This window comes from Nocardiopsis sp. CC223A (assembly GCF_030766825.1).
Lineage (GTDB): Bacteria > Actinomycetota > Actinomycetes > Streptosporangiales > Streptosporangiaceae > Nocardiopsis.
Window position 1 is genome coordinate 1 of the sequence record NZ_JASFDV010000050.1, and the last position, 50387, is coordinate 50387.

Annotated in this window: 46 protein-coding genes, 1 tRNA gene and 1 pseudogene; 25 read left to right on the forward strand and 23 right to left on the reverse strand. The window is 72.5% G+C overall.

Going from position 1 to position 50387, the window contains the following annotated elements; translation table 11 throughout:
- Window positions 1–739, forward strand: a pseudogene (locus QJS33_RS19295) (DNA polymerase III subunit gamma/tau); the annotation flags it as partial.
- A 25-nt stretch (window positions 740–764) separates the two neighbouring features.
- Here the strand turns inward: QJS33_RS19295 and QJS33_RS19300 are convergent.
- On the reverse strand, window positions 765–1388 hold the full coding sequence (locus tag QJS33_RS19300; protein ID WP_306369419.1) for a TetR/AcrR family transcriptional regulator: 624 nt from the start codon (window positions 1386–1388) through the stop codon (window positions 765–767).
- A 111-nt stretch (window positions 1389–1499) separates the two neighbouring features.
- Here QJS33_RS19300 and QJS33_RS19305 point away from each other — a divergent pair, with 111 nt between their 5' ends.
- Window positions 1500–1703 carry a DUF6243 family protein gene (locus QJS33_RS19305; protein ID WP_306369420.1) on the forward strand — a complete coding sequence of 68 codons (204 nt, stop codon included), beginning with the start codon at window positions 1500–1502 and terminating at the stop codon, window positions 1701–1703.
- Between the two features lie 108 nt (window positions 1704–1811).
- On the opposite strand, the gene QJS33_RS19310 is transcribed toward QJS33_RS19305, so the two are convergent.
- Window positions 1812–3008, reverse strand: coding sequence for a methyltransferase domain-containing protein (locus QJS33_RS19310; protein WP_306369421.1), 1197 nt, complete (start codon window positions 3006–3008; stop codon window positions 1812–1814).
- A 685-nt stretch (window positions 3009–3693) separates the two neighbouring features.
- Here QJS33_RS19310 and QJS33_RS19315 point away from each other — a divergent pair.
- The 4 genes from QJS33_RS19315 (at window position 3694) to QJS33_RS19330 (ending at window position 7308) form a co-directional block, all read left to right on the forward strand.
- On the forward strand, window positions 3694–4029 hold the full coding sequence (locus QJS33_RS19315; protein WP_306369460.1) for a YbaB/EbfC family nucleoid-associated protein: 336 nt from the start codon (window positions 3694–3696) through the stop codon (window positions 4027–4029).
- A gap of 172 nt (window positions 4030–4201) precedes the next feature.
- Window positions 4202–4801 (forward strand): recombination mediator RecR, encoded by a 600-nt coding sequence (recR, locus tag QJS33_RS19320; protein ID WP_306369422.1) that lies wholly within the window; start codon window positions 4202–4204, stop codon window positions 4799–4801.
- Window positions 4802–4981: 180 nt separating this feature from the next.
- Window positions 4982–6253 (forward strand): aspartate kinase, encoded by a 1272-nt coding sequence (locus QJS33_RS19325; protein ID WP_306369423.1) that lies wholly within the window; start codon window positions 4982–4984, stop codon window positions 6251–6253.
- Window positions 6250–7308 carry an aspartate-semialdehyde dehydrogenase gene (locus tag QJS33_RS19330; RefSeq protein WP_306369424.1) on the forward strand — a complete coding sequence of 353 codons (1059 nt, stop codon included), beginning with the start codon at window positions 6250–6252 and terminating at the stop codon, window positions 7306–7308. Before QJS33_RS19325 ends, QJS33_RS19330 begins: the two co-directional genes overlap by 4 nt.
- 73 nt (window positions 7309–7381) lie before the next feature.
- Here QJS33_RS19330 and QJS33_RS19335 read toward each other — a convergent pair whose 3' ends face one another.
- Window positions 7382–8119 (reverse strand): GntR family transcriptional regulator, encoded by a 738-nt coding sequence (locus tag QJS33_RS19335; protein ID WP_306369425.1) that lies wholly within the window; start codon window positions 8117–8119, stop codon window positions 7382–7384.
- 253 nt (window positions 8120–8372) lie between these two features.
- Between QJS33_RS19335 and QJS33_RS19340 the strand changes: the two genes are divergently transcribed.
- A complete protein-coding gene (locus tag QJS33_RS19340) occupies window positions 8373–8813 on the forward strand; it encodes a PLD nuclease N-terminal domain-containing protein (RefSeq protein WP_372339685.1) in 441 nt (146 codons plus the stop codon).
- A 240-nt stretch (window positions 8814–9053) separates the two neighbouring features.
- Here the strand turns inward: QJS33_RS19340 and QJS33_RS19345 are convergent, their stop codons facing one another.
- Together QJS33_RS19345 and QJS33_RS19350 are read right to left on the reverse strand one after the other, a co-directional pair.
- Entirely contained in the window at window positions 9054–9839 is a 786-nt protein-coding gene (locus QJS33_RS19345) for a cupin domain-containing protein (protein ID WP_306369426.1), read from the reverse strand.
- Window positions 9840–9863: 24 nt separating this feature from the next.
- The gene (locus QJS33_RS19350) at window positions 9864–10931 is read right to left on the reverse strand and encodes a hypothetical protein (RefSeq protein ID WP_306369427.1); all 1068 of its coding nucleotides are present in this window, start codon (window positions 10929–10931) and stop codon (window positions 9864–9866) included.
- Between the two features lie 418 nt (window positions 10932–11349).
- On the opposite strand from QJS33_RS19350, the gene aspS reads away from it, so the two are divergent.
- Entirely contained in the window at window positions 11350–12672 is a 1323-nt protein-coding gene (gene aspS / locus QJS33_RS19355; protein WP_306369428.1) for an aspartate--tRNA(Asn) ligase, read from the forward strand.
- A gap of 353 nt (window positions 12673–13025) precedes the next feature.
- Here aspS and QJS33_RS19360 read toward each other — a convergent pair whose 3' ends face one another.
- The 4 genes from QJS33_RS19360 to QJS33_RS19375 form a co-directional block, all read right to left on the reverse strand.
- Window positions 13026–14318 carry a dihydrolipoamide acetyltransferase family protein gene (locus tag QJS33_RS19360; RefSeq protein WP_306369429.1) on the reverse strand — a complete coding sequence of 431 codons (1293 nt, stop codon included), beginning with the start codon at window positions 14316–14318 and terminating at the stop codon, window positions 13026–13028.
- A 15-nt stretch (window positions 14319–14333) separates the two neighbouring features.
- Complete coding sequence (locus QJS33_RS19365; RefSeq protein WP_306369430.1) at window positions 14334–15347, reverse strand: alpha-ketoacid dehydrogenase subunit beta; 1014 nt, start codon at window positions 15345–15347, stop codon at window positions 14334–14336.
- Between the two features lie 16 nt (window positions 15348–15363).
- On the reverse strand, window positions 15364–16473 hold the full coding sequence (gene pdhA, locus QJS33_RS19370; RefSeq protein ID WP_306369431.1) for a pyruvate dehydrogenase (acetyl-transferring) E1 component subunit alpha: 1110 nt from the start codon (window positions 16471–16473) through the stop codon (window positions 15364–15366).
- Between the two features lie 517 nt (window positions 16474–16990).
- A complete protein-coding gene (locus QJS33_RS19375; protein WP_306369432.1) occupies window positions 16991–17668 on the reverse strand; it encodes a GntR family transcriptional regulator in 678 nt (225 codons plus the stop codon).
- A 732-nt stretch (window positions 17669–18400) separates the two neighbouring features.
- On the opposite strand from QJS33_RS19375, the gene QJS33_RS19380 reads away from it, so the two are divergent.
- Both QJS33_RS19380 and QJS33_RS19385 read left to right on the forward strand, forming a co-directional pair.
- The gene (locus QJS33_RS19380; protein ID WP_372339686.1) at window positions 18401–19162 is read left to right on the forward strand and encodes a phosphatase PAP2 family protein; all 762 of its coding nucleotides are present in this window, start codon (window positions 18401–18403) and stop codon (window positions 19160–19162) included.
- 411 nt (window positions 19163–19573) lie between these two features.
- Entirely contained in the window at window positions 19574–21520 is a 1947-nt protein-coding gene (locus QJS33_RS19385; protein ID WP_306369463.1) for a heavy metal translocating P-type ATPase, read from the forward strand.
- A 154-nt stretch (window positions 21521–21674) separates the two neighbouring features.
- Here the strand turns inward: QJS33_RS19385 and QJS33_RS19390 are convergent, their stop codons facing one another.
- Window positions 21675–22028 carry a hypothetical protein gene (locus QJS33_RS19390; RefSeq protein ID WP_306369433.1) on the reverse strand — a complete coding sequence of 118 codons (354 nt, stop codon included), beginning with the start codon at window positions 22026–22028 and terminating at the stop codon, window positions 21675–21677.
- A 1-nt stretch (window position 22029) separates the two neighbouring features.
- Window positions 22030–22641, reverse strand: coding sequence for a TetR/AcrR family transcriptional regulator (locus tag QJS33_RS19395; protein WP_306369434.1), 612 nt, complete (start codon window positions 22639–22641; stop codon window positions 22030–22032).
- A gap of 70 nt (window positions 22642–22711) precedes the next feature.
- On the opposite strand from QJS33_RS19395, the gene QJS33_RS19400 reads away from it, so the two are divergent.
- Window positions 22712–23296 carry a hypothetical protein gene (locus tag QJS33_RS19400; RefSeq protein ID WP_306369435.1) on the forward strand — a complete coding sequence of 195 codons (585 nt, stop codon included), beginning with the start codon at window positions 22712–22714 and terminating at the stop codon, window positions 23294–23296.
- Window positions 23297–23583: 287 nt separating this feature from the next.
- Here QJS33_RS19400 and QJS33_RS19405 read toward each other — a convergent pair whose 3' ends face one another.
- Both QJS33_RS19405 and QJS33_RS19410 read right to left on the reverse strand, forming a co-directional pair.
- Entirely contained in the window at window positions 23584–25017 is a 1434-nt protein-coding gene (locus QJS33_RS19405) for an MFS transporter (RefSeq protein WP_306369436.1), read from the reverse strand.
- A gap of 61 nt (window positions 25018–25078) precedes the next feature.
- Window positions 25079–26278, reverse strand: a complete 1200-nt coding sequence (locus QJS33_RS19410; protein WP_306369437.1) for a M20 family metallopeptidase — start codon at window positions 26276–26278, stop codon at window positions 25079–25081.
- Between the two features lie 131 nt (window positions 26279–26409).
- Here QJS33_RS19410 and QJS33_RS19415 point away from each other — a divergent pair, with 131 nt between their 5' ends.
- The gene (locus tag QJS33_RS19415) at window positions 26410–27408 is read left to right on the forward strand and encodes an Lrp/AsnC family transcriptional regulator (protein WP_306369438.1); all 999 of its coding nucleotides are present in this window, start codon (window positions 26410–26412) and stop codon (window positions 27406–27408) included.
- A gap of 22 nt (window positions 27409–27430) precedes the next feature.
- Here the strand turns inward: QJS33_RS19415 and QJS33_RS19420 are convergent, their stop codons facing one another.
- From QJS33_RS19420 to QJS33_RS19435, 4 genes are all read right to left on the reverse strand, one after another.
- Window positions 27431–28669 (reverse strand): ABC transporter permease, encoded by a 1239-nt coding sequence (locus QJS33_RS19420; protein WP_306369439.1) that lies wholly within the window; start codon window positions 28667–28669, stop codon window positions 27431–27433.
- A gap of 95 nt (window positions 28670–28764) precedes the next feature.
- Window positions 28765–29493, reverse strand: a complete 729-nt coding sequence (locus QJS33_RS19425; RefSeq protein ID WP_306369440.1) for an ABC transporter ATP-binding protein — start codon at window positions 29491–29493, stop codon at window positions 28765–28767.
- Window positions 29490–30632 carry a peptidoglycan-binding protein gene (locus QJS33_RS19430; protein WP_306369441.1) on the reverse strand — a complete coding sequence of 381 codons (1143 nt, stop codon included), beginning with the start codon at window positions 30630–30632 and terminating at the stop codon, window positions 29490–29492. The genes QJS33_RS19425 and QJS33_RS19430 overlap by 4 nt, the downstream gene beginning before the upstream one ends.
- Window positions 30629–31126 carry a hypothetical protein gene (locus QJS33_RS19435; RefSeq protein WP_306369442.1) on the reverse strand — a complete coding sequence of 166 codons (498 nt, stop codon included), beginning with the start codon at window positions 31124–31126 and terminating at the stop codon, window positions 30629–30631. The genes QJS33_RS19430 and QJS33_RS19435 overlap by 4 nt, the downstream gene beginning before the upstream one ends.
- 291 nt (window positions 31127–31417) lie before the next feature.
- On the opposite strand from QJS33_RS19435, the gene QJS33_RS19440 reads away from it, so the two are divergent.
- Together QJS33_RS19440 and QJS33_RS19445 are read left to right on the forward strand one after the other, a co-directional pair.
- Window positions 31418–32092 (forward strand): response regulator transcription factor, encoded by a 675-nt coding sequence (locus QJS33_RS19440; protein WP_306369443.1) that lies wholly within the window; start codon window positions 31418–31420, stop codon window positions 32090–32092.
- On the forward strand, window positions 32089–33312 hold the full coding sequence (locus QJS33_RS19445) for a cell wall metabolism sensor histidine kinase WalK (RefSeq protein ID WP_306369444.1): 1224 nt from the start codon (window positions 32089–32091) through the stop codon (window positions 33310–33312). The genes QJS33_RS19440 and QJS33_RS19445 overlap by 4 nt, the downstream gene beginning before the upstream one ends.
- A 143-nt stretch (window positions 33313–33455) precedes the next feature.
- Here the strand turns inward: QJS33_RS19445 and QJS33_RS19450 are convergent, their stop codons facing one another.
- The 4 genes from QJS33_RS19450 to QJS33_RS19465 form a co-directional block, all read right to left on the reverse strand.
- Window positions 33456–34433 carry an ATP-binding cassette domain-containing protein gene (locus QJS33_RS19450; protein ID WP_306369445.1) on the reverse strand — a complete coding sequence of 326 codons (978 nt, stop codon included), beginning with the start codon at window positions 34431–34433 and terminating at the stop codon, window positions 33456–33458.
- A gap of 2 nt (window positions 34434–34435) precedes the next feature.
- Complete coding sequence (locus QJS33_RS19455; RefSeq protein ID WP_306369446.1) at window positions 34436–35284, reverse strand: ABC transporter permease; 849 nt, start codon at window positions 35282–35284, stop codon at window positions 34436–34438.
- On the reverse strand, window positions 35277–36077 hold the full coding sequence (locus QJS33_RS19460; protein ID WP_306369447.1) for an ABC-2 family transporter protein: 801 nt from the start codon (window positions 36075–36077) through the stop codon (window positions 35277–35279). The genes QJS33_RS19455 and QJS33_RS19460 overlap by 8 nt, the downstream gene beginning before the upstream one ends.
- Before the next feature lie 242 nt (window positions 36078–36319).
- Window positions 36320–36754: a hypothetical protein gene (locus QJS33_RS19465; RefSeq protein WP_306369448.1), complete on the reverse strand. Its 435-nt coding sequence runs from the start codon at window positions 36752–36754 to the stop codon at window positions 36320–36322.
- Window positions 36755–37099: 345 nt separating this feature from the next.
- Between QJS33_RS19465 and QJS33_RS19470 the strand changes: the two genes are divergently transcribed.
- The 8 genes from QJS33_RS19470 (at window position 37100) to QJS33_RS19505 (ending at window position 45529) form a co-directional block, all read left to right on the forward strand.
- Complete coding sequence (locus tag QJS33_RS19470) at window positions 37100–37936, forward strand: ACT domain-containing protein (RefSeq protein WP_306369449.1); 837 nt, start codon at window positions 37100–37102, stop codon at window positions 37934–37936.
- 84 nt (window positions 37937–38020) lie between these two features.
- Window positions 38021–39319, forward strand: coding sequence for a hypothetical protein (locus tag QJS33_RS19475; RefSeq protein WP_306369450.1), 1299 nt, complete (start codon window positions 38021–38023; stop codon window positions 39317–39319).
- A gap of 113 nt (window positions 39320–39432) precedes the next feature.
- Window positions 39433–40149 (forward strand): L,D-transpeptidase family protein, encoded by a 717-nt coding sequence (locus QJS33_RS19480; RefSeq protein ID WP_306369451.1) that lies wholly within the window; start codon window positions 39433–39435, stop codon window positions 40147–40149.
- A 244-nt stretch (window positions 40150–40393) separates the two neighbouring features.
- Complete coding sequence (locus tag QJS33_RS19485; RefSeq protein WP_306369452.1) at window positions 40394–41404, forward strand: hypothetical protein; 1011 nt, start codon at window positions 40394–40396, stop codon at window positions 41402–41404.
- Between the two features lie 507 nt (window positions 41405–41911).
- A complete protein-coding gene (locus QJS33_RS19490; protein WP_306369453.1) occupies window positions 41912–42331 on the forward strand; it encodes a hypothetical protein in 420 nt (139 codons plus the stop codon).
- Window positions 42332–42714: 383 nt separating this feature from the next.
- Complete coding sequence (locus QJS33_RS19495; protein ID WP_306369454.1) at window positions 42715–44370, forward strand: choice-of-anchor I family protein; 1656 nt, start codon at window positions 42715–42717, stop codon at window positions 44368–44370.
- 255 nt (window positions 44371–44625) lie between these two features.
- On the forward strand, window positions 44626–45036 hold the full coding sequence (locus QJS33_RS19500; RefSeq protein WP_306369455.1) for a VOC family protein: 411 nt from the start codon (window positions 44626–44628) through the stop codon (window positions 45034–45036).
- Between the two features lie 28 nt (window positions 45037–45064).
- On the forward strand, window positions 45065–45529 hold the full coding sequence (locus QJS33_RS19505; RefSeq protein ID WP_306369456.1) for a helix-turn-helix transcriptional regulator: 465 nt from the start codon (window positions 45065–45067) through the stop codon (window positions 45527–45529).
- 551 nt (window positions 45530–46080) lie between these two features.
- Here QJS33_RS19505 and QJS33_RS19510 read toward each other — a convergent pair.
- A complete protein-coding gene (locus tag QJS33_RS19510) occupies window positions 46081–47319 on the reverse strand; it encodes an amidohydrolase family protein (RefSeq protein ID WP_306369457.1) in 1239 nt (412 codons plus the stop codon).
- A 191-nt stretch (window positions 47320–47510) separates the two neighbouring features.
- Between QJS33_RS19510 and QJS33_RS19515 the strand changes: the two genes are divergently transcribed.
- The 3 genes from QJS33_RS19515 (at window position 47511) to QJS33_RS19525 (ending at window position 49363) form a co-directional block, all read left to right on the forward strand.
- The gene (locus tag QJS33_RS19515; protein ID WP_306369458.1) at window positions 47511–48137 is read left to right on the forward strand and encodes a glyoxalase; all 627 of its coding nucleotides are present in this window, start codon (window positions 47511–47513) and stop codon (window positions 48135–48137) included.
- A gap of 65 nt (window positions 48138–48202) precedes the next feature.
- Window positions 48203–49150: a DUF3592 domain-containing protein gene (locus tag QJS33_RS19520; RefSeq protein ID WP_306369459.1), complete on the forward strand. Its 948-nt coding sequence runs from the start codon at window positions 48203–48205 to the stop codon at window positions 49148–49150.
- A gap of 137 nt (window positions 49151–49287) precedes the next feature.
- Window positions 49288–49363, forward strand: a tRNA-Arg gene (locus QJS33_RS19525).
- 245 nt (window positions 49364–49608) lie between these two features.
- Here QJS33_RS19525 and QJS33_RS19530 read toward each other — a convergent pair.
- Entirely contained in the window at window positions 49609–50166 is a 558-nt protein-coding gene (locus QJS33_RS19530; protein WP_372339684.1) for a hypothetical protein, read from the reverse strand.
- Window positions 50167–50387 lie beyond the last annotated feature (221 nt).

Below are 50387 nucleotides of genomic sequence, written 5' to 3' on the forward strand. Positions count from 1 at the left end.
CCTGGGGCGGATCCAGGCCTCCTGGCCCCAGATCCTGGACACGGTCAAACGCCTGCGCCGCTTCACCTGGATGGTGTTGACCGGCAGCGACGTGCGCCCGGTCGGGGTGGACGGCAACGCCGTCGTCCTCGGCTTCTCCCGGCCCAACGAGGCCCGCGGCTTCGGCAACAGCGGCAGCGACCAGGTGGTGGCCTCGGCCGTTCACCAGGTGCTGGGCATGGAGGTGCGGGTGACCGCCGTCTCCGGAGGCGGTGCTCCCGCGCCCGCCCCCGCCCGGCCGGCCGAGCCCGCGGGTTGGGACGCCCCGGCGCCGGCGGCCCCGGAGCGCCCCCGGGAAACCCAGGAGCGGCCGGCGCAGCCGCAGGCCCAGGCGGCGCAGCCGCAGGAGAAGCCGGCACGGCCGCAGGCCCCGGCGGGCCCGCCGCCGGACAAGATCGTCACCGGCCTCCAGGAGCCGCCGCCGGACCCCTACGAGGACGCCGCGGCCGCCCCGCCGCCGGAGGACTTCGGGCCGGAGCCGCCTGCTCCGGCCGCCCGTCCGAACCCCCCGGCACCGGCACCGGACACCGCGAAGCCGGCGGCCCCCGCCACCGAGACGGCGCCCGCCGCCCCGAACCCGGCCTCCGACTCCGCGGACGTCCGGCTCCCCCCGGGAGCCGGCGCCTCCCTCATCGAGACGCGGCTGGGCGGCAAGGTCATCGAGGAGATCGAGCACGAGGCACCGGACGCCTCCCTGTGAACGGCCGGGCCCGCCCTCCGCGGTTTCAGTCCCGCGGCCGCAGCGCCCGCAGCACGGTGTCGACCAGGGTGTCCACGTACGGGTGCGTCAGCTCCTCGGACCGCATGAGCCAACGCTGCTGCACCGGTGCCAGCAATAGGTCCACCACCAGGGCGGGATCCGCCCCGGCGTCGAGCTGACCGGCCTCGCGCGCCGCCAGCAGCCGGTCCTCGAACGCCTTCAGGTTGGGCCCCAGCAGCCGCTCCGTCACGTTTCGGGCCAGTTCCGGGTCGGTCTGTATCTCGGCGACGAACGCCCGGTTGATGCGGTCCATGAGCGGGTCGGTGTACTCGTCGACGATCGCGTGGAGTACCGTGCGCAGATCGGCGTCGAGATCGCCGGTGTCCGGCAGCGGTTCACCCGCGGTCCCGCCGGTCAGCTCCGTGAACACGTCGAACACCACCGCGGCCTTGGTCGGCCACCAGCGGTAGATGGTCTGCTTGCCGACCCGGGCCCGGGCCGCGATCGCCTCCATGGTCAGCCGGGCGTACCCGACCTCGCCCAGCAACTCGCCCGCGGCTGCGAGGATGGCCCTGCGCGCCCGCTCGCTGCGACGCCGGGGGTCGGGTGCGGGCCGTGCCGGCTCCTCCGGGGTGCTGGTCTGTGCCATACCTCCCACGGTAGCCCCAGAAAATGACGAGACGTATCGTCTTGCTAGCGGTAACCTGCAAGAGACCGGAACAGTACAGGGCGAGCCCGGACTCGCTCAGGGGGAGGTCCCATGGCCCGCAACAACGACAATCTCCTCGGCCTGGGCGGTGGCCGGGGCGTCTCCCGCTCCGCCGCGAAGGGCGGCAGGGGCGGCCCCAGCGGCCCCAGCGCCGACGCCCAGCGCCGCAAGGAGGACCTGCTGCGCAAGATCAAGGAGCGCAACCGGTCCGACGACTCCGACGGGTCCGCGGACTCCGGTGAGAACGCGGAATAGCCGCGGTCGCACGGGCGCGCGAGCGCCCCGGACCCCCTGAGTGCCCCTGGACCGACCTCCGGTCCGGGGGCACCCGGCGTTCCCCGCACCCCCGCGCGGGCTTCGGACTCAGACCGACCACCCGGGGTGCTCCGGCGAGTCCAGCCACACCCGGTGCGCCCCGCCCTTGTCCACTGACAGCCCGAACCGGTCGGGGGCGGGCGCACCCAGCCGCCCCCACTCCTCCAACGCGTCCTCGAACTCGTCCCAGATGCTGCGCGGCCCGCCCTGTTCGATCATCCACGAGGTGCCGTAGGGGTACACGCGCACCCAGGACTCCCCGCCGTGATCGCACACCCACACCCCGGACCCGGTCCCGATCCAGCGGCGGCGCAGCCGCCAGTCGGGGACCATCACCGACAGGGCGAACGCCGACGGGAACGCCATCAGCGGCGCCACCGGGTCCGTCTGGGTGAGCCGGTACTCGTCGGGCTGCTGGCCGGCGTCGCGCACCGGCGGAAGGCGGGGTCCGGGTGTGCGCAACGGCACGAAGCCGACGCCGCCGTGGAAGCTCGCCCGCGCCGTCCCGTCGCCGGGGCACACCAGGCGGACGAGCACGCCGGTGCCCTCCAACAGGCCCCAGGGGCAAACGGCCAGCCCGCCGGGGGCGAGCTGGTCGATCCAGGCGGGCGGGATGCGCCGCACCCCGCAGGAGGAGACGATCCGGTCGTAGGGGGCCTCCGCGGGCCAGCCCTCGTAGCCGTCGCCGTCGAGCACGGTCGGCGCGTATCCCTCGGCACGCAGGGTCTCCCGCGCGGTCCGGGCCAGCCGTTCGTCGATCTCCACGGACACCACCGAGGCGTCGCCCAGCCGGTGCGCCAGCAGCGCGGTGTTCCAACCGGTGCCGGTGCCGACCTCCAGCACCTTCTGCCCGCGGGCCAGTTCGGCCAGCTCCAGCATTCGGGCCAGGACGGTGGGCGCCGCGCTGGAGGAGGTGGCCCGGGCGGGCGACGACCGCCGCTGCTCGGGCACCCCGGTCTCCCGGTCGCGTCGCTCCTCGCGGTCCTGCCGTTCGTCGCGGGGGGCGAGGACCCCGGGTTCGTCGACCCGGGTGACGATCGCGTTGTCGGCGTAGACGGCGGACAGCCACAGGTCCGGGTCGCTGGCCGCGTTGAGTGCGGTGCCGTGCGCGGTCACGGCCCCGGTCTCTGGGATGAACCGGTGCCGGGGCACCGATCGGAACGTCTCGATGAGCGAGGCGTCGACCAGGGTGCCGTCCGCGATCATCGCCTCGATCAGCGCCGAATGGCGCTCTCGTGCGGTCAACACGTCCTCGACCCCCGTGCCTATCGCTGTGATCGGCGGTGTTCGCGCACACCGCCGGGACGGTTGTGCCCCGTGAGGCACGATTTCAACCGGCAGTGATGTTATCGCTACTCTTCGATATTTTCGCTGGTGGAAGCGGATGGTCGGAGAGTCGCAACCGCATCGCGCCGGGGAAGGTCCACGTATCCGTGCGGACCACTGCCGTAGTGGTAGTCCTTTCCCCGAATCGGCTCCATGCCACCCCGGCGGCGATGCGTTCCACCACGTCGGGGTCGAAGATGCGGGGCCGTCCCGCCGGCACCGGGTACGGCCGGCCCGGGGCGGCGGGCGCGGTGGCGCCCGCCGGGGTCCCCTCCCGCCGGGGCCGCAGGTCGTCCGGTCCCGGGTGGCGCGGGCCGTCGGCGATGTGCGGGCGGTCCGGGCCCGGCGGGGACAGGGCCGCAGGCGGTACGCGGTCCACCGGTGCGGTGCCCTGCTCCACCCTCCCACCTTCCGCGCTGCCGGGGATGTGCGCAACCCCGAAAAGGCGGGCTCCGATCGCCGCGGCGGTCGCCGCGACCCGGTCGGCCGTGCGCCCGCCCGCAGCCCCGGAACCGGTTACCCTCACAGGCAACGGACATACGGACATGACATCGAGACCCGGTACCGCGGGTGCGACGAGGAGACGGCCGTGAACCCTGGCGGAATGGACATGCAGGCCCTGCTCCAGCAGGCCCAGCAGATGCAGCAGCAGCTCGTGGAGGCCCAGCAGGCCCTGGAGGACGCCGAGGTGGAGGGCACCTCCGGCGGCGGACTGGTCAAGGTCAAGCTGAGCGGGCGCGGACAGGTCGAGGACATCACCATCGCCCCCGAGGCCGTGGACCCCGACGACGCGTCGGACACCGCCGAGACCATCGCGGACCTGGTCCTGGCGGCCATCCGTGACGCGGAGGCGCAGGTGGAGCGGCTCCAGCAGGAGAAGATGGGCCCGCTCACCCAGGGCCTGGGCGGCGGCGGCATCCCCGGTCTGCCCGGCTTCTGACCCACCCGCCCCCGGAGGGCAGGGGGTTCGGCACCCCCGGACACGTTCCGCTCCCGGAGCGGACGACAACGGCGACCCGACGCGTACGCGGAAGGTCGTCGTTCCCTATACGGTGGTGGTACAGGGGTGACGGACCGCCCCAGACGCACGGTCCGACCGAAGTGGACGGGCGATGTACGAAGGCGCGGTGCAGAATCTGATCGACGAGCTCGGGCGGCTGCCCGGCGTCGGTCCGAAAAGCGCGCAGCGCATCGCCTTCCACCTGCTGTCCGCCGAGCAGGCGGACGTCAAGCGCCTGGTCGGAGCACTGGTCGAGGTCAAGGAGAAGGTGCGCTTCTGCTCCGTCTGCGGCAACGTCGCCGAAGAGGAGCAGTGCCGGATCTGCCGTGACCCCCGCCGCGACCCCGCCGTCATCTGCGTGGTCGAGGAGTCCAAGGACGTCGTCGCCGTCGAGCGCACCCGCGAGTTCCGCGGCCGCTACCACGTCCTGGGCGGGGCCATCAGCCCGATCGAGGGTGTGGGCCCGGACGACCTGCGCGTCAAGGAGCTCATGAAACGCCTCGCCGACGGCGAGGTCACCGAGCTGATCCTGGCGACCGACCCCAACCTTGAGGGGGAGGCGACCGCCACCTACCTCGCCCGCCTGGTCAAACCCATGGGTCTCAAAGTGACCCGGCTGGCCAGCGGCCTTCCCGTCGGCGGCGATCTCGAATACGCCGACGAGGTCACTCTGGGACGCGCCTTCGAGGGGCGCCGCAGCCTGGAGTTCTAGCTCACATTTCGCCGTAACCGAGCTGAAATATGAGTAACCTCCGGATCATCGGGTAACCCGTGCCCGGTGCGCCGGTACGCCCCGGGCCGTTCCGTCCCAGGTGGGGCGGGGTGACGAGGGCGTCGCCGGTTACACTCCATTGCAATCCTCTGTGAACCCAACTCCTCAGGAGCATCGACCGTGGCCTTGATCGTGCAGAAGTACGGTGGGTCTTCCGTGGCCGACGCGGAAGCCATCAAGCGAGTAGCCCAGCGGATCGTCGCTCAGAAAAAAGCGGGATATGACGTCGTCGTCGTGGTCTCGGCGATGGGCGACACCACTGACGAGTTGATCGACCTCGCCGAGCAGGTGTCCCCGATGCCGCCGGCCCGCGAACTCGACATGCTCCTCACCGCCGGTGAGCGCATGTCCATGTCCCTGGTCGCCATGGCCATCGCGAATCTGGGCTTCGAGGCGCGGTCGTTCACGGGCTCGCAGGCGGGCGTGATCACCACGTCCCTGCACGGCAACGCCAAGATCATCGACGTCACGCCCGGTCGCATCAAGGAGGCCGTGGACGAGGGTGCGATCTGCATCGTCGCCGGCTTCCAGGGCGTCTCCCAGGACAGCAAGGACATCACCACCCTGGGGCGCGGCGGATCGGACACCACCGCCGTCGCCCTGGCCGCCGCACTGGAGGCGGACGCCTGCGAGATCTACTCGGACGTGGACGGCGTGTTCACCGCCGACCCGCGCATCGTCCCCACGGCCCGGCGCATCCCCCAGGTCTCCTACGAGGAGATGCTGGAGATGGCCGCCAGCGGGACCAAGATCCTGCACCTGCGCTGCGTGGAGTACGCGCGACGGTACAACATCCCCCTGCACGTCCGCTCGTCGTTCAGTCAGAAGCCCGGGACCTGGATCGTTTCGGAAGTCGAGGAAAGCGAAGGCATGGAACAGCCGATCATCTCCGGGGTCTCCCACGACCGGAGCGAAGCCAAGGTCACCGTCGTCGGGGTCCCGGACAAGGTCGGTGAGGCCGCGACGATCTTCAAGGCCCTCGCCGACGCCGAGATCAACATCGACATGATCGTGCAGAACGTGTCGGCGGTCTCGACCTCCCGCACCGACATCTCCTTCACGGTGCCCAAGGACTTCGGCAAGCAGGCCCTGGCCGCCCTGAAGAAGGTCCAGGACAAGGTCGGCTTCGAGTCGCTGCGCTACGACGACAAGATCGGCAAGGTCTCCCTGGTCGGTGCCGGCATGCGCTCCTACCCCGGGGTCACCGCCCGCTTCTTCGACGCCATCGCGGGGTCGGGCACCAACATCGAGATGATCTCCACCTCGGAGATCCGCATCTCCGTCATCGTCACGGAGGACCAGATCGACTCGGCCGTCCAGGCCGCCCACACCGAGTTCCAGCTCGACGCCGACCAGGTCGAGGCCGTCGTCTACGGAGGTACCGGCCGATGAGCAACCGTCTTCCCACCCTGGCCGTCGTCGGCGCGACCGGCGCCGTCGGCACCGTCATGCTCGACATCCTCACCCGGCGCGAGAACGTGTGGGGCGAGATCCGCCTCGTCGCCTCCGCGCGCAGCGCCGGCAAGGTGCTGCGGGTACGCGGCGAGGACGTCGTGGTCCAGGCCCTGGCCCCGGAGGTCTTCGACGGCGTCGACGTCGCCATGTTCGACGTGCCCGACGAGGTCTCCAAGGAATGGGCGCCGATCGCCGCCGCCCGCGGTGCGGTCGCCGTGGACAACTCCGGTGCCTTCCGCATGGACCCGGACGTCCCGCTCGTGGTGCCCGAGGTCAACGCCGAGCAGGTCCGCAACCGGCCGCGCGGCATCATCAGCAACCCCAACTGCACCACCCTGTCGATGATCGTCGCCATCGGCGCGCTGCACCGCACCTACGGGGTCACCGACCTGGTGGTCTCCTCCTACCAGGCCGCCTCCGGCGCCGGGCAGGAGGGCATCGACGTCCTGCGCGACCAGATGGCCGCGGCCGCCGCGGACCGCACCCTGGGCGAGAAGGCCGGCGACGTCCGCGCCGCCGTGGCGGAGCTGGGCCCGTTCCCGGCGCCGCTGGCCTACAACGTCGTGCCGTGGGCGGGTTCGCTCAAGGACGACGGCTGGTCCTCCGAGGAGCTGAAGGTCCGCAACGAGTCCCGCAAGATCCTGGGCCTGCCCGACCTGCGGGTGACCGCCACCTGTGTGCGCGTCCCGGTCATCACCACCCACTCGCTGACCGTGCACGCCACCTTCTCCCAGGAGGTGACCGCCGACGCCGCCCGCGAGCTGCTGGGCAAGGCCGAGGGCGTGGCAGTCCTGGACGACCCGGCCAAGGGCGAGTTCCCGACCCCGGCCGACGTGGTGGGCACCGACCCGACCTGGGTGGGCCGCATCCGGCGGTCGCTGGACGACCCGAAGTCGCTGGACCTGTTCCTGTGCGGGGACAACCTGCGCAAGGGCGCCGCGCTCAACACCGCGCAGATCGCGGAGGTCGTGGCGCAGGAGTTCACCTCCTGAGCCGGTAGGGGTTCTTCGGGGGCGGTCGCCGCGGCGACCGCCCCCGTCGCGTGTCCGGGGCCGGGTGCCGGGGTCAGGTGCGCCCGCGCGGCGGGCGCGGTCGGCCCAGTGTCAGTTTGTAGAGGAGTCGACACTGGTCGGCGGTGCCGATGAGGTCGGAGGTCTCCACCGGGCGGTTACCGCTGTAGTGGGTGCGTTCCACGACCAGGACGGGGATGCCCGGGGCGGAGCCGAGCAGGGTGGCCTCGGAATCGCGCAGCACCCGCACCCCGACCTCCTCCACGACCCGGTCGACGGGGTGTCCGGCCGAGCCCAGGCGTTCGAGCAGGCCCGCGTCGGGTGCGGCGTCGTAGGGGGTGCGCAGCGTTCCGACGGTGAGGGCGGCGGGCTCCCAGGAACGGTGCAGGGTGATGGGCCGCTCCGCGGACAGCCCGCGCGACGTGGTGAGGTACACCGGTTCGCCCTCGCGCAGGCCGAGCCGTTCGACGATCGGGGTCTCCCCGGGCTCCTGCTCGGTGCCCAGCGGCTCCCGGGCCAGACGGCCCAGGCCGGAGCCGGAGGTGGAGTCGGTGCGGCAGATCCGGAAGATGTCGGGGACGTTGCGCACGTAGTAGCCGGAACCGGGACGGGCCTCCACCAGGCCCTCGGTGACCAGCAGCCGCAGCGCGGTGCGGGAGATCTGCTCGCTGACCCGGTAGTTCCGGGCCAGGCGGGTGCGCGAGGGCAGCTTGGTCCCGGGGGGCAGGTCGCCGCGCAGGATGGGGGCGCGAAGTTGGTCGGCCAGCCAGACGTAGCGGGGTTTCCTGGTCACGACCGCGCGATCCCGGAGCCCCGCGGACCTTGTGCGACCGCCGGGAGAGGGTGAGGGAGCGGGAGCGCTGCGAGGGGAGGAGAGCCCATACCTCTCAGTAAAGCAGCGGAAAGCCCTGGTGGGGGGTGGTACCGATGAGTAGCCCACCGATCCGGTCCCAAGGAAACGCCCGAAAACCGTGAAATGAGGGTGAGTATGCACCCATGATGATTACTCTACGTGTTGATACGCTCACGACATGCTTGGGGGAGACATGATCGAGCACCTCACGGAACGCATCGCCCTCGCGGACATGACGACGGACCCGGTCGGAACGGCCTTCGGCTGGATGGCCGGCATCACGGGCATCGTGATCGCCGCCGTCGCTCTGGCGCTCCTCGTGCTGCTGATCGCCGCCGTCATCTCGGCGGTCATCGACGACAACACCACCGCGGGAGGCAAGCTCCTGTGGGTGATCTTCATCCTCTGGTTCCCGTTCTTCGGGGCGATCGCCTGGTTCGTGGTCGGCAAGAAGGGCTACCTGAACCGGATCCTGGGCATCGACAAGGGCAAGGTCCGGCACACCAGCCCGCCCAGCGTCGGCCACCACAGCGACGTGCGCGACAGCGGGCCGATCCCGCGCCCGGGCGGGGAGCGCGACCCCAACGAGGGGCAGTACCCGACCGGGCCGCAGCAGCCGTCCGGGCGCTTCTGACCGGACGGCGCCGCACCCCCTGCCCTCGCTTCTTCTTCCGGCGGCCGCGCGTGCGCAGCGCGGCCGGCCCGTGCACCGCGCCCGGGGCCACCGGGAACGCGGCGACCACGGCGGCCCCGCCGCCGGGGCGGCGGGCGCCCCGACCGCGCGCAGCCGCGACCACGCCCGCAGTGGGAAGGGCGCGACCACCGGCGGTGCCGTCACCGCGCCGGGCGTCTCCGTGATCTCCGCGCCGCCCGTTCAGACCGACTCGAAGTCGGCGAAGTCGAAGCCGGGGGACACGAAGCAGCCCACCAGGACCTCCTCGGCGGCCACCGGGTGCGCCGACTGCCAGGTGCCCGCGGGCACCAGCACCTGGAGGGCGTCGCCCGCCCCCGGGTCGGCGCCCAGGGTCTCACCGCCTTCGGGCACCGGCGCGGGTCCGGTGCCGCCGAGTTCCAGGCGCAGCGGGCCGCCGCGCTGGAACACCCACATCTCGTCCGAGCGCACCCGGTGCCAGCGGGACTCCTCGCCGGGGCACAGCAGGAAGTGGATGCCGGTGGCGCTGGGGCGAGGGCCGGAGTAGCCGTCGGGGTGGACCCGCACCGCCGACTCCCAGGTCCGCCGGTACCATCCGCCCTCGGGGTGGGGGAGCAGGTCCAGTGCCTCCGCGGTCGCCGGGCGCTCCTGGACGGCGGTGAACCGGCCGTCCGGCGTACGGCGCAGGTGGCGGACCCCCACCACCGCCTCCCGGGGGATCGCGCCGTACACGTGCGGGAAGAGGACGCCGTCGTCCGCCTCGGGCGGCGGCGCGGGGTCGGCGGCCTCCCAGCGGGTCTCCACCCCCAGCGAGTCCAGGACGTCGGTGTCCACGACCAGGGTGACGAGGGGACCGGCCGCCGCGACGTAGAACGCGTTGGCGACCGCCAGCAGGGTCTTCTCGTCGGGCGAGGCGTGCACGAAGCCGTCGTCCGCCAGGGAGTCGGCCTCGACGTCGCCGTCGGCCTCCCAGCGTTCCAGCTCGGTCATGTGCAGGATGTGGGCCATGCGCGGACCCTACCCCGTCCGGGGTCAGGGATTCTCCGTCACGGCCAGGCCGTGGTGGTAGAGGTGGTATCCGGGGCGGTTGTGGGCCTCGTTCCCCCGGATGGTGTCGGCCCAGTCGGTCAAGGACAGGTCGGCGGGGGAGGGGATGCCCAGGTCCTCGGCCATCTCCGTCACCATCAGGGCCAACCGCGTCCCGTTGACCTCGTCGTAGGGTACGGGCTCGGTGTGGAAGGCGATGCCGTACTCCAGGTCCTCGGGTGCGTTGGTCCTGATCCAGCCCCGCTCCTCGGGTGCCAGGTCCTCCCGGTCCGCCACGCCGTACAGCGACATGCGCATGGTCTCTCCGATGTCGAACCCGAAGACCCAGGGGCCGGTGGTCCCGGGGATGCGTCCGTGGAAGCCGAAGGAGCGTTCCAGGCCCAGCGCGGTCATTTCGGCGGCCATCGTGCCCAGGGACGAGGAGAGCAGGCGCCCGTAGTCCTTCCAGCTGCTGTGTCCGTGCACACCGGGCAGGTGCAGGCCGCCGAGGTCGCCGAAGGCCGTGCGCGACGAGGCGACGGCGAGGAACCCGCTCATGGTCCCGGCGCCGTTCTCGTGATTGAAGACGTACCAGCCCTCCAACGGCTCCGAGGGCAGCAGGGTCAGCACCGGCCCGCTGCCCGTGGCGCGCAGCTCCAGAGAACGGTCCTTGTCCCGCCAGCGCGCGAACGGACCTCCCCAGCGAGGGGAGTCCCAGAAGAACGAGGCCCTGCCGTAGGCACCCATGAGCCCGGGGAACCCGAGGGAATCGCACAGTGACCTGTATTCCCGCTGGAAGGCCGCGACGTGCTCACGGGTCCCTCCGCCGACCTCCGCCAGGGGCTGGTGAACGCCCAGGACCTCCTCCGTGGACGTGAAATCCTCCGTGAACTCGTCGACCGGCGTCGCGTAGGCGTCACCGGCCGGATGCCCGGTGCGCAGGACCGGGGTCCGACCGGAGTCGTCCCACTCCCACCCCAGGTCGGCGGTCCGCTCCCGGACCTCGTCCTCCGCCCAGGTTTTCACACCCAGGTTCAGGAGCCGCTCGGCGAGCTTCGGCGTGCCGTGATCCATGCTGTCCGTCCCATTTCCGTTCGGTTCGGCACGATCCTGGCAGAACACGGTGACGGTCCGCCCCCCCACTGCCGGTCTCGGCTCGCCACCATGCTCCCGAGGCGGGGCTTTCCTCGTTGCGTCGGCCGGTCGCGGCCTCCTATCCTTTCCCAAAGCGTTGACGGAGACGAGTGACCACAGGATCACGTGAGCCGAGAGAACCGCCGGTGGCTGGGAAGGCGGTCTCACGCCCTGAGGCGAAGACCCTCCCGAGCGCGGGGAGGAACGGCCCTCTGCGACCCCATGCCCCGCCGGATGGCCCCCGTCACAGGGCCCGAACGAGGTCGCCGCCCGGGCGACGAAAGTGCGGTGGCACCGCGAGTCTCCCTTCTCGCCCGCACTCCCAAGGGATCATGACGAGGTCCTTCGGAGGACTGCTGTGATCCACCCGACGAGCCGTGTACTGGTCTCTGACCTGAGAGAACACGTCGGAAAGTCTGTTTCGGTCTCAGGATGGGTGAACACCCTCCGCCTACAGAGCAAGATCCAATTCGTGGTCGTGCGGGACCACACCGGCATGGCCCAGGTCACGCACAGGCGAGGTGGCGCCGGTGACGTTGTCGAGGCGGAGCTGGAGCGTCTGACCACGGAGTCCGCCGTCCGCATCACCGGCCGCGTGGTCGACAACCCCATCGTCAAGCTCGGTGGACTGGAGATCATCCCCGAGTCCGTGGAGATCCTGAACCCGGCCGAGACCCCCCTGCCCATCGACGAGCACACCGGGCTCGAGCAGCGCCTGGACTGGCGCTTCCTGGACGTGCGCCGCCGCCTTTCCGCCCGATCGCTCTTCGCCGTGCAGACCACCCTGGAGCAGGGCATGCGCGAGTACGCCTACGCGCAGGGCTGCACCGAGATGCACACCCCCAAGCTGATGGGCACCGCTTCGGAGTCCGGCGCCGAGGTGTTCAAGCTCGGCTACTTCGACCGACACGCCTATCTGGCCCAGTCACCGCAGTTCTTCAAGCAGATGGCGATCGCGGCCGGCATCGACAGGGTCTTCGAGGTCGGCCCCGTCTTCCGAGCCGAACCCTCCTTCACCTCCCGGCACGCGACCGAGTTCACCGGCGTGGACGTCGAGCTGGCCTGGATCTCGAACGTCGAAGACGTCATGGCCTTCGAAGAGCAGATGCTCGCGCACGCCCTGGCCAAGGTCGCCGATGCCCATGGCGAGGCGATCCGGGAAGTGTTCGGCGTCGAGGTGACCGTCCCGTCGACGCCCTTCCCACGGATCACCATGGCCGAAGCCCAGGAGATCCTCCGCGCCGGGGGCTGGAACCCCGAAGGAGGCAAGGAGGACCTGGACCCGGAGGGCGAACGCGGGATCGCCGCCCACATCCGGCGGGAAACGGGGCACGAGTTCGTCTTCGTCACCGACTACCCGGCCGGAATCCGGCCCTTCTACCACATGCGTCCGGCCGGGCGGCCCGACCTCACGTGCAGCTTCGACCTGTTGTGGAAGGGGCTGGAGATCACCACCGGAGCCCAGCGCGAGCACCGGTACGACGTCCTGCTCCAGCAGGCCGCCGAGAAGGACATGGACACCGGGCCCATGCAGGACTACCTGAACACCTTCCGGTACGGCTGCCCGCCGCACGGCGGTCTCGGCATGGGTCTGAGCCGTGTCCTGATGGTGCTGCTCGGTCTGGACTCCATCCGCGAGGCCGGCTTCCTCTTCCGCGGCCCCAACCGGCTGACGCCGTAGAGACACGCCCGGGGCGGACCTGGTCCGGCGGGCGTTCCCGCGCCGGTTCGATCCGGAGCACACCTTCCGGCTGTTCGAGCAGACGCCGGGCCGGGTCGCCCCGCGGGTGCGTTCTGCCCGGACCGCCGACCGGTGGACGTGGTCGGTGATCGCCGCTCACATCCGGCCGCGGTCGGCACGCCCGGCCGGTCGGCACCGACCTGCGGTGTGGTGCCGGTGGTCGGGGTGATGATCGGCCGGGTCGCCGGGCCGCCCCTGTGGTCACGGCGATCTCCGTCCACAGGCTGTGGACGACGGAACGCCCCGGCCGGAGGACCCGGCCGGGGCGTTCGCGCTCGCAGTGTCCCGCGGTGCTACAGGATGATCCGCATGGGCTCTTCCAGGATCTCCGCGAGGTCCTTGAGGAACGCCGCGCCGACCGCGCCGTCCACCGCGCGGTGGTCCACCGACAGCTCCAGGGAGATCCGGTTGCGCACGGCGACCTCGCCGTCCACCACCACGGCCTCCTGGCGCATGGCGCCGACCGCCAGGATCGCCGCCTCCGGCGGGTTGATCACGGCGGAGAAGCTGTCCACGCCGAACATGCCCAGGTTGGACACGCTGAACGTGCCGCCGCTCATCTCCTGCGGCTTGAGCTTGCCGTCCCGGGCCTTGCCCGCCAGCTCGCGGGTGCGGCTCGAAATCTCCGACAGGGTGGCCTTGTCGGTGTCGTGCAGGACCGGCACCACCAGCCCGGAGTCGACCGCGACGGCCACACCGACGTTGATCCGCCCGTGCTTGAGCAGCTTCCCGTCCACCCACGAGGAGTTGACGGCCGGGTGCAGCTTCAGCGCCGTGGCGCTGGCCTTGACGATGAGGTCGTTGAAGCTGATCTTCGCGCCGGTGCTCGCCAACTGCTCGTTGATCTGCCCGCGGAAGGCCTTCAGCGCCTCGGCGTCGATGGTCCGGCGCAGGTAGAAGTGCGGGACCTGCTGCTTGCTCTCGGTCAGGCGGCGCGCGATCACCTTGCGCACGTTGCCGATCTCGACCTCTTCGGAATCGCGGCCGTCGTCGAAGGCCGGGGCCTGCGAAGCCGGAGCGGCGGCGGGCGCGGCCTGCGCGGCGGGGGCCGGAGCCGCCGGAGCGGCCTCGCCCGCGCCCTCCTTGGCGGCGGCCTCGATGTCGGCGCGCACGATGCGGCCGCGCGGGCCGGACCCCTTGATCCTGGTGATGTCCAGGCCGTACTCCCTGGCCAGCCGGCGGGCCAGCGGGGAGGTGCGCGGACGCTCGCCGTCACCGGACGGGGCCTCGGCGGGGGCCGGGGCCTCCTCCGCGGCGGGCTCGGCCGCGGGCTCCGCGGCCTTCTCCTCGGTCTTCTCCTCCGCCTTGTCCTCGGCCGCCGGGGCACCGGAGTCGTCGGGCACCGCGTCCGGGGAGTCGGCGATCACACCGATGACGGCGCCGATCGGTACCGTCTCGCCCTCGGACACCGACTGCTTCACCAGGAAGCCGTCCTCGTAGGCCTCGTACTCCATGACGGCCTTGTCGGTCTCGATCTCGACCAGGACGTCACCGGAGGCGACCTTGTCGCCCACCTTCTTGACCCAGGTGCTGATCACGCCTTCCTCCATGGTGTCGGAGAGGCGCGGCATGTAGATCTCGCTCATGTACTGGAACTCCCTCTACCCGACCCGCTTGCCGACGGCGCTCAGGGTCTCCTTGATGGCGGTGCTGATCGACTCGATGGACGGCAGGGCCGCGGTTTCGAGCGGCTTGGCGTAGGGCATCGGCACCTCCGCCATGGCCACCCGGCGCACGGGGGCGTCCAGGTAGTCGAAGGCGCCCTCCTGGATGGACGCGGCGATCTCCGCGCCGATCCCGTAGGTGAGCCAGTCGTCCTCGCAGATGACGGCGGCGCCGGTCTTCTTGACCGAGTCCACGAAGGTCTGGCGGTCGAGGGGGCGGAGGCTGCGCAGGTCGACGACCTCGACGCTGATGTCCTCCTCGGCGAGCTTCTCGGCGACCTGGGTGGCGACCATGGCCATCCGTGAGTAGCCGATGAGGGTGATGTCGGAGCCCTCGCGGGTGACGGCGGCGCGGCCGATGGTGGCGACGTCGTCGTTCTCCGGCCGGGCGTAGTCCTCGGGGACCTCGCCCTTGGAGTTGTACAGGCCCAGGTTCTCCAGGAACAGCACCGGGTCGTCGTCGCGGATGGCCGCGCGCAGCATCGACGATGCCTCGGCCGGGGTGCTCGGGGCGAGCACCTTCAGACCCGGGATGAAGGAGTAGAACAGCTCGATGTTCTGCGAGTGGGTCGCGCCGAGCTGTTGGCCGCCGCCGCCCGGCGTGCGGATGACCATGGGCACGCTGGTCTGGCCGCCGAACATGCCGTAGATCTTGGCGGCGTGGTTGATGATCTGGTCGATCGCGATCAGCGAGAAGTTGATGGTCATCAGCTCGACGACCGGGCGCAGGCCCAGCATCGCCGCACCGATGGCGGCGCCGACGAACCCCTCCTCGGCGATGGGGGTGTCCTTGACCCGGCGCGGGCCGAACTCCTTGAGCAGGCCCTCGGTGATCTTGTAGGACCCCTCGAAGACGCCGATCTCCTCGCCCATGACGAGGACGTTCTCGTCACGGACCATTTCGGCGCGCAGCGTGTCGCGCAGGGCCTGACGGTAGGTGATCACAGACATGTGTCGTCGTCCTTCTCTACTCTGCGAACACCGGGTCGGCCGGCATGCGCCGCGACTCGTTGGGGACCGGGGTGGCGTACGTGTAGTCGAAGAGGGTCGACACGTCCGGCTGCGGGCTGTTCTCGGCGAAGTCCGCGGCCGCGGCGACCTCGGCCTTCACCGCGGCGGCGATCTCCTCGCGCAGCTCGTCGGTGAGGACGCCGGCCTCGGTGAGCTTGGCGTCGAAGAGGGCGATCGGGTCGTTCTCCGCGTCCCGGGCCTGCTCCCACTGCTCCTCGGTGCGGTACTTGGCGGGGTCGACGACGGAGTGGCCCTTCTGCCGGTGGCTCCACGCCTCCAGCAGGAACGGGGTCTGCTCCTTACGGGCCCGCTCGACCAGCTGGGCGGCGGTGTCGCGGACCGCGAGCACGTCCCGGCCGTCCACGCGCACGCCCTCGATGCGGAAGGCGGAGCCGCGCTTGTACAGCTCGGGCTCGGCGGAGGACATCTCCACGGTGGTGCCCATGCCGGTGAAGTTGTTGATCACCACGAACACGACCGGCAGGTTCCACAGCTTGGCGATGTTGAGGGACTCGTGCCAGGCGCCGATGTTGGTGGTGCCGTCGCCCATCTGGCACACGACGACCTCGTCGCCGCCGCGGTAGGAGATGGCCAGAGCGGCGCCGGTGGCCAGCGGCAGCTGCCCGCCGACGATGCCGTAGCCGCCGAGCATCCGGGTGGCGGTGTCGTACATGTGCATGGACCCGCCCCAGCCCTTGGAGACGCCGTCGGAGCGCCCGTAGAGCTCGGCCATGACCTTCTTGGGGTCCATGCCCTTCTCGATCGCGTACCCGTGGTCGCGGTAGTTCGTGAAGAGGTAGTCGTCCGGGCGGAGCGCGTCGAGCAGGCCGACGACGGTGGCCTCCTCACCCAGGTTGAGGTGACAGTAACCGCCGATCCGCGCCTGCGTGTAGGCCTGGGCGGTGCGCTCCTCGAAGCGGCGGATGAAGAGCATCCGGCGGTAGTAGTCGAGGAGGGCCTCGGGCTTCTCGTCGCCGAGGCCGGGGGAGGTGTTCCTGCGGCCTCGGCGCCGGGTCCCGGAGGACCTGGCGGCGGCGCCCTTCGGCTTGGCCGTGGTGTCAGCCATGGTGTGCCTTTCTACGTACGAGAGGCCCGGCAGCGCGGCCTGTGGGCCGCGGTGCGAGGGCCCGCCGGGGCCGCGCTGTCGGGCGCGGCTCCGGACGTGCGCCACCGCCGGGCTCAACGGCGGCGGCGCTCCTGTGGCTGTCGGGGTGCGTCCTGGGGAGCGTGGCTCGTCCTCCCCCGGACGCGAAGGCTTCGCGGGGTCTCGTATGCGATTGTCACCGGACCCTTCATCGCATGCTTCCCGGTCTCCTCCGCGCTAAGCATGGGGTGGAGCGGGGGTGCGGCGACGGGGGTCCCGAGTTCGTTCACCGGCCGGATGAACGATTCCGGACACCCGTAAGGGTCGATGTTCACTGTGACGTGCGTCGCGCCACACTCTACGGTCTGATCGATGATCGATCAATAAGACTTTACGCCAGATACCGGAACCTTGACCCGAGAGGGCCGGTCATCGACAGGAAGGGCCCATGCCGGGCGGGTCCGCCCGTGCGATCCCGGGGCCGGTCGCGCCCCCGGGGTCAGCGCACGCCCTCGTTCGACTTCAGAGCGGCCTCGACGTAGTTCAGCACGTGGTCGCTCAGCATCCGCCCCACCTGGGTGTCCCCTTCCCGGAACGCCCTGGTGATCTGGTCGTGGTCGGCGGCCTTGGCATGCAGTTCCATGTTCAGCCAGCGCACCGACAGCGCCGTCCACACCTCCACGCCCAGCGACTCCCAGGTGTGCAGCAGCACGCTGTTGTCGGCCGCCCGCACGACCTCCCGGTGGAACTCCACACTGTGCTTGATCTGCCCGGACACGTCGCCCTCGGCGGTCGCCCGCTTGAGCAGGCCCACCTCGCGCTCCAGCGGTGAGGGGTCCGACCGCAGGCGCGGGGCCGCCAGCTCGGCGGCCACCAGCTCCAGCCCGGCGCGCACCGGATAGATCTCGGCCATGTCCCGGACGCCGAAGTCGCGTACCCGGGCGCCCTTGTTGGGCACCGTCTCGATCAGCCGCAGCGTCTCCAGCTCGCGCAACGCCTCGCGCACCGGGGCCTGGCTGACCCGCAGTTCCGCGGCGATCCGGCGCTCGACGATGCGCTCGCCCGGCTGCCAGCGGCCGGACAACAGGCCCTCGACCAGGACCTGCCGGATCTGCTCCCGCAGCGGCTCGCGCGCCAGCTTCGAGGGATCATCCGGCAACCTCGGCAGGTCGACCATCCAGGGCCCTTCCCGTCCGCGGACCGCGTGCACCGCGGCCGCTCCACTCGTCGTCTGGAAACTCATTGAAGATTGCCACACGCGCGGGAGCCGCCTCGCCGAGCGGACTCGAAGCGCTAACAGAAAGCTCACGAACGTGTCGCATGGCGGTGAACCGCCTGCGTCCAGTATCCGGGCGTGGGGCAAAGTCCGAGGTAGAAGGATCACACTTGACCGTCCGGGCCGCCAACGGGGGGAAGTGTCCAGGTAGGCTCGTCTGTCGGCAATGTTCACACCAAGCCGCGCGGACGTGACGCAAGCGACGGCAAAGAACCGACCAAGGGCGCCGTGAACCGCGCTCGGGACCTGAGCGGTGCGGGGGCACCGCTGGAGCAGACGACGAATCGCAGACGTTCTCTCTGCGGTCCTCGTACGCCGGACCTGCCCAGGGGCGGTGTTCACGGAACCTTCGTGAACCGGCCCGAAGGTCCGGCCGTCGAACGAAGGGTGAGGGGGAGGCCCCCACCGCACGATCGGCTCCGAGGATCCAGGGAATCCCGTTTCCGGCAATCCGCGGCCGGCCCTTCCCCCGGCCAGTGCCACAGGCGAGCCCACAACATGTGAGACGGCACTGAGCACATGACGCACTCTTCAAGGACCCGGCATCCGAGGGCGAGACACGTGACCACGACGCACGACAGGGAAAAGAGGACCACTCCGGTGGCGGGGCCCTACAGCGGCTCCATCCCCGTCGTGCGCGAGGCTCCGCCCAGGCCCGGGCTCCCGGTCGTCCGCGCGGTCAAGTGGCCCAGCGTGAGCGAGATCGCGTGGGGTCTGGCATCGGACCGCATCGCGATCATCCTCGCGGTCGCGCTCATCGTGGTGACGATGCTCGCCGCGGGGCCGCTGCACCCGCTGGACAACTTCCTCAACGAGTTCCACCGGCCCTACTTCGAGGTGCTGCGCGAGCCCCTGATCCACTGGCCCGACAACGTGGCCTCCCGTTACGTGGCCCTGCCGGTGCTGGGGGTGGTGTCGCTCCAACTGGCCTACTGGCACCGCAGCTGGCGGCCGATCGTCCTGAGCGCCGTGGGCGTGGTCGGCATCATGTCGATGGTCTCGATCATGAAGCTGGGCATCAACCGCGGCCACGCCAAGCACTACGACCCGGACTTCTTCGCCGGGGCGGGGAACGTGGCGTTCCCCTCCGGGCACGGGTCCAACGCGATCCTCATCTACGGGCTGGTGCTGTACCTGATCATCAGCTTCGGGGCGGCCCGGCCGCACATCATCCGGCGGCTGGGGTACACCATCGTCGCGATCGCGCTGCTGCAATCGGCGGTGTCGATCTACCTGCACTTCCACTGGTTCTCGGACCTGGTGGCCGGGATGATCGCGGGCGGGTTCGCACTGCGGCTGACGATCCGGCTGGACCGGATGTTCCCGCACGGGCGCACCGCAGAGTGGTGGCCCTGGTACGGACACGAGGGCGAGGAGGCGGCGACCGCCTCCTGAGGACGCGGAAGGGGGGGCACGGGCCGACACGGTCCGCGCCCCCCTTTTTTGGTCCGGGCACGGTGCCCCCTCCTTGCGAAAATACCCTAAGGGGGTATATCACTTGGGAGGGTGAAGGCCGCACGGCGCGGCGATCCGCCCGAAAGATACCCCTCCAGGGTATGTTCCGGGGGAGAGGAGAGGGACATGAGCGCACACGACCACGACGGCCGCCGTTCCGGCGGGCGTCACGATGCCGCACCCCCGCCCGGGGTTCCCGCACCCCGCCGGGACCGCGGCGCCGCCGACCGGGCGCCCGGCGCCGACCGTGGTGCGGCGCATGCCGACCACACGGAACACGCCGAACACGGAGACCACTCCGGGGACATGGGGCACACCGGTCACGGCGGCGGGCACGGGGACCACGCGGCGATGTTCCGGACGCGGTTCTGGTGGAGCCTGCTGCTCAGCCTCCCCGTGGTGTTCACCAGCCACATGGTCTCCGGGTGGCTGGGCTACCACGTGGCCGATCCCCTCACCTGGGTCCCGCCGGTGCTGGGCACCGTCGTCTACCTCTACGGCGGCCGGCCGTTCCTGTCCGGGGTCGCCGGCGAGCTCAGAGCGCGCAGGCCCGGGATGATGACCCTGGTCGCGATGGCCATCACCGTCGCCTTCGGCTCCAGCCTGCTGGCCACCCTCGGCGTGGTGGGCACGGCACTCGACTTCTGGTGGGAGCTGGTCCTGCTGGTCGTGGTGATGCTGCTCGGCCACTGGCTGGAGATGCGCGCCCTGGGCCAGGCCTCCGGCGCACTGGAGGCGCTGGCCGCGCTGCTGCCGGACCGCGCCGAGCGGGTCGGCGCCGACGGTGCGGTCGAGGAGGTCGCCATCGCCGACCTGCACACCGGCGACACCGTGCTGGTCCGCTCCGGCGGCCGGGTGCCCGCCGACGGCACCGTCGTGCGGGGTTCGGCGGCGGTGGACGAGTCCATGATCACCGGTGAGTCCCGCACCGTCACCCGCGGGGAGGACGACCGCGTGGTCGCCGGGACCGTGGCCACCGACTCCGCGGTCCGCGTCCGGGTGGACGCCGTCGGCGAGGACACCGCCCTGGCGGGCATCCGGCGGCTGGTCGCCGAGGCGCAGTCCTCCACCTCCCGCTCCCAGGTGCTGGCCGACCGCGCTGCGGGGCTGCTGTTCTGGTTCGCGCTGGGCGCCGCGATCATCACCGCCGCCGTCTGGTCGGTGCTGGGCGAGGCCACCGAGGCCGTCGAACGGACCGTGACGGTGCTGGTCATCGCCTGCCCCCACGCGCTGGGACTGGCGATCCCGCTGGTCATCGCGATCTCCACGGCGCTGTCGGCGCGCAACGGCATCCTCGTCAAGGATCGGCTGGCGCTGGAGCGCACCCGTCTGGTGGACACCGTCCTGTTCGACAAGACCGGCACCCTGACCAGGGGCGCCCCGGCCGTCATCGACCACGCCGCCGTTCCGGGCGGGGACGCCGCCCGGGTGCTGGCTCTGGCGGGGGCGGTCGAGGCCGACTCCGAGCACCCGCTGGCCGAGGCCGTCGTGCGGGCCGCGGGTGAGGCCGGCGAGGTGCCGACCGCCACCGGCTTCCGGTCGCTGACCGGGCGCGGGGTACGGGCCGAGGTGGACGGACGGGCCGTGTACGTGGGCGGCCCCGCGCTGCTGGAGTCCCTGGAACTGGCCGAGCCGCGGGAACTGGAGGCGCACACCCGGCCCTGGCGCGAGCGGGGCGCGACGGTGCTGCACGTGATCGAGGGGGATGAGGTCGCGGGGGCGCTGGCCCTGGCCGACGAGGTGCGGCCGGAATCCCGGGAGGCCGTCCGGCGGCTCGGGGAGCAGGGGATCGCCGTGGCGATGGTCACCGGCGACGCCCGCAACGTGGCCGACGCGGTCGCCGCCGACCTGGGGGTGGACGAGGTGTTCGCCCAGGTCCTGCCGGACCAGAAGGACGCGGTGGTGCGCGACCTCCAGGAACGCGGGCGCACGGTCGCGATGGTCGGCGACGGCGTCAACGACGCCCCGGCGCTGGCCCGGGCCGACGTCGGCATCGCGATCGGCGCGGGCACCGACGTGGCCATCGAGTCGGCGGGCGTGGTCCTGGCCTCCGACGACCCGCGGGGCGTGGTGGCGGTGCGCAGGCTGTCGCGGGCGAGCTACCGCAAGATGGTCCAGAACCTGGTCTGGGCGGCTGGGTACAACGTGCTCGCCGTGCCGCTGGCGGCGGGTGTGCTGGCGCCGGTCGGGATCGTGCCGGCCCCGGCGGTGGGCGCGGTGCTGATGAGCCTGTCGACGGTCATCGTGGCGCTCAACGCGCAGCTGCTGCGGGGGGTGGACCTGTCCCCGGCGGATTAGGGCGACCGTAAATCGGTCCGCGATACCGGTGAGGGGTGGCGCGGAAGTCGCGCGGAGGGGAGGATCGGAACGTCGACCCTCCCCTCTTGTAGCGGGAAGGGGCGGTCGGCGGGGGCCACCGCCCCGCTTCGGATACGGGGCGGCGGCCCATCGCTCAGTCGGCGGGGGCGGCCTTCTCCCACACGGGGTCGTAGTCGGGGTGGTCCCGGTGGACCAGCGCCATGCAGGCGAGGACCCGGGTGGCGATGGCGGCGGCGGTCCGCTCCGCGCTCTCGTTCCACAGGTCGGAGTTCGACGACCAGGACGACGAGTCGTCGTCGAACCAGCCGCCGAACCATCCGGCGACGGCCTCCACCCAGGCCCCGTCCTCCTCGGCGGAGGCCTCCTCGCGCAGCCCGTCCAGGGTGGCGATCAGCGCGCGGTGCGAGCGGGCGACGGGGTCGCCGGGCGGGGCCTCGTCCACGCGGGCCCGGACGAAGCGCTCCAGGCGTGCGGCGGCCTTTCCCATGTCATCTCCCCTGTCCGGGGGGTCGCAACGAGTCCAGGTGCTCGGCCAGCACCCGGACGGTCCGGTCCCTGACGACCGTTCGGTCGCCCTCGTCGACGAGGCCGTGCAGGGCCAGGCCGTCGACGAGCGCGTGCAGGCGCGCGGTCTCCAGCTCCAGGTCGGCCTCCGGGCGGACCTCGCCGGTGTCGCGCAGGTGGAGCAGCACCGAGTGGCAGGCGCCGCGGATGCCTTGGTGGGCCTTCTCGCGGATGGTGCGAAGGCCCTGGTGGGCGGGCATCTCGGCGATGATCGCCACGTCGAGTTCCATCTCCGCCCTGCGGGTGTCGTCCAGCGGCAGGAACTCGTGGAGCACGGCCTCGGCGATCTCGCGCGGGTCGTGCATGCCGATGTGGCGCTGGACGCGGAGCCTGGCCCGTTCGTGCACCAGTGCCATGGAGAACTCCAGCAGTTCGGCCTTGCTGGGGAAGACGTGGCGCACGGACCCGACGGCGAGGCCCGCCTCGGCTGCGACGGTGCGCACGGAGACGGCGGCGACCCCTTCGCGGAGAATCACGCGCCAGACGGACTCGGCGATCTCCTCCTTGCGGTGCTCGTGGTCGATCAACTTGGGCATGGACACATGGTAGCACGACTGTGCTACTGTGCTGGCACGGTCGTACTAAGAAAAGCCAGGGAGTGTTCCCGTGTTCGAGTTGGTCGTCGAGAACCCGATCGCCGCGGTGATCGTGATGTGCGAGGTCGGGCTGTGGGTGCTGCTGGGCCTCGGACTGGCCCTGCGCTACCTGTTCCGCCTGCGCCTGTCGAGCACGCTGGTGCTCTGGTCCATCCCGCTGCTGGACGTGGTGCTGGTGGTGGCCACCGCGCTGGACCTGCGCAGCGGTGCGGAGGTGGGGACGATCCACGGGCTGGCCGCGGTCTACCTGGGCTTCAGTGTCGCCTTCGGGCCCGCGATCGTCCGCTGGGCCGACGTGCGCTTCGCCCACCGCTTCGCGGGTGGACCCGCACCGGTCAAGCCGCCCAGGCGCGGCCCGGGGCGGCACGCGCACCTGATGCGCGAGTGGTACCGCGTGGTGAACGCCGCCGCGATCACCTCGGTCACCCTGCTCGTGCTGGCCTTCCTGTTCGCCGTCCCCGAGGCCCGCGAGACCCTGCTGTGGTGGATCGGCCGCGCGTGGTTCGTGGTCGGCCTGTGGTACGTCTTCGGCCCCCTCTGGGAGAGCGGAAGCCGGTCCCGCGACGACGACCGAGAGGCCCCCGCCCTCCGCTAGCCGACGGCGGTCGAGGGCCGGACCCCCGGAGGCGCGCGGCGGACAGGGAAGGGCTCTGGTGCACCCCTCCGCGGCCGGGGACGAGGACCGCGACCTCACCGGCCGTGATCCGCGCACCTTTTGTCTGGTTTTTGAAGGATCGAGTCCGGGGTTTCACGTGAAACATCGCGCCCGGACACCTCGATGCGCCGGCTCAGGTCCTCCTCGGTGATCTCCGCGGCGGTCTGGCGCACCAGCCGGACGGGCCCCGGGACCCTCCCGGGTCCCGGGGCCCACCGGCCCGACGGTCAGGCGTCGGCCCGGGCCCGCCGCCCGGTCCGCCCGGCCAGGACCGCGGTGGCCACCGCCAGGGCGGCGCTGATCCCCCACACCGCCCGGTAGGCGTCCAGAGCGGGCAGGTCGGTGCCCTGGATCAGGAACATCCCCAGCAGCGACGCGGTCAGCGCGCCGCCGACGCTGCCGCCCAGCGTCTTGAGGTTGTTGTAGAAAGCGGTCGCGCTGCCCGCACGGCCCTCCGCGCTGTCCTCCACGATCACCGTGGGCAGCGCCCCCAGCGCCAGGCCGAACCCGAGCCCGGCCACCGCGAAGCAGGAGACGAAGGCGGGCGGCGACGCCCACGCCGCGGCCAGCCCCGCCGTTCCCGCCGCCATGAGCACGAACGACAGGCCCACCGTCCGCCGGTACCCCAGCCGGGTCGCGATCGGTGCGATACCGCTCGCCCCGACGAAGGCCAGCACCGTCGGCACCGCGATGACCAGGCCGATGCTCATCACGTCCAGCCCGAACCCGTAGCCGGTCTGCGCGGGGTCGCTGGACAGGAAGGTCACGGCGATGCTCTGCCCGCCCAGCATGATCACGCCCAGTGTGAACCCGCCCAGGTACTGCGGCGCGATCCGCGGGTGCGCCACGGCCCGGACGTCCACCAGCGGGTTCTCGCTGCGCAGCTCCACCCGCACCCACAGGACCAGCAGCACGGCCGCCAGCGCCGCGCCGCCGAGCACCACCGGCGAGGTCCACCCCAGCTCGTTGCCCTGGGAAACCCCGCCCAGCAGGCTGACCAGGGCCAGTCCCAGCAGGACGCCGCCCGCCCAGTCCATCCCGCCCGAGGCCCGGTTCTGCGACTCGGGCACCTTGAAGTACGACAGCACCAGGCACCCCACGGCGAGCACGGCCAGGATGCCCAGGGTGACGCGCACGTCGCCGAGCGCCGTCTGGAGCACGCCCACCAGCAGGACCCCCAGCAGCGAGCCCAGGGTCAGCGAGCCGACCAGCATGCCGATTGCCCGGCGCCCCTGCTCGGGGGAGAGACGGTCCCGGACCAGCCCGATCTCCAACGGCAGCAGGGCCGCCAGCGGACCCAGCAGGGCCCGGCCCACCAGCAGCACGCCCAGGGTGGGCGCCAGCGCGACGACGACACTGCCCACGGCGATGCAGGCCAGCGACACCCGGAGCATGCGCCGGTACCCGTACAGGTCGCCCAGGCGGCCGAACACGGGGACGCTCACCGCCGCCGACAGGTACTGCACGGCGTGGATCCAGTGCAGGTCGGCGCCGGAGACGCCCAGCTCCTCGCGCAGCGGTGGCAGCAGCGGGGTGATGGAGCCCTGGAGCAGGCCGCTGGTGAGCTCGAAGAACACCAGCAGGCCCACGACGGCCACCACACCGGTGGTGGCGGTCCCGGGCGCCCCGGTGCTGTCGGACGACGAGGGGGGAACACTCATGTCAGGCCTTCCGTACGGGTCGAGGGGATGGGGGAGCGGCTCACCGCTCCGGGCCGACGGCTCAGGCGTCGCCGCGCGACAGGCGGCGCACCGCCAGCTCGGCCAGCAGCGCGGCCTGTGCGGGCAGCACCGAGTCGTCGTAGCGGGCCTGCGGGGAGTGGTTGGCGGGCGCGGAGTCGGGGTCCGCGTCGGCCGGGGTGGCGCCGAGCATGAGCATCGCCCCGGGCACCTCGCGCAGCACGAGGGAGAAGTCCTCCGACCCGGCGGCGGGGATCGGCGACACGAACCCGGCGGCCTCCCCGAACAGGTCGTGCACGGTGTCCATGGCGAAGGCCGCCTCGGCGGCGTCGTTGACGGTCACCGGGTACAGCACCCGGTACTCCGCGTCGGCCTCCAGCCCGTGGGCGGCGGCGATCCCGCGCACCAGGGCGGGCAGGGCCTCCCTGAGGCGCTCCTGGTTGGCGGGGGAGTAGCTGCGCACGGTCGCCTCGAACTCGGCCTCGTGCGCCAGCACGTTCTGCTGGGTCCCGGCGGTCAGGCGGCCCACGGTGACGACCACCGGGTCGAAGATGTCGTAGGTGCGGGTCACGTGGCTCTGTAGCGCCAGCACCATCTCGCAGGCGGCGGGCACCGGGTCCTTGCCCTTGTGCGGGGACGAGCCGTGGCCGCCCTCGCCGCGCACGGTCACCCTGAGCACGTCGGAGGCGCTCATGACCACGTCCGGCTTGGTCACCCAGACCCCGGCGGGCAGCAGGTTGGCGGCCACGTGCACGGCGTAGGCGGCGTCGAGGGGTCTGCCCGCGGCGTTCAGCACGCCCTCCTCGATCATCATGCGGGCGCCGTCGTGGCCCTCCTCGCCGGGCTGGAACATGAACACCACGTCGCCGGGCAGTTCGTCGCGCATCTCGCACAGCAGCCGGGCCGCGCCCACCAGGCCCGCGACGTGCAGGTCGTGGCCGCAGCCGTGCATGGCGCCGGAGAACCGGGAGGCGTACTCCAGGCCGGTGTCCTCCGTGACCGGCAGGGCGTCCATGTCGCCGCGCAGCAGGACCGCGCCGCCGGGGCGGCCGCCGCGCAGCACGGCCGTGACCGAACCGAGCCCCCGGCCCTCGGTGATCTCCAGGGGCAGGCCCTCCAGCGCTGCCAGGACCTTGGCCTTGGTCAGCGGCAGCGCCAGGCCGATCTCCGGTTCGCGGTGCAGCGCGCGGCGGAGCTCCACCATGTCCTCGCGGTACTTCTCCGCCCGTTCCACCATCCGCATGCTGGGGTCCCCCCGACGTTCACGTTCTCCGACCGGGCCAGGATGGGGCGGTATACCTGTAGGAGCGCCGATTTCATCGGAAAATCGCAGGTCGGGAGAGATCAATGCCGGAAAACCGCATTCTGGACGATGTGGACCAGCAACTGGTCCATGCCCTCCAGATCGCCCCGCGCGCCTCTTGGACCGTGCTGGGCCGGGTCCTGGGGATCGACGCGGCGACGGCCGCCCGGCGCTGGCAGCGGCTGCTGGACTCCGGGGCGGCGTGGATCACCTGCTATCCGGGGCAGGCGATGGCGGGGGCGGGCGGCTGCCTGGCGTTCATCGAGGTGGACTGCGCGAGCGGCCACCTGCTGCCGGTGGCCCGCGCGTTCACGGAGCTGCCGCACGTGTCCACCGTCGAGCACGTCACCGGGGACCGGGACCTGCTGCTCACGGTGATGGCCGGGGACGTGGGGGCGCTGTCCCGCTGGGTGGTGGGCTCCCTGGACACCATGGACGGGGTGCGCGCCAGCCGCACCCACCTGGCGGGTTCGGTGTTCACCGAGGGCAGCCGCTGGCGGCTGCGCGCGCTCACCCCGGCACAGGTGGAACGGCTGTCCGCCGAGGCGCTGCCGGTGGAGGCCGCCGACCTGCCCGACGAGCTGGACCGCCGGATCATGGTGGAGCTGTCCATGGACGGGCGCATGCCGTACACCGCCCTGGCCGAACGCTGCGACAGCAGCCCCGACACGGTGAGACGGCGGGTGCGCCACATGTTCGCCGCCCGCATGGTGCAGGCCCGCTGCGAGGTGGCCCGGCCGCTGTCGGACTGGCCGTCCGTCGTCCTGCTGTGGGCGGGCGTCCCGGCCGACGCCATCACCGAGGCGGCCCAGCGCATCACCGCCATGCGCGAGGTGCGGCTGTGCGCCGGCGTGACCGGACGGCACAACCTGCTGATCGCCGCGTGGAGCCGGTCGGTGGAGGACTCCCAGCGGTTCGAGGCCGACCTGGTGCGGGTGGTCCCCGAACTGGTCGTGGGCGACCGGGCGATCGCCCTGTGGCAGGCCAAGCTCCAGGGCCAGCGCCTGGACCAGCGCGGTTACCGCACCGGCGGGGTCCCGGTGGACCCCTGGGCCGTCCCCGTGGCCTGAGCCCGGGGACGGCCCTGCGGGGTCAGTCCGCGCTCAGCGCCTCCACCGGGTGCTGGGCCGCGGCGCGCAGGGCGGGCAGCAGACCGGCCACCGCGCCGATCGCCACCGTCGCGGCCACCGCGCCCGCTCCCGCCCACCAGGGCAGGGCGAACGGCCACCCGCGCAGCAGCGCGAACACCAGGGTCACCAGCGCCCCCAGCGCCACACCGAACACCCCGCCCAACAGGGACAGCGCCATCGCCTCCACCAGGAACTGGACCCGGACCGCCCCGCGGGTCGCCCCCAGGGCCCGGCGCAGACCGATCTCGCCGCGCCGCTCCAGCACCGAGATGACCATGGTGTTGGCCACCCCGACCCCGCCGACCAGCAGGGCGACCCCGCCCAACCCCAGCAGCAGGCCCTGGAGGGTCCGGTCGGCGGCCTGCCCGGCGGCCAGCGCGTCCGAGGGCCGCGACACCTCGACCTCGTTCGGGTGCTCCGGGTTGGCGTTGCGGCCGATGAGGTCCCGGGCCTGGGCGGTCCGCTCCGGGTCCGTGCGCACGTAGATCGTGGACGGGTCGCCGGTGGCACCCAACAGCTTCTCGGCGGACTCCTGGCCGACCAGCGCCGCGTTGTCGAGTTCGGGCGCCAGTTCCACCGGGGCCAGCACGCCCACCACGGAGAAGTACTCACCGCCGATGAGCACCAGCGTGTCCGGGGTGATCCGGGTGACGCCCAGGCGTTCGGCCGCCGATGCGCCCAGCACCACCGCCGGGTGGTCCGTGGTCGCACCGTTGAACCACTCGCCCAGCACCGTCCGCGCGCGCAGGGTGTCCTTGAGGTCCACGCCGACGCCGTGCACGCCGATCCCGCCGGACTCACCGGCGGGGACGAGGTCGCTCCGGTAGACCTTCGCCCCGTTCACCTGTTCCACCTGGGAGGTGCGCTCCACCTCGGGCATGCGGTCGATCCGGCCGCGCGCCTCCTCCGGCAGGGTCGCGTCCCCGCCGAAGAAGGTGCTCCCGGGCGCCACCGTGATGAGGTCGGTGCCCAGCCGGGCGAGCGTCGCCTCCAGGTCGGCCCGGCCGGAGGCGGAGATGCCCACCACCGCGACCATCGCGGCGATGCCGATGGCGATCCCCAGGGCGGACAGCACCACCCGGGCGGGGCGGGCGCGCAGCCCGCTCGCCCCGGTGCGCAGGTGGTCGAGCGGGGACAGCCGGGCGGGCCGGGGCCGGTCCCGTCGGGCCGACCGGCGCTTTCGGGCCTCGGAGCGGGACACCGGCTCCTCCCCCGAGCGTCGGCCACGGGGTCTCTTCCGTCCCTTCCCGAACCGACGGCGTGCCGTCGGCTCCTCCCGTTCCTCCCGCGGGCGGCTCACGAGACCCCCTCGGCCAGAGGTGCGGCGGAGTCGGCGACGACCCGTCCGTCCCGCACCTCCAGCCGCCGCGGTGCCTGCGCGGCCAGTTCGCGGTCGTGGGTGATGACGATGACGGTGACACCGTCCCCGTGCAGCCCGCGCAGCAGGCCCATCACCTCCGCGCCCGAGACCGTGTCCAGCGCCCCGGTCGGCTCGTCGGCCAGCAGCAGGTCGGGCGACCCGACCACCGCACGGGCGATCGCCACCCGCTGGCGCTGCCCGCCGGACAGCTCGTGCGGACGGTGGCCGACCCGGTCGGCCAGCCCCACCCGCTCCAGCGCCGCCCGCGCCCGCGCCCGGCGCTCCCGCAGCGGGGCACCCGTGTAGAGCAGGCCGTCGGCGACGTTGTCCAGCGCCCGCACGTTGGGCGCCAGGTGGAACCGCTGGAACACGAAGCCCAGGGTGCGGGCGCGCAGCGCCGACAGCGCGCCGTCGTCCAGCGCCCCGACGTCGTGCCCGAACACGCGCACCGTCCCCTCGGTGGGCGCGTCCAGCGTGCCGATCATGTTGAGCACGGTCGACTTGCCCGACCCCGAGGGGCCGACGATCGCCACCATCTCCCCGCGCTCGACCAGCAGGTCCACCCCGTCCAGGGCGCGCACCCCGCCGGGGTAGGAGCGGGTCACCCCGGTGAACTCGACGGCGGGCACGTCCCGCGCACCCCGCCCGTCCTCGCGGACGCTCATCCCGGGACCACCACTTCCGTGCCCTCGTCGATCCCGTCGCCGGTGACCTCCACCAGGCCGTCGGAGAACCAGCCGGTCTCCACCGGAACGTCGCTCACGGTGCCGTCGGCGTCCACCACCGACACCCCGTACCCGCCGCCGGAGAGGGCGATCAGCGCGCCCACGGGCACGGCCAGCACGTCCTCCCGGCTCTGCCCCTGCACCTCGACGGTGACGGGGGCCCGGTCGAGGAACCCCTCGGCGTCGTCGGGCAGGCGCACCAGCACCTCCACGGTGGCCCGCCCCTCCTCGCCGGGCACCCCCTCCTGCCCGTCGTCGCCGGTCTCGGCGACGGTGCCCACCGATGCCACCTCGCCGGTCACCGTTCCGCCACCGGGCATCCCCACGGTCACCTCGTCGCCCTCGGCCACCAGGTCGCGGTCGTCCACGTCCAGGTCGATCCGCACCACGCGCTCGGTGGCGGCGGTGTCGAGCAGCGCCGTGCCGGGGGCGACGTTCGACCCCACCGCGACCTCGTGGGAGGTCACCCGCACCGGGCCGGGCGTGTACCAGATCCGGGCCGGGTCGACCGTGCCGGTGACCTCCATCCCCCGGGTGTTCCGCTGCCAGTTCTTGACGGCCTCGGCCGTGAGCGCCGTGTACTCGTCGTCCACGGTGAAACCGCCGTATCCGAGTTCGGACAGCGCCTGCTCGAACCGGCGCACGTCCTCGCCCCCGACCCCCGGCTCCAGGGTCCGGTGGGCGGGGACGTCCCCGCGCAGCAGGATCGTGGGGCGGCCGTCGATCTCCCAGGCGCGGTCGCCCGCCGACAGTTCGGTGCCCACCTCGGGCATCCGGGTCAGCACCCCGTCGGAGCGGGCGAAGAAGGATCCGGCCCCGGGGTGCCCGAGGGTGCCGTCCAGGGTCTCGCGGCGCTCCAGGGTGGTGCGCTCCACGTGCGCGGTGGCCTCCGGCCGCGGGGCCGCGTCACCGTCGGAGGACGGTGGGGGACCCCACAGCATGAAAGCGGCCAGTGCGCCCAGCGCGGTGAGGGCGGCCAGGGCGGCGAGCAGCCAGCCCAGACCGCGCCGCCGCCGTCGCGGGCGCTCGGCGGTCTCGGGTTCCACCCCGGGCTCCTCGGGAAGTGCCACGGTGCTCACGAGTCACCGTCCTCGCCGCCCTCACTGCCCCGGACCTCCTCCTGCGCCTGCTCCGAGCAGCGGGTGAGCGCTTCCATGCCCTCGTCGTCGCCGGGCTCCACGGGGATGGCGATGCCCTGCCCGCGTTCGGGGTCGGGCACGTCGAAGCCCTCCTCGCGCATGCACTCGGCCATCAGCAGGCCCTCCTGGAACATCTCCTCCTCGGACGGCGCGTTCTCGTCCACCGGGATGATGTCCTCGCAGGCCTCCAGGGCCGCCATGAGCTCCTCGTCGTCCGGGCCGACCGCGGGCAGGGAGATCATGCCGTCACCCTCCGGGTCGGGCATGTCGTAGCCGTTCTCGCGCATACACGCGGCGAAGTCCACCATCGCCTCCTCCATGGTGGGCTCGCGCGTCCCGTCGGCCCCCTCGCCGGTGTCCCCGCCCAGGGAGCCGCATCCGGTGAGCAGCAGTCCAGCCGTGACCGCCCCCAGGCCGTAGGCCGATACGCGCATGTCGTTCACTCCTCGGTTCCGGGCGCCGGCCGATCCGGCGCCGCTCGGGAGCACATGCCATCGGGGTCGCGGTTAGCCGTCGGTTAGTCCCGCCCGTCACCCGCCACCACCCTCGACGGACGCCTCCGGCGCAGCACCCCCCACTTCGTCGCCCGCCGCGACCCTCAACGGACGCCTCCGGCCGCGGCCCTCCCCGCCCGTCGCCCGCCGGCGCCCCGGCATAACCGTGTTCTAACCCCGCGGGTGCATACTCGCCGGTCAGAGGGATGCCGTCGGTGAGAGGGGAACGCCTTGCGGGTTCTGGTGGTGGAGGACGAGCCGTCGTTGGCCCGGACCGTGGCCGAGGGGCTGCGCGGTGAGGGCATGGCCGTGGACGTGTGCCACGACGGCGGCACCGGCTGGGAGACGGCCACCGTGCACGACTACGACGTGATCGTCCTGGACCGGGACCTGCCCGTCCTGCACGGCGACCACGTGTGCCGCCGCCTGGTGGCCGACCCCGGCGTGCACGCCCGGGTGCTCATGCTCACCGCGGCCGGCGGCCTGGCGGACCGGGTGGCCGGACTGGACCTGGGCGCCGACGACTACCTGGCCAAACCCTTCGCGTACACGGAACTGGTGGCCCGGGTGCGGGCGCTGGGGCGGCGGGCCAGGCCCGCCGCCCCGCCGCTGCTGTCCGCGGCCGGGCTGGAGGTCGACACCGTACGCCGGATCGCGTTCCGCGACGGGCGGGAGCTGGCGCTGTCCCCCAAGGAACTGGGGGTCCTGGAGGAGCTGCTGCGCGCCGACGGCGCCCCCCTGTCGGCGGTCCACCTCATCGAGAAGGTGTGGGACGCCCACCTCGACCCGTTCAGCGGAGTGCTCAAGGTGGTGGTGCACGGGCTGCGGCGCAGGCTCGGCGACCCGCCGGTGATCGAGACCGTCCCCGGGCAGGGGTACCGGATCCGGGCCGGGGGGCCGGAGTGAACGGGCTGACCCTGCGCACCCGGCTGGCGCTGGTCTACACGGCGGTGTTCGTGCTCGGCGGGGTGGTGCTGCTGGGCGTGAACTACGGGATCGTCTCGGCCAGCCTGGAGAGCCGCGGCGTGGGCCTGGCCACCACCGTGGAGGGGGTCGCCGTCCAGGCCCTGGACGGCGCGGGCACGGTCTCCGTCCCGGCGACGCCGGTCATGCCCGCCGAGGGGTACCAGGAGGTCGAGGACTACGGGGAGGCGCAGGCGGCGGTCGAGGACCTGCTGGAGTCCTACCGCTCCGCCGTGCTCACGGACATGGTGCTCAACTCCGTGCTGGTGCTGGGCGGGGTGACGGCGTTGGCCGCCCTGGCCGGGTGGCTGATCGCGGGCCGCCCGATGCGGCGGCTGCACCGGGTCACCGAGGCCGCCCGCACCCTGTCCGAGGACGACCTGCACAGCCGCCTGGCGCTGACCGGCCCGGACGACGAGTTCCGCGAGCTCGGTGACACCTTCGACGGCATGCTCGCCCGCCTGGAGCGGGCCTTCGACAGCCAGCGCCGGTTCGTCGCCAACGCCTCGCACGAGCTGCGCACCCCGCTGGCCGTCCAGCGCACCGCGCTGGAGGTGCCGCTGTCCCAGGGCCGGGTGCCCGAGGACCTGCAACCGGCCTTCGCCCGGGTGCTGGGGTCGGTGGAACGCAGTGAGGAGCTCATCGCCGGACTGCTCCTGCTCGCCCGGTCCGACCGCGGTCTGACCGGCACCGAGACGGTCGGCCTGGCCGAGATCGCGGGCGACGCCGTCGCCCTGCACAGCGGGACGGCCGCCGACCGGGGCGTGGCGCTGGAGCTGGCGGTCGAGACCGCCGACGTGGCCGGGGACCGGGTGCTGCTGGCCCACCTGGCCCGGAATCTGGTGGACAACGCCCTGCGGTACAACGTCGACGCAGAGGCAGGGGAGGACGGCGGGTGGGTGCGCGTGGAGGTGCGCACGATCGCCGACCGGGCCGTGCTGCGGGTCGCCAACACCGGTCCGCGGGTCCGCGACGCCGACGCGCTGTTCGAGCCCTTCCACCGCGGCGACGCCTCCCGGCTGCACCGCGGCCGGACCGGCAGCGGTCTGGGGCTGTCCATCGTCCGGTCGATCACCGAGGCGCACGGCGGCACCGTGTCGGCACTGCCCCGGCCCGAGGGCGGCCTCACCGTCACGGTCGGCTTCCCCGCCGTCGACGGGTGACGCATCGGGCCGGTGACGCAACTACGCAACGAAAGCGTGTTCGCCCGCAGGGCCGGGTTTCGTCACCGCCGAACGCGGACGACACGCCCGGGGGCGCCGCCAACGAAAGCCGTCGGCGGCGCCCCCCGAGGGGAGAGTCCGGTTCAGACCGGGCGCGGCTCGGTGCCCCGGTACAGGGCCGCCACCACGCCCTCGATGTCGGGCTCCTGGAGGGTGAGGTCGGCGATGTCGTGCCCGGCCGCGACCCGGCCGATCACCACCGACGGGTTGTCCGACAGCTCCAGCCACTGGCGGGGGCCCTCGGTCCGTACGCACCGCGCGCCCGCCACCTCCAGCGGTGGGGCGGGTTCGGCCAGGTCCACCACCAGCACCCGGGGCGTGGGCACGGCCGCGCGCAGACCGTCCAGGCCGCCGTCGTAGGCCAGCGAACCGTGGTCGATCACCACCACCCGCTCGCACAGGCGCTCCACGTCGCCCAGGTCGTGGGTGGTGAGCAGGATGGTGGTGCCCTCCTCGGCGTTCAGCCGCAGCAGGAACTCGCGGATGGTCGACTTGCTCACCACGTCCAGGCCGATGGTGGGCTCGTCCAGGACCAGGAGGCGGGGGCCGTGCAGGAGCGCGGCGGTGAGGTCGCCGCGCATCCGCTGGCCCAGGCTGAGCTGGCGCACCGGGGTCCTGAGGAAGGGCCCCAGCTCCAGGAGTTCGGTGAGCTCGGCCAGCCGCCGGGCGTGGTCGGCGGCCGGTACCCGGTACATGTGCCGGGTCAGCTCCAGGCTGTCCTTGAGCGGCAGGTCCCACCACAGGGTCGTGCGCTGGCCGAACACCACCCCGATCCGGGCCGCCAGGCGGGTCCGCTCCCGGGACGGCTCCATGCCCAGCACCCGCAGGCGCCCGGCGGTGGGGGTGAGGATACCGGTCAGCATCTTCATGGTGCTGCTCTTGCCCGCGCCGTTGGGGCCCAGGTAGCCGACGATCTCACCGGCCCGGACGGTGAGGTCGATGTCGCGCACCGCGGACACGGTGCGCCTGGTGCGGCGCAGCAGCGGGCCCTCGGACAGTACGAAGTCGCGGCCCAGGCCGACCGCCTCGATGACGGTCTCGTCGGAGTGTGCACGGGTCATCTTCAGCTCCCGGTGGATCGGTAGTGGCGCAGGCCCAGCCGCCACAGCAGGGCGGCGGCCGCGCACGACAGGACGGCGACGAACGGCGGGGCGTGGCGGAGGAGGTCGGGCAGCCCGGTCGGGTCCGGGCGGTCCAGCAGGTACAGCACCGGCTGCCAGCCGACGAACGCCAGCGGGACCGCGAAGGTGACGGCGTACACGACCCCCTTGCCGTAGATGGACAGCGGGTACTCGGTGAGCGCCTGCCCGCCGTAGGTGAGCGAGTTGGCGGCCTCGCGCGCATCGGCGACGAAGAACTGTAGGCACCCGCTCGCGGTCCAGACGGCGGCGGCGATCGCCACCCCCGACACCAGCAGGACCGGCAGCATCACGACTTTGCCCGGGGTCCAGGCGATGTCGCAGTGGTACAGCGCCACCCCCGTGACCACGGCCGCCGGGACCACCCGTCCCAGGCGGCGCAGCGCGAACCGGTCGGTGGCGATCTGGATGAGCGGGGAGACCGGCCGCACCAGCATGACGTCCAGCGAGCCGCTGCGGATGTGCTGTCCCAGGCCCTCCACCATGCCCATGAGCATGTCGGCGGCGGCGAACACCAGGTTGGCCAGGGACGCGATGAGCAGGCCCTCGGCCAGGGAGAAGCCGTCCAGGGCCCCGGCGTGCCGGAACACGACGAACACCGCGAAGATCTCCGCGACCGCGCCCAGGGAGGTCCCGAAGGTCATCAGGGCCAGGGAGGCCGGGTACTGGGCGAGGGCCCGGCTCCAGGTCCAGGCCAGCAGGACGTAGGTGCGGACCGGCCGGGCCGGGCGTTCGAGGGGCCGGTCGGGGGTGTGCGGGAGGAGGTCAGCCACCCTGGACCACCACCTTTCGGGTGGCGAGGGAGGTGAGCCACGCGCCCAGGAGCAGCAGGGCGGCCGCCCACGCGGCCTGGAGGGCCAGCCCGCCCGCGACGGTCCCGCCCGGCAGGCTCTCCTTGCCCAGCATGACCTCGGCGGGGATCTGGACGGTCGCCGCCCACGGCAGGGCGCGCAGGACGTCGGCCGCGGCCGGCGGGAAGAGGGGGAGCGGCAGCAGCATTCCGGCGGCCACCGGCCCGACCAGGCCGACGATCGCCCAGATCCCCCGGGTGTCCAGGATCCAGAACCCGGCCAGCTCGTACAGGTAGCGCAGGGCGAACCCGATGACCGCGGCCAGGGCGACGGAGGCGAGGAACAGCGTCCAGTGCCCGAACGTCGTCGGCAGCAGCAGGTCGAACAGGAGCGCCCCGATGAGGAAGGTCGGGACGCCGCGGAAGGCGATGCTGAACGTGGCCCGGCCCAGGTCCTCGGCCAGCCACCAGCCGAGCAGGGGGACCGGGCGCAGCAGGTCGGTGCCGACGGCCCCGCTGCGGATGCGCTCGCCCAGGTCCAGCGGGGGACCCATGATCGCGACCGTCGCGATCAGCCCCTGGCAGACGAACACCTGGGTGACGGCGTCGGCCGCGTCGTACCCGTTGATCTCGGGGCGCACCGAGAAGAGGGCGAGGAGGACGGCGGCGTTGATGCAGCCGAAGACGGAGTTGGTGAAGATGCCGGCGAGAGTGGCCGCGCGGTAGGTGGAGTACCGGCGCAGCCCTCTGATGTACACGGCCGGATAGACGCGCACGAAGGAAGACCCCCTGGGACGTGCTTGATGTGCACTGCGTGCTGGATGGGAACTTCGCGCCTGAAAGGCGCGGTGTGTCCGGCACGTCCCTGACGCGCGAGGGGCTCAGGTCCGGGTCGCCGCGAAGGGCGAAGATAACACGTTCGCGCAGGAACCGGGGAAGGGGTGACCGGGTCCCGTCCCGGCCCCCGGCGGCGGGACGGGACCCGGCGCGGCCGGTGTCGGCGCGGCGGATGTCGGGGTCAGAGCATGGGGCGTGCGCGGTCCGGCACCTCGGGGGAGCCGGGCTCCCGATCCCGGCAGGCGCGGCGGAAGGCCTCTTCCGCCCGCCGGTCCGCGAGGAAGGCGGCGATCAGGAAGGTCAGCCCCAGTGCGGAGGCGACGGCGGTGGCGGGCATCGCCCAGGTCGCCTCCGGGCCGAAACCGCTGAGGAGGGTGGGCGGGCCGGGGCTGGCCAGCAGGGCCACGGCCGCCACGGTGATGAAACCGGCCACGACGCCGAAGATGATGAACACGCCGGTCGCGGTGGCGGAGCGGGCCGGCCGCAGCAGCACGGTGGCGGGTGCGCCCTCGTGCCGTTCCGTTCCCGCCCCGGGGTCTTCGGTTCTCGGCGCCGGGGCGGCTGTGGTGATGGTCGTCGTCATGCCCGTCGAGGTGAGCCCGGTGGGGATTCTCATGTGATCTCCCGTGTTCCGTCACTCTGTTCTTGCCGCTCGTCCTTGGTGACAAGGTCGGGCTTGATCAACTCACGCCCTAATCTATGTGATCTAGTTCACTTTCCCGCTCTGGGGAAAAAAATCTACCGCGGACGGTGATTTTACGTTCACTGATAGCAGGTCAATGGTTGCGGGAAGGTTGCATCATCGCTGCTCACCGCACCTCTCCACGAGCGGGGTGTCCGACCGCCGCCGCGATGGCGGCCGTCGCCGCCACCGGGACCGTGACGGGACTCACGCCCTGCCGTTACCGTTCCGTCACGAACCGGAGCACGGGCGCAACGTCGGCTTGGCACCGTCGGTCCCATGGACGCTCCCGAAGACCACCACACGACCGGCGACCGGCGCACCGGCTTCCTCGGCAGGGAGGCCCTCGACTTCGGGGTCCTGCTGATCGCCGCCGGGGCGGCGCACCTGGTGGTGCTCTCCCTGGGCCACAGCGACGGCGGGGCCCGCGCCCTGCTCGCGGTCGGGACGCTGCTCGTCCTGGCCTCCGGCCTGCACCGCTGGTACCGGTACCGGCGGTCCGCCGCCCCGGCCGTGCAACGGGTCGAGAACCACCGCCCGCACCGTGTTCCACCCGTCCACGACCCGCTCGGCGACCGCCTGTGGAGCGTGCGGGTCACCGTCGCGGACGTCCCCGGCGGGCTCGCCGCGCTCACCGCCGGGTTCGCGGACCTGGGCGTGGACATCCGCCTCATGCACGTCCACCCCGCCGGGACTGAGGCCGTCGACGAGTTCTTCGTCAGCGCACCCGACCGTGTGGGGGCGCACGCCCTGCACGCCGCCGTCCGGGAGGCGGGCGGCCGCGACGCCATCGTGCGCACCGCCGACCCGCACGAACTCAGCGACACCACCAGCCGGACCCTGGCCCTGGTCGGCGCGCTCGCGTCCGGGGACGCCACGCTGGAGGAGTCGCTGCTGTCCCTGGCCGCCGCCCAGGCGGTCGAGACGGTGGACGGGCCGCCCGTCGGCCTGGGGCGCGAGGACCTGTCCGGCACCGTGATGACCCTGCCCGCGCCCGACGGCCGGGTGCTGGTCGTCCGGCGCTCCGGAGCGCCGTTCACCCCGGTGGAGTTCGCCCGCTGCCGGGCGCTCGCCCAGGTCGCCGCGACCCTGGGCAGCCGGACCGGCAAACACTGATGGGACGGGTGTGAACCAGGGGGTTCCAGGGTGCGTCGCACCGGGAGCGGGCCGCACGGGCCCGCTCCCACCCCTTGGAGGAGCATGACCGACAACGATCCGCTGGCCGCGGCCCGGGCGAGCCTGGCGGAGGGAAAGCCCTCGCGCGCCGTCCTCTCCCTGCGCCCGTACGCCGACGACCTGCCGCTGCCCGACCTGGTCGCGCTGGTGCGCGACGCCTCCCGCGCCCTGGGCGCGGACGACCTGGCCGGGGCCGCCGACGACCTGCTCGGCGACATCGACGGACCCAAGGCCCTCTACGACTTCGGATACGCCGCCATCGAGTCCCAGATCCCCTTCGTCGGCGTTCCCGCGCTGCGTCGGGCCCGCGGGCTGGCCCCCGACGTCCTGCCGATCCTGTGGGAGCTGGCCTCCGCGCTGGAGGGCGCACACCGGCACGGCGAGGCCGCCGACGCCCTGCGCGGGTGGACCGGCGACCTGCCCGCCTGGCCCGGCCGGTACCTGATCGCCTACAACTCCCTGGCCGCGGGCGACCTCGCCGGGGCCCGGGAGGCCCTGGCGGGCCTGCCCGCCCCCGGGGACCCGGACTGGGGACCCGCCCACACCCGGGTCACCGCCATGGCGGAGCGGGCCGCGGCGGCCGCCGCGGCCGGTTCGCTGGACGATTCCGACCTGCGCGGATGGCATTTCGCACTGCACGGGGGAGTGGTCGCCCACCTGTCCCCGTTCGGGTTCGAGGAGTCCATGCGGGGGCGTTACGCGTTCATCTCCGACGACTACTCGTACTGCCGCACCGGGCTGGAACGGCTGCGGTCGGTGCTGGAGACCGCCGGACGCGCGGTGGACGGGGTCATGTCGCTGCCCGACCGGGACAGCGTCATCCTGGGCCTGGCCGCGTCCCGGCTGCTCGACCTGCCGCTGCTGCCGGTGGACCCGGCCCGGCCGGGCGCGCTGGTGGTGGCCTACGACCTCGACGACGCCGACCCGGAGCTGCGCGGGGCGCTGTTCGAGCGGCCCGACGGGCAGATCCTCTTCGAGCACGCCGCCTGCTGGGTCCGTCCCGCGGGTCCGGCCGCCGACGTGGTGACGCTGCTTCACCAGACCGTTCACCGCCCCTGGGGCGAACGGATGCGCATGGCGGACGTGGAGGACCCCTCTCGCGGAGTGGAGACGGTCCCGGCGGACGGGCGCCCGGAGGCCGAGCTGGCCGAGGAGGTCCTCGCCGCCGAGGCCATGACCGGGGAGAACGGCGAGGACGGGCCGCCGGACACGGTGGACGTGCTCACCGGGTTCGTCGGGGCCGTGGCCGGACGGTGGGCGCGGTCCGGTCGGCGCTGGCGCGCGGACACGCCGGGGCCGGTGCGCAGCTCGTACTTCTACTGACCCCTGCGGCGGGGTACGGGCCCCGGGCCGGAGTCTCGGTTCCGGGCCCGCGCTTTTGTCCACAGGCTGTGGAAAATGGCCCATGATCCGCCCCAGGCGGGTAAAAGAGACGTATGGCAACCCCCCGAACACCCTCCGTCCCGTTCCTCCGACACCCGGCCCGGCTCCTGGCGGTGCTGCTCGCCGCACTGCTGGGCGCCCTCCTGCTCGCCCCGCCGCCCGCCCGCGCCGACGCCCGCGAGCTGCGCAACGGCGACTCCGGCCGGGCCGTCACAGCGCTCCAGGAGGAGCTGCTCGGCCTCGGTTACTGGCTCGACGGCGCCGACGGCGAATTCGGGCCCAACACCGCACAGGCCGTGCTCGCCCTCCAGAAGGCCGCCGGTATCGACCGCGACGGCGTGGTCGGCCCCGACACCCGGGCCGCGCTGGCCGACCGGGTCCGACCATCGGCGGCCTCCTCCGGCGACGCGCTGGAGATCGACCTGGAGCGCCAACTGCTGCTGGTGGTCTCCGGCGGGGAGGTGGAGTACACGCTCAGCACCTCCACCGGCTCGGGGCGGCCCTACCTCGGCGCCGACGGCTCCGAGCGGATCGCGGTCACCCCCACCGGCACCTACACGGTGTTCCGGCAGGTCTCCGGCTGGGACCCGGGGCCCTACGGGGCGCTGTACGCGCCGATGTACTTCAACGGCGGCATCGCCGTCCACGGGTACCCGAGCGTGCCGGCATACCCGGCCTCGCACGGCTGCGCGCGGGTGGGCCTGTCGGCCATGGACTGGTTGCGGGAGGAGGGGCACATCGCGGTGGGCACCACCGTCGTCGTCCGCTGACCGCCGTCGCGGCCAGCCTCGGCAGCTCGCGGGTACCCGTCGGCGCGGGGCCCGGCACCCCGCGCTCCGGGGCGGCGGCCCGCCGCCGGGCGGTCGCCCCACGGTCGGCAGCCCCGGCGGTGGCAGCCCCGGCGGTGACCCGCCGCGCAGCGTTCATCCGCCGGTGGGATGACCGCCGACGTCCCCGGGAAGGAGAGGGCACGGCCGGACGGAGGGACCGACCGGCCCCGCGAAGGGGACCACCATGCCTTTCCTGATCGCGACCGCGCCCGGCCGCGCCGACCACCCCAACGAGGACTTCGCCGCGGTGTCCGCGCGCTGCGCGGTGCTGCTGGACGGGGTGAGCGGGCCGCCCGACGGCGACAACGGCTGCTCCCACGGGGTGGCCCGGCACGTCCGGTGGCTGGGCGGCCTACTGCTGGCGGGCATGGACGCCGGGCTGCCGCTGCGCACCGCCCTGTCCGAGGCCATCGAGGCGGCGGCCGCCCTGCACGCCGACACCTGCGACCTCGCCCACCGGGACACCCCGTCCGCCACCGTCGTGGCCGTCCGCATCCATCCCGGCGGCGACCCGGCCGGGCCGCCCGAGGGCGGCGCATCCGCTGCCCGGAACGCCCACGGACCGGCTGCGGACGGCGACGCCGCGGTGCCGGGCGGCGTGCCCGGCACCGCGGCGTTCTCGCAGGGGAGCCAGGCCGGGACCGGGTGGTTGGAGTACCTGGTGCTGTCCGATTCCGTGCTGCTGGTCGCCGACCCCCGCCCCCGGCCGGGCGCTGCGGCCGCTCCGCACGCTTCGCCGTACGTGTCTCCGCATACGGCGCCGGGCCTGCGGAGCGGTGCGCCCCGGGTGGTGGACGGGGTCGGGCTGGTGGCCGACACCCGGCTGGACGTCCTGCGGGCCGACCTGCGCCGCCGCGGCGAGGCGGCGGGGGCGGTCCGGGCGCTGCGCGGTGTCCCCGGCGGGTTCTGGACGGCGGGTTCCGACCCGCGGGCCGCCCACGAGGCGCTCACCGGGACGGGCCGGCTGGACCGGTTCGCGCTCATGACCGACGGTGCGACCCGTGCGGTGGAGGTCTTCGGCGACCTGAATTGGGGACAGGCCTTCTCCTTGGTTTCGGACAAGGGGCCGGAGGCGTTGATCGAGCGGGTGCGTGTCCTGGAGGACGCCGACCCGTGGGGGCGTGACCACCCCCGCGGCAAAATCCGCGACGACGCGACCGTCGTGCTCTGGGCGCCGGAGAGCCTTGTGCCCTAGGCGATCGCGGGCGGTCCGGGGGCGCGGGGACGAATCCTCCGCGCGCCGCCCCGGCGGCGGACCACCGCCCCGGGCCCCGCGATCACTATTTTCGGTTGACCTTAATTTGTATATTCGGATATCTCTCGCGGTGGCACATGAGGCCGGAGAGTGGTGTCACCAGGTGGGAAGTGCGCCGTTGCCATTGATCATCACCGACGTTTCTCCTGTGGATTCAGATGACATTCGGTGGATTTGTCGAGAAAAATTCCCGGAACCCCGGCGGGGCCTCCGCGTGTCACACCACCGTGTGGTGGAGGACGCTGAGATGCCCATGCCACAGGCGCTTTCGCGTGTCGTGTTCATCCGGTAGATTTCCCGGTAACCGAACAGTCGGGGTTACTCCACAACGTCCTCGCACGACTTCGGTGTTCTCTCCACACCTCCTGCTCACTTGTGCACCCCCAGGTGCCCCGTGCCCGGAAGCAGCGATTGACGACCCTTCTCGGAACAAGAAAAGGAGACGGCGTGACCCCCACGGGCGTCCTTGAACCGACCGGCCCGAACCGTGCCGTCAACGGCGCCGGGTGGCTGGACCGTCTCCTCTCCACCCCGGTGGCCACCCCCGTCGAGCGCTCGCGCCCCCTGCGCGACATCGACGGCTACGAGCACCGCCCCAACCCCCTGCACGCCCGCACCACCGCCGAGTTCCTCCTCACCATGCGCCGCTACGTGGTGTGGGCCGGCGACTGGTCCTACCGGGAGCTGGAGTACCTGTGCGGTGGAGCCGTCAAGCACTCCACCTTCCGCCAGGTCCTCGAAGGGGACCGGCTGCCCCGTTACGTGTTCCTGATGGCCTTCGTCACCGCCTGTGCCGGAGAGGACGAGGCCGAACGCCGCCGCTGGGTCACCGCCTGGCACCGCGTCCGCAACACCGTCCCCCGCTGACCCCGGGGCCACGCCGCTCCGGCGCCGCGGGCCCGGCGGCCCCCGGCCCCGGGAGCGGGGCGTACCGCCACCGTGGGCGGCCTCCACGGTTGGCGACCCCGGCCTCCGGGCCCACCGGTGCGAGGCGCCGGGGGCGGCGCACGCGGATCGTCCTCCCGCCGGGGCGGTGGACCGGCCCTGCCGCCGCCGGCGCCCGCACCGCACAGCGGGCGGCCCTGCCGGCCGTCCGCCACGGCATCCCCCACCGGAGGACACCGCCACCACCCGCCGTCCCACCTGGTCCCGCCCCCCCGGCGCTTCACCCGGGCGACACCGGCCGTTCGGGCGCACCTGGTTGGCTTCCGCGGGGCGCGTCCGCGCCCGTCCCCCCGGAAGGAAGCACCATGCGCAAGACCACGGCGGTGGCGGCGGTCCTGTCCGTCGCCCTCACCGGCACGGCGGCCCACGCCGACGAACGCGCCGACGGCACCCCCCTGGCCCCGCTCGGCACCTACTCCACCGGCGCCTTCGACCAGGCGTCCGCCGAGATCGTCGCCCACGACCCGCGCACCCAGCGCCTGTACGTGGTCAACGCCCTGGCAGCGGCCGTCGAAGTCCTCGACATCTCCGACCCCACCGCCCCGACCAAGCTCTTCGACCTGGTCGCCCCGGGCATCACGGCCGCCGACGGCTCCGTGGTGGAGGAGGGCGCGGTCGCCAACTCCGTCGCGGTCCACGGCGACACCGTCGCCGTCGCCGTGGAGGCCGCGAACGGCACCGACCCCGGCTGGGTGGTCTTCTACGACACCCGCGGCAACGCCCTCAACGCCGTGCGCGTGGGCGCCCTGCCCGACATGGCGACCTTCACCCCGAACGGGCGCCTCCTCCTGGTCGCCAACGAGGGAGAGCCGAACGACGACTACACGGTCGACCCCGAGGGCTCCGTCAGCGTCATCAAGGTGAACCGCCGCCCGGCCGCGGTCACCCAGCGGGACGTGCGCACCGCCGACTTCCGCGCCTGGGACGGCGACCGCGAACTCCCCGACGGCGTCCGGGTGCTCGGCCCGGACCTGTCCACCGGCGAGCCGGGCACCCCGGGCCGGGTCGCCCGCAACCTGGAACCCGAGTACATCGTCGCGGACACCGCCTACAGCGCCCACGTGGTCCTCCAGGAGGCCAACGCGTTCGCGGTCGTCGACCTGCGCACCGCCGAGGTCACCGACATCGTCCCGTTCGGCGTCAAGGACCACCTGGAGCCGGGCAACGAACTGGACCCCTCCAACCGCGACGACGCCGTCGACCTGCGCAACCTGCCGGTGTACGGCATGTACCAGCCCGACGGCTTCGACATGTACCGCCACCGGGGCCGCAGCCTCCTGGTCACCGCCAACGAGGGAGACGTCCGCGACTGGGACGGCTACTCGGAGGAGGCCCGCGTGAAGGACCTCGAACTGTGCGAGGACTCGCCGCGCCTGCGGCCCTACCTCGACGCCAACGACCTCACCGTCGCCGACCTCCAGCGTGACGAGAACCTCGGCCGCCTGACGGTCTCGGCCGCCGAGGGCCTGCGTGAAGGGGAGGACTGCCACGACGAGCTGTACTCCTTCGGCGGCCGCTCCTTCTCGATCTTCACCACCGACGGCGACCTGGTCTTCGACTCCGGCTCCGACTTCGAGCGGATCATCGCCGAGGAGAACCCCGACTTCTTCAACTCCAACCACACCTCCAACGGGTTCGACACCCGCAGCGACGACAAGGGCCCCGAGCCCGAGGGCGTCACGCTCGGCAGGATCGGCGGCCGGGTCTACGCCTTCATCGGCCTGGAGCGCGTCGGCGGCATCATGATCTACGACGTCACCGACCCGGCCGACGCCTCCTTCGTCGACTACGTGAACAACCGCGACTTCTCCGCGGAGCCGGGCACCCCCGAGGCACTGGACCTGGGCCCGGAGGGCCTCACCTTCATCCCGGCCGGGGACTCCCCGATCCCGGGCACGCCGGTCCTCGTCGTCGCCAACGAGGTCTCCGGCACCACCACCCTCTTCCGCGTCGACCTCTGACCGTGAGGACGTGCGGCGGCTTCTCCGGCAGGTCCGACCCGTCCCCGGACCGACACCGACGGGTCGTTCTTGACGGGACTCGTCGGCCTGTTCGGGGAAGCCGCCGCACGCGACCGGACGGGCACCCGTGACCTCATAGGAGCCGTCCCGCCGGGTGCGGGCCCGCACCTGCTCAGGGCCCACGCCGCTCCCCGGTTCCGGGACCGGTCAGGAATCGAGAAGCGCGGGCCGGGGCCGCGGTCCTAGCCTGAGGTCATGGACCTGACGATTCACACCAGCTTCCTCCCGCACGACGACCCGGACGCCTCCCTGGTCTTCTACCGCGACGTCCTCGGCTTCGAGGTCCGCAGCGACGTCGGCCGGGGCCGGATGCGCTGGATCACCGTCGGCCCCGTCGACCGGCCCGACACGTCGATCCTCCTGGCGCCCCCGGCCGCCGACCCCGGCATCAGCGAGGACGAGCGCCGCACCATCACCGAGATGATGGCCAAGGGCACCTACGGCTGGATCCTGCTGGCCACCCGCGACCTCGACGGCACCTTCGACAAGGTGCAGGCCCTGGACGCCGAGGTCGTCCAGGAGCCGACCGAGCAGCCGTACGGCGTCCGCGACTGCGCCTTCCGCGACCCTGCGGGCAACCTGGTGCGCATCCAGGAGATCCGCTGAGCCGGACCCCGGTGAAAGGAGCCCGCCCATGTGCCGTTCCTCCTGGGGTCGCGCCCGCGCCGAGGCGCAGCGCCTGGACGACCTCGCCCTGATGCGCCGCGTCCGGGACCGGATCGACCGGGAGTACGCACAGCCGCTGAACGTCGAGGCGCTCGCCCGCGGCGTTCACATGTCGGCGGGGCACCTCAGCCGGAGCTTCCGGCAGGCCTACGGCGAGTCCCCGTACTCGTACCTGATGACGCGCCGGATAGAGCGCGCGGCGGCGCTGCTGCGCCGCGGAGACCTCAGCGTCACCGAGGTCTGCTTCGCGGTCGGCTGTTCGTCCCTGGGCACCTTCAGCACCCGGTTCACCGAACTGTTCGGCATGTCCCCCAGCGCCTACCGGAGCGCGGCGGCGGGCTCGGCGCAGGGGCTCCCGCAGTGCGTGGCCAAGCAGGTCACACGGCCGGTCCGGCACCGGGGGGCGCCACCCATGGACCTGCCGTCCACCTGACGGCCCGGCCGACGCCGCACCTTCGACCGGCATGGACGCCGGGCCCTCCCGCCGGGAGGGGTCCGACCCGGAACAGGGGAGAGGGCTTTGCCGACCACACCGCCGCGCAGCCTTCAGGAGGGACTCCGGGGAGTCCGGGCGGGACCGGAGAGCGATGTCGGCCTCTGGCCGGCGACGGCGGGAGAAGGCGGCCCCACCTTCTCCCGCTCTCTTACCCGTGGGACGGCTCCGCACTGCTGATCTCCACGTCCCTCACCTCGGTCACCGGGGGCAACCTGCCGGCCGACGGCCGGGTGCGGATCGGTCGGGGCCCCACCCGCGACGTCGTCATGATCGACGGCACCGCCGCACCGGTCGACCTCGCCGACCTCCTCCCGGGAACGGGTGACGCGTTCGCGCAGCGGACCGGGTTCGACCCGCGCGGGCCGGACGGACACGGGTACTTCCCGATCCGGCCGCACCGCGTCCAGGCCCGGCGCGAGGCGAACGAGGTGCCGGGGCGCACCCTCATGCGCGACGGCCGCCCGCTCGACGCGGTCCGGGCCCCGCGGTCAGGAACGGGTGAACACCTCCGCCCCGTCCTTCCACACCTGCCGCACCAGCGACGGCAGCAGCGCCAACCGGTCGGCGTCGGTGAGCTCCCCGTCGAGCACGACCGCGTCGGCGGCGTGGTCCGGCGCCAGCCGGCCGACCCTCGCCCCCTGGATGAGCTCCCCGGCCACGGACGTGCCCGCCCGCAGCACGTCCACCAGGCCCATGCCCAGGTCGGCCAGCAGCGCGAACTCCTGGAGGTTGGCCCCGTGCGGGCCCACCCCCGAGTCGGTGCCCATGGCGACCCTCACCCCGGCGGCGATCGCCTTGGCCACCGACTCCCGGTGCGTGTCCACCACCCGGTGGGCCTTGTCGATGACGGCCTGGGACAGCCCCGACCCCGGCTGCCGGGCGCGCTCGATCACCGCCAGCGGGGCGGCCAGCGTCGGCACGAGGTAAGCACCCCGGTCGAGGAAGAGCCCGATCGCCTCCTCGTCGAGGTAGATCCCGTGCTCGATGGAGCGCACCCCGGCCCGCAGGGCGCTCTTGATGCCCTCGCTGCCCTGCGCGTGCGCCATGACGTAGGTCCCCTGCGCCGCGGCCTCCTCCACGATCACGCGGATCTCGTCCTCGGTGAACTGGGAGTGCCGCGGGTCGTCGGCGGGCGAGAGCACGCCGCCCGTGGAGCAGATCTTGATCTGGTCGGCGCCCGCCCGCAGGATCGTGCGCACGGTCTTGCGGACCTCCTCGACGCCGTCGGCGACCCCGGAGGGGCGCCCGGGGTGCGGGGCCAGCATCGGGCCGTCGGCCCCGGACGGCAGCCGCGTGTCGCCGTGCCCGCCGGTCTGGCTCATGATCGTGACCGCGATCCGCAGCCGCGGCCCGGGGATGACACCGGACTCGACGGCGACCCTGGCCCCCAGGTCGGTGCCGCCCGCGTCGCGCACCGTCGTCACCCCGGCCTCCAGCGTGCGCTTCAGGTACGCGGCCGAGTTGTAGAACTGCAACGAGAACGGCTCGGCGAACGCGTTGAGCGATCCCGCGTGCTGCGTCGTCATGTGCACGTGGAGGTCGATGATGCCGGGCAGCACGGTCTTACCGGTCGCGTCGACCGTGCGTGCGTCCGGGTACCGCGCGGCCAGGTCCCGGCCGACCTCAAGGACGGTGTCCCCGGCGAACGCGACGTCCGCCCGCGGGTGGAAGACGTCGCCGTCGAAGACACGGGCTCCGGAGATGATCACGGTGGCTGGTGTGGACATGTCTCTCCCTGTGCTCCCGTCGCACCCGAGGGGTCGCGCGCCCGTGTGCGACGGGGGTCACACGAACGGCGTGGACCCACGTTCTCGCACCGCCCCGCCGGGCGCGCGCCCAGGGGCGGTCCAAGGGGCCGCCGGGCGACCGGTCAGGAATCGAGAAGCGCCGCCGGGAGCCCGCTCCTAACGTTGTGACCATGACGAACATCGCTTCCATCACCCTCGACGCGACCGACACCGAGGCCGCCGACCGCTTCTACGCCACCGCCTTCGACCTGGGCGACCTGGTCCGCACGCGCACCGCCGCCGAGGCCGCCACGGGCTTTCGCGGATTCACCCTGTCGCTGATCACGTCCCAGCCCGCCGACGTCGACGTCCTCGTCGAGTCCGCGCTCGCCGCGGGGGCCACGACCGTCAAGCCCGTCGCCAAGTCGATGTGGGGCTACGGCGGCATCGTCCAGGCCCCGGACGGGGCGGTCTGGCAGCTGGCCACCTCCACCAAGAAGAACACCGGCCCGGCCACAGGAAAGGTGGACGAGGTCGTGCTCCTGCTGGGGGTCGAGGACGTGGCCGCCACCAAGAAGTTCTACGCCGGCCGCGGCCTGACCGTGTCCAAGGGTTTCGGCCGCTCCTACGCCGAGTTCGCCACCGACCCGGGTTCGGTCAAGCTGTCGCTGTACCGGCGCCGCGCCCTCGCCAAGACCGTCGGCGCCGACCCACAGGGCGCCGGTCCGCACGGACTGCTGATCGGCGGCGACATCGGCCCCTGCACCGACCCGGACGGCTTCGCCTGGGATGCCGCGGCCCCGGCCCGCGTCTCCTGACACCTTTTCCGGTCGCCGACCGGGCCCTGGCCTATCGCACCCGGGCGCCGCTTTGGTAGAACACGATGGTGGACGACCGAATCGCCGTGAACCTGCTCATCTTCGCCGTCATCGCGGGCATGCTCCTCGTCACCGGCGCACGCCGGACCGCCGCCGCGCTCGCGCGGCGCCGCCGCGAGCAGCAGCTGGCCCAGACGGGGGTGCGCGCCCACGGGACGGTCACCGCCGTCCACCCGATGGACCGCGCCTCGGGCCGGCACCGGCTGACGATCCTCGTCCGCGATCCCCAGGGACGCACCTGGGAAACGGTCGACGACTCGGGCACCGGCGGCTACCTGCTGCCGGAGGGCACCCCGGTCACACTGGTGTACTCCCCGCAGGACCCCGGGAACGTCCGGGTGGACCGGGCGGCCTTCCCGGACCGCTCCCTGGGCGACCACCCCCTCCACCGGGGCGACGGCCCCGCGGAGACCTCCCTGATCGGGGCGCTGTTCCCCTTCGCCGCGAGCCTGGTCGTCCTCGCGATCGCGGCCCCGATCGTCGTGTACGGGACCGATTCGGTGCTGGACCTCATCCCGCTGCTCCTCGTGTTCCTGGGCCTGGTCTTCCTCGTCCGGGCCGTGCACTCGCTGCTCACCGGCAAGGTCGCCCGCCACGAGTACAGCGAGTCCACGACCGGTGTGATCACCGACAGCTGGACCGAGACCAAGCGCGTCCGCCGGGACGGGCGCTGGCGGACGATTCGCCTCTACCCGTTCACGGTCCGCTTCCGGGCCCGCGACGGGCGCGAGGTCCACATGCGCCACCCCTCCTCCAGCAGCACCTTCACCCCGCCCCCCGGCCACCGCCTGCGCGTCGACTACGACCCGGCGCACCCGCCCCACTACTCCCTCCCCGACGGCCCGGCCACCCTGGCCTCGGCCGCACGCCTGGCACCGCTCGTCGTGAGCGTGGTGTTCATCGTCGTCGGAGTGGTCCTGTTCTTCGTCTTCCAGGCGGCTTTCCCCTCCTGAACCGGGGGCGCGGTGCCACACCCGGATGGCGGGGGTCACACGCATAAATGGCGCGAAGCCACTCCGGCACCGTGATAGAGTCGGAGACGTCGCCAGGGAGGACACGGTCCGCCAGGGCGACGACAACTGAACAACCTGCACTCGTAGCTCAATGGATAGAGCATCTGACTACGGATCAGAAGGTTGGGGGTTCGAATCCTCCCGAGTGCGCCACCATGAGACAGTGGAGAGAACGCCCGGAACTGCGAAAACAGGCCGGGCGTTCTCTTTTGTGCCAGGGCAGGGCATCCGGCTGACAGCGACCGAATCCGGCCGCCTACGGATGGCTGTGGCGAATACGTGGTGAAGTTTTCAGCGGCCCAGGTTCCACAGGAATGGCTTGGCCCGACCAGGCATGTGAGCCTGGTCACTCACGATTTTCTGTGTCCTGAGGTGCGGTCCGGTGCGGGGCGTGAGGGTCAGAAACCCTCAAAACCCTTCGCCCCACGACGCTTGTCACGTTCTTCGTTGCCGTCGATGCACTTGGCGTAGACCCGCAGGAGCACCTCTTGACTGTGGCCCGCCCAGGCCGCCACCTGGGCGGGGCTGATGCCCTCGTTGAGCCAGGTGGACACGCACGCACGTCGCAGGTCATAGGGCACCTGGGCGAGCGTGCTCTCCTGCTGCTCCTTGGTGAATACGGTCTTGCGAGCCCGGTGCCACGCCTGCCGGTAAACACCTGTGGCCAACTGGTGGCCGTGGACACCGAAGAACACCAACCCGTCCGGGCCTTCTCCGAACTCGTCCCGATGAGCCCGCAGGATCCGGGACAGACGCGGCGAACAGGGCACGGGCCTACTCTCGTTCTCTGCTCGTCCCTTGGGTTGTCGGCGATCGCGCTGCCGGCCGGAGTCCGTCCATCGCTTGCCGACGTCGGGCGTGACTTCGCGGACGATGAGTTGCCCCCAGTCCTCTTCAGGCTCGGGGTCGCACCACTGCTCCTGCTCGGGATCCCATACGCGGGGCTGCAGGTGCACCGCCGACCACTTGAGGTTGACGGCCTCCTCTGGCCTCAGTGACTGTTGGGTATGCGGGTGATTACACGGCCTGGTCGGCTGGTCGGTTGCTCCACCGTGGGCTCTGGCCGGCCAGCCGTGTGGCCATCAACCGGATCATCGCGATCGGACCATGGTCTCGGAGTTGTCGGTCAACCGCTCGTAGTCACGGGCCAGACGGCGGTTGCGCACCAGCCAACCGC

Bases quoted from the DNA above. Each gene is read 5' to 3' on its own strand.
- pdhA (WP_306369431.1), bottom strand. From the start codon at position 16,473: ATGGCTGACACCACGGCCAAGCCGAAGGGCGCCGCCGCCAGGTCCTCC.
- QJS33_RS19365 (WP_306369430.1), bottom strand. From the start codon at position 15,347: ATGTCTGTGATCACCTACCGTCAGGCCCTGCGCGACACGCTGCGCGCC.
- QJS33_RS19305 (WP_306369420.1), top strand. From the start codon at position 1,500: ATGGCCCGCAACAACGACAATCTCCTCGGCCTGGGCGGTGGCCGGGGC.
- QJS33_RS19345 (WP_306369426.1), bottom strand. From the start codon at position 9,839: ATGGCCCACATCCTGCACATGACCGAGCTGGAACGCTGGGAGGCCGAC.
- QJS33_RS19360 (WP_306369429.1), bottom strand. From the start codon at position 14,318: ATGAGCGAGATCTACATGCCGCGCCTCTCCGACACCATGGAGGAAGGC.
- QJS33_RS19330 (WP_306369424.1), top strand. From the start codon at position 6,250: ATGAGCAACCGTCTTCCCACCCTGGCCGTCGTCGGCGCGACCGGCGCC.
- QJS33_RS19410 (WP_306369437.1), bottom strand. From the start codon at position 26,278: ATGCGGATGGTGGAACGGGCGGAGAAGTACCGCGAGGACATGGTGGAG.
- QJS33_RS19315 (WP_306369460.1), top strand. From the start codon at position 3,694: ATGGACATGCAGGCCCTGCTCCAGCAGGCCCAGCAGATGCAGCAGCAG.
- QJS33_RS19495 (WP_306369454.1), top strand. From the start codon at position 42,715: ATGCGCAAGACCACGGCGGTGGCGGCGGTCCTGTCCGTCGCCCTCACC.
- QJS33_RS19385 (WP_306369463.1), top strand. From the start codon at position 19,574: ATGTTCCGGACGCGGTTCTGGTGGAGCCTGCTGCTCAGCCTCCCCGTG.
- QJS33_RS19485 (WP_306369452.1), top strand. From the start codon at position 40,394: ATGCCTTTCCTGATCGCGACCGCGCCCGGCCGCGCCGACCACCCCAAC.
- QJS33_RS19395 (WP_306369434.1), bottom strand. From the start codon at position 22,641: ATGCCCAAGTTGATCGACCACGAGCACCGCAAGGAGGAGATCGCCGAG.
- QJS33_RS19390 (WP_306369433.1), bottom strand. From the start codon at position 22,028: ATGGGAAAGGCCGCCGCACGCCTGGAGCGCTTCGTCCGGGCCCGCGTG.
- QJS33_RS19510 (WP_306369457.1), bottom strand. From the start codon at position 47,319: ATGTCCACACCAGCCACCGTGATCATCTCCGGAGCCCGTGTCTTCGAC.
- QJS33_RS19515 (WP_306369458.1), top strand. From the start codon at position 47,511: ATGACGAACATCGCTTCCATCACCCTCGACGCGACCGACACCGAGGCC.
- QJS33_RS19480 (WP_306369451.1), top strand. From the start codon at position 39,433: ATGGCAACCCCCCGAACACCCTCCGTCCCGTTCCTCCGACACCCGGCC.
- QJS33_RS19375 (WP_306369432.1), bottom strand. From the start codon at position 17,668: ATGGTCGACCTGCCGAGGTTGCCGGATGATCCCTCGAAGCTGGCGCGC.
- recR (WP_306369422.1), top strand. From the start codon at position 4,202: ATGTACGAAGGCGCGGTGCAGAATCTGATCGACGAGCTCGGGCGGCTG.
- QJS33_RS19435 (WP_306369442.1), bottom strand. From the start codon at position 31,126: ATGCGCGTATCGGCCTACGGCCTGGGGGCGGTCACGGCTGGACTGCTG.
- QJS33_RS19470 (WP_306369449.1), top strand. From the start codon at position 37,100: ATGGACGCTCCCGAAGACCACCACACGACCGGCGACCGGCGCACCGGC.
- QJS33_RS19475 (WP_306369450.1), top strand. From the start codon at position 38,021: ATGACCGACAACGATCCGCTGGCCGCGGCCCGGGCGAGCCTGGCGGAG.
- QJS33_RS19450 (WP_306369445.1), bottom strand. From the start codon at position 34,433: ATGACCCGTGCACACTCCGACGAGACCGTCATCGAGGCGGTCGGCCTG.
- QJS33_RS19340 (WP_372339685.1), top strand. From the start codon at position 8,373: ATGATCGAGCACCTCACGGAACGCATCGCCCTCGCGGACATGACGACG.
- QJS33_RS19500 (WP_306369455.1), top strand. From the start codon at position 44,626: ATGGACCTGACGATTCACACCAGCTTCCTCCCGCACGACGACCCGGAC.
- QJS33_RS19465 (WP_306369448.1), bottom strand. From the start codon at position 36,754: ATGAGAATCCCCACCGGGCTCACCTCGACGGGCATGACGACGACCATC.
- QJS33_RS19350 (WP_306369427.1), bottom strand. From the start codon at position 10,931: ATGGATCACGGCACGCCGAAGCTCGCCGAGCGGCTCCTGAACCTGGGT.
- QJS33_RS19505 (WP_306369456.1), top strand. From the start codon at position 45,065: ATGTGCCGTTCCTCCTGGGGTCGCGCCCGCGCCGAGGCGCAGCGCCTG.
- QJS33_RS19405 (WP_306369436.1), bottom strand. From the start codon at position 25,017: ATGAGTGTTCCCCCCTCGTCGTCCGACAGCACCGGGGCGCCCGGGACC.
- QJS33_RS19300 (WP_306369419.1), bottom strand. From the start codon at position 1,388: ATGGCACAGACCAGCACCCCGGAGGAGCCGGCACGGCCCGCACCCGAC.
- QJS33_RS19425 (WP_306369440.1), bottom strand. From the start codon at position 29,493: ATGAGCGTCCGCGAGGACGGGCGGGGTGCGCGGGACGTGCCCGCCGTC.
- QJS33_RS19520 (WP_306369459.1), top strand. From the start codon at position 48,203: ATGGTGGACGACCGAATCGCCGTGAACCTGCTCATCTTCGCCGTCATC.